Genomic DNA, 56,520 nt, shown 5'->3' with positions numbered 1-56,520 from the left:
CCTGTTCGTCCGGCTTCGATGTCGCTTAATTCCATTCGTGTCTCCTGCTCAAACTGTAGCAATGAAACCGCCCTTTCATATAAGCGGTTGCCGCTTGGTGTGATCCGGATTCCGCGCCCTGCCCGCTCGATCAGACGAACGCTTAACTCTTCTTCCATTCGTCGGATTTGTTGCGTCAAGGCAGGTTGTGCCATTCTTAAGCGCTCCGCTGCTCGTGTGACAGATTGTTCCTCGACGACCGCACAAAAATAGCGGTACTGACGTAAATCCATACTCATCATCTCTTTCATATGTTTTCATGTATAAAGATATATGAATCATAACATCAATCATATGCTATGATGCAGGAATATCTTCAGTTTAAGAAAGGAGCTTTTTCATGAAACAAACGACTTCTACTTTCCAGTGGATCGTCTTCTTACTTGCGAACACGATTGCCTTACCGATCGTCGTCGCTAGTCTGTTCGACCTCTCCTCAGTCGAAACAGCTGCCCTTGTCCAACGGTCGTTCTTTGTAGGCGGGATTGCCTGTTTCCTACACGGCGCTTTCGGCCACCGGCTTCCAATCGTATCGGGACCTGCCGGATCATGGGTCAGTATCTTCGTTGTCATCGCCGCACTACCGGTCGATTCAAAAACAGCCTTTACGATTGCGATGGCAGCCGTCGTAATTGCCGGTATTGTCCTTATCATTCTCGGTTTGACAGGATGGACAAAATACTTATTACCCGTCTTCACACCGCTCGTCAGCGGAACATTTTTGCTTTTATTATGTATTCAATTAACAGGCGTCATGCTTGGTGCCGTCCTCGCCGTCGAAGCAACACGTCTCGCTGGTATCATCACGTTCTTACTTGTGCTCGGACTCAGCCAATTCGGACCGAGTCGCTTACGTCCGTTCGCCTTGATGATCGGAATTCTCGTCGGTTGGCTCGTCAGCCGTCCGTCACTTCCTACGTCGTCTAGTTTGTTTGCACCACCGCAAGCGTTACCGTTCGGATGGCCACAGTTTGACGGCAGTGCATTCCTTGTCGCGATTCCGTTCGCGATCTTGCTCGTCGTCAATTTGATCGCTGCCTTAAGCGCCGTCGAAGCAACGCTTCAAAAACAAGGACGTCTGCACCAAGGCTTGTCGATCGAAGGTGTCATTCATTTACTCGCTGCTACGTTCTCGACGCTCGTTCCTGTGCCATTACCCATCACGAGTGGATTCATCGCACAAACAGATAGCCGGAAACGTCGTCCGTTCTTGATTGCCTCACTCATCATCGCACTGATTGGTTTCTTCCCAAGCTTGATCGGGATCATCGCAACATTGCCGCGGAGCGTCGCGAGTGCAGCGTTGCTTGCGACATTGCCGCATATGTTTTTAATTGCCTGGCAGTCAGCGGAAAGTAACATGGAGAACAGCCGTCGTCGCCATGCGTTTGCAATCAGTGCCGTCATCGGTATCAGTATTTTGTTGCAATCGACCGTCATCGCTGAAGTCCTGCCTTTGACGCTTCGTCCGTTTCTCAGTAATGGATTGCTCGTCGGAACGATGCTTGTGCTCGGTTTCGAAATTGTCGAAAAGCTTCGTTCACGTCGTGGGATACAAGCGGATCGATTGGCGAGCTAAATGGTATTGTATGTCCGGACGATGTCATCATCCTTGCTTTCCTGTAAGGATCGAGGATGAGCATCTCGTCCTGAATCATTCAAATAGCAAGGGAGTTCGATTCCGAAGTACATTTCAGTTATCGAGCTCCCTTGCTGTTTACTTATTTAATTCGAATGACACGATCATCTATCAATTCCGTCCTTCCACCGTCATCGATTATTAAAAATACTTCCTTAGCGTTAAAGGTTGTCGCTTGAATATATTCTCTCACTTTATCTTGAAGACGATAGTCATGATGTTCTGGAATTTGTTCTAGTTCCATGATGTGAATACTAAAAACTAAACTTACATCACTGTAATTTTTTGTAGCTTTTTTATCAATGTTTTTTTTGGTTTCTTCTAAAAAGTGTTTCCGTCTCTCTTCTAATGTATCCAAACTGCTTAAACGAGTTCTCCATATACCCTTTTCATTTAAGGATTTTGCAATTTCAACTTCTCTCGGACCATCTATATAAGATGTAAATTCGAGTTTTTCGATTAAACCGTCTTCTAATTTCATCAATGCATCATATCCTTGGTTCCCAATGATAATCTTAATTTGAGCATTTTCAGGAAAATAAACTGATTTCGAAAAAATATAAGCTGGAATGTATTCCTCGATGAACTCTTTAAACCGTCCTTTTTTCAATCTGATTAACTCAGTGATCTGACGATTTTTACTAACTTCTTCTTTTATGTAGTTATAGTATTCATCCATCTGTTTTTTATTTCGATAACTTGATAAGTCATCTAGCACTTTGAAGTATTCTTGCAATCTTCTCACTCCTTTATTAGATATAATAAAGAACGCGATTGTTAAACCGCGCTCTTTCATAAAAACTTGTGAATTAGATTGGAAATCAACTATTCAACGCACTTCCCGCCACCATTTCCGTGTTGTGCTCTCGGGTGTCACACTCTCCCCAATCATTGGTGTCAAAACTGGAATCTCATCGCGTTTTGCTTCCTTGAGCAACCGTTCGACCGGTTCGAACCAGGCATGAAACGCGAGGATGAAGGCAGACCAGTGAATCGGCATCAAGACGCGACCTTTGACATCACGATGTGCTTGAACTGTTTGTTCCGGTAACATGTGCGAATTGGACCACCGGACATCATACTGCCCACATTCCATCATCGTTAAATCAAACGGACCATACTGTTCGCCAATCGCTTTAAAATGTGGACCATACCCACTATCACCACTAAAGAAAACTTTTTGCGAGCCTTCAATGACCCATGACGCCCACAGCGTTGAAAATTGATCAAGACCATTTCGCCCTGAATAATGGCGCGACGGAGCCGCTGTCAGCTTAATGCCACCGACTTGCGTCGATTCATGCCAGTCGAGTTCCGTGATTCGCTCCGCCGAGACGCCCCATCCACGGAGACGACTCCCGACCCCGAGTGGCACGATGAAGCGACCGACTCGATTTTTCAAAGCGAGGACGGATGGATAATCCAGGTGATCATAATGGTCGTGCGAATAGACGACGACATCGATCAACGGCAAGCGTTCGAGATCAACGGTCTGCGTCGTTTGAAAACGTCCTCCCCCCAGTTTCGGGAACGGTGATGGTGCGCGCCCGAGCATCGGGTCAAAGAAAATCGTTTGTCCATCGAGTTCGAGTAAAAATGCCGAATGTCCGAACCATGTGACGCGTGGTGCTTCACTATCGTCTTGACGTCGCTGATACGGAAGCGTCGGTAACGCTTTGACAGGACGCAGATTCGGAATGTTTCGTCCGTAATCCTTTAAGATGCTTTTCATCGAGTCCCATTCCATCTTCAACTGGAAATCCATCTCATTTTTGAATTTCCCGTCAACAAAACGATCTGATCGTTCGAAACTCCGCCGCTCTGCACGGCTTGGTCGTTTCCCGAACACCGGGTATCGGTTGATGAACCAAGCACTGGCAAGACCGATTCCTGCTAAAGCTGTCACTATTTTTTTCATGTATTATCACCTCTTCGATGCTCTCAGTATAGCACCACGATTCCTCACATATCTTGCCCAGCGACTTAGGATACGAAAAAAAGTGAAGATCACCAAAATGGCGTCTTCACTTCTAGGTATTAGTCGATATCGTCAGCTTTCCATTTCGCCCGGTCGCTCTTCTCACCTTCCTCACGGTGATTGGATTCATAGGCGTTGTTCCCTGGATTTTCGACTTTATTTTCGTCGTACCGATGATCGTGGTCATGGTTATGATGATGCTCATGGTCATGATGGTGATCGTGGTCATGGTCATGGTCGTGATCTCGATCCTTGACGAACAGTGCAAGACCACCTCGCTCGACTTCCGCGTAATGCCGTTCTGCCTCATCATCCGAATGTCCGACACGTTTTAACGTCTCACGGAGCGGTGGTTCTTTAGAGAACGTTGATTTGACTTGATCAATCCAACTCGCACCTGATGCTTCTTCTGCTGCGTCATCTCGACCGACGACAGAAAAGTCCGAATCATGATGTCCTTGCTGTTTCAATTCTTCAATTTTTCGTTCCAGACTCGATTGATCCTGATAAATCCCAACAAACCGTTTCGCCATCACATGACACCGTCCTTTTTCATATGAATTCAAACACGCTCTAATTTTACCCTTGTTCGCTTGTCATCAAACGAGATTTCCAGAACGAAAAAACGGACCACTTCGAAAAGTAGTCCGTAAAAACATTAAAGTTGTTGCGGTGAATCGACCAATGTGATCGTTCCTTCGTTTTTCTGAACGAATCGCTCGTAGACGAAATCATTCGCAAATAACAGAACGGCATTCTCCCAGCGGTCATAGACGAGAACCGTCCGTGAATCCGTCAATTGTTTGACAGCAGCGACTTCTGCTGGCTTGATCCACTTGGCGACTTGGAAGTTCGCGGCATCCTTCAAGATGTCAACGCCATACTCACCTTTGAGCCGGTGCTCGAAGACTTCGAATTGGAGTTGTCCGATCGCTCCGAGGATGATTTCGTTGTATTCCGTTTTGTAGACCTGGATCGCACCTTCTTGTGCAAGCTGTTCGACACCTTTTTGGAACTGTTTCGACTTCAAGGCGTTTTTCGTGTAGACCTTCAGGAAGAGTTCTGGTGCGAACGTCGGGAGTGCTTCATATTGTAACGATGGATCGCCATTCGTGATCGTATCACCGATTTGATAGTTGCCTGAGTCATATAACCCGATGACATCTCCTGCGAACGCTTCGTTGACCGTTTCACGCTCATCCGCCATGAATTGAGTCGATTGCGACAGCTTCATCTTCTTGCCTGTCCGTGTCAGGACGACGTCCATCCCACGATCGAACTTACCTGTACAGATCCGGACGAACGCAATCCGGTCGCGGTGGTTTGGGTTCATGTTCGCTTGAATCTTGAAGACGAAACCACTGAAGAAGTCTTGCGCCGGCTCGACTTTTCCTTTGTTCGACTCACGTGGTGTCGGTGAAGGAGACAAGTTCAAGTAATGTTCAAGAAGTGGTGTGACACCGAAATCGACGAGTGCTGATCCGAAGAAGACCGGAGTCAGTTCACCTTTTGCGATCAATTCTTCATCGTATTCGTTACCTGCGCCGTCGAGTAAGTCGACTTCATCCATCAACGTCTCGTACATTTCTGAGTTAATCGTCGTCGCGAGTTCTTCGTTCGCGAGACCTTCCTCGCCGAGTTCAATCGTCTTACGATCATTTTTGAAGCAGTGGAATTGTCCTTTGACGCGGTCGTAAACCCCTTCGAACTGTTGCCCTGAACCAGCTGGCCACGTCACAGCAACCGACGGGATGCCGAGGACTTCTTCGAGTTCTTCCATCAATTCGAGTGGGTCACGCGCTTGACGGTCCATCTTGTTGATGAACGTAAAGATCGGAATCCCGCGCATTCGACAGACTTGGAAGAGTTTCTTCGTTTGCGACTCGATCCCTTTCGCCGCATCGATGACCATGATTGCCGAGTCAACCGCTGTCAGGATCCGGTACGTATCTTCACCGAAGTCCGAGTGACCTGGTGTATCCATGATGGAAACGATTTTTTTGTCATATTCGAATTGCATGACCGAAGACGTAACAGAGATTCCCCGTTGCTTTTCAATTTCCATCCAGTCCGATTTCGCGAATTTCGAGTTTTTCCGTGCCTTGACAGAACCTGCCTCACGGATCGCGCCTCCGTGTAGGAGGAATTTTTCAGTTAGTGTCGTCTTACCCGCATCCGGGTGGGAAATGATGCCGAAAATCCGACGCTTTTCGACTTCCGTTTGTAGAATGTTTGTCATGTATGGTAGTTCCTTTCACCGATATATTCAAAAGTCCGATCAATCTTTTTCGCAACTAGTCTATCATACCGAATTTTCAAGGTCTCGTCCATTTCACTTCATTGACTTAATTTTCAGATTTAAAGTTGACAATTCATCACTATCTTCTTTACGATGACTAGGAAGTTCACTATTACAGAAGGAGGAGACGTACAATGGTATTCCATCAAGCCCGGACATCTGTCCACACTGTCTTTGTATCGGCTACAACTGTACGTCACCCAATCGTTTAATTTTTAATTAAGCAGGGTGTGCGTATGCGTATACGTACATGCTGCCCTCTTATATTTGGACGGGTATGCCCATATTTGTGCGTATCCGTCTTTTCTATTGTCTAAAAACGGAATATAAGGGGTTTTCACTATGTTTAATGCACTCAAACAGCTTGATCGCAACATCTGGATCCGGTTCGTCGGGGAAACGATCACCGGAATCATGATGTTCATGATTGCACCATTTTTAGTTCTCTATTACGCGGATCGACTCGATTCCTACTTCCTAGTCGGCGTCATCATGGCGACTGGACCGATCATGTCACTCGTCGGCGCCGTTCTCGGTGGCCACTTCGCTGATAAATTCGGTCGAAAACCACTGATGGTTCTCTCGATCATCGGTGACGTCATCGCGCTAATCGGTTTCTCGTTCGCCGATTCATTCGGACCGCTGCTCGCTTTGAACGCGTTGCTCGGTTTATCGAGTTCACTGTTCCATCCGGCAGCAAGCGCGATGGTCGCTGACGTCACACCACCAGAACGCCTGAATGAATCGTTCGGTCTGCTTCGGATGGGACATAATGTCGGCGCAGCGTTCGGACCACTTCTCGGAAGTGCTGTCCTGTTCGTCGATCGTTCGCTCATCTTCTACTCCGCTGCCTTCGTCTTTTTCCTATATGGACTCGTTCTTTACTTCTTCATCGAAGAAACGAAACCGGAGTATATCGAAAAGACAGACGAAGTCAAAGTATCACCGCTCACTGTATTGCGGAAGGATCACGTCTTTTTAATCTTCATCGGTGCGGGTGTCTTCATTTCGATGGGGTTTGCCCTCGTCGAAAGTATGTTACCGGTCTTCTTGAAAGAAGCACTGCCAGGATTACCGACGAAACAAAATCCGTTTCCTTACTTGATGGCACTCAACGGAATCATGGTCGTCTTATTCCAGTTCCCGATTGCTGCTCGCTTGTCAGGGAAGGCATTCGGAAAAGTCATGTTGCTTGGTGCCTCGATCTTCGGAATCGGTATGATTTTCCTCGCATTCGTGCCGTCTTACCTGTTCTCACTCGGAACGAGTTATGTCGTGCTCGTGACAGTATTGCTTGCGATTTATGCATTCTATACACTCGGTGAGATGATCATGTCCCCTGTGCAGATGACATTCATTGCCTTAATTGCCCCGGAACATCTCCGCGGAACGTACAACGGTGCTGCGAGTCTTCAGTGGTTGATCGGTGGCGTCACCGCCCCACTTCTCGGATCCTTATTCCTTGATACCGGAAAAGGTGATTTTGCGCTTGGATTCGTCGGACTGCTCTGCTGTGTATCAGGTGGGGTCTATCTCGCACTCGATCGTTCGATTCAACGAGCGAAACGTTTAACGAAATCAGCCTAAAAAAAGCGATGTGTCATGCTCCGACTTCTGTCAGAACATGTCACATCGCTTTTCTCGTTAAGATGGTAATTGATTTGCCGCTACGAACGGACCGAACAGGACCGGTAGCGGATCGAGTCGTTGCTGGATGTCTGCAATGAAGTTCGTCGATCCACTGACGAAGACGATCGGATCATTCGCTGTGATCATCGTCAGGAATTCCTGCATCTGCTGTTCCCATCCTTCTTGACGAATGTGGTGGACGATCATGCCTTTCGTCGTCAAGGATACGACATTTGCTAACATTCGTTCTGCTAGTTCTTCAGCTGAGACATGTAATAAGGTCGTTTTCCGACCGCTTAAGAGAGCATGCCTTGCTTCATCAATGACGGCTCCTAGATGATGTTCTTCTGCGATCAATAAGATATCTTGTTGCCGCCAATTTTCAGCACGGCGGTATTTACAAAAATGCCGACATGTATCGACGAGTTGATGGTGAACAATTGCCCATGCTTGAAGTAAAGGTGCATTTTCTTTAAGGTCATATTCGATTTGAATAGCTTGAAGAATTTCACGACTGATGATGTCAGGGTACGTCAACAGAAACGATTTCGTCTGATCGATTTCATTCAGTAAAATCAATTTAAACAGTTCACTCGATTCATGCTGGTTTGTAATCTGATTCAATAATTGACTCAGGCGTAAAATCCGCAGTGCCCGAGTTCCGTCCTGAGCTCCCGCTTCTCGAAGCGCGCGCAATTCTTCTTCGTACGTCGCCTCGAGCGAGTCATAGAAGCGCGTCGCGATCCGCAATCCCTTTTGCTCCATCGATGGACCGAGCTGTTGCAAAAGGTGTAATGCCTGATCGAAATGCATAATTTAACCTACCTTTCACCATCCATTATGCGTGAATCCACTCTCAAAAACAATCTCTAAAATGCATCTTATTTTTTGCACATTGAAAGTTGTAAATGCTTGCGTCCCCCCCTAGTATGTGTGTTAAGTAGGTGATGAAAATGCGCATGACACGTTATACGGATTACGCGATTCGGTCCCTGCTGTTCGCAGCAGCTCATCCCGATCGTTTAGTCCGAATCCAGGAAGTAGCGGATTGTTACGACATTTCTAAGAATCATTTGATGAAAGTAGTCTATCGTTTAGGACAGAGTGGTCTGATTGAATCTGTCCGTGGTCGTGGAGGTGGTTTTCGATTAGCGAGCCCTCCGGATGCAATTCATATCGGTGACGTCGTACAACTGTTTGAACCAACCGTTCATTTTCTCGATCCGCAAGAAGGCATTCACGAGATTCCTTCGCTCAATCCAGCACGTGATGCTTTCGATGATGCCATTGCGGCGTTCCATCAAGTACTCAATGGTTACACAGTACATGATTTGCTACATCCGACAGCTAATACTCATTCCCAAATACTTGAAATGATTCCGAACCGCGATTGAGCGGGTTCGGAATCTTTTTTTATTCCGTCCTCGCTCAATTGCGATTTCTCAAAACGCTCGTGGTATACTTATATAAGAAAGGAGGGGTACAGATGAACCCTCAAGAAGAACTCCATCTTTTATATCTTCGCTTAAAGGAAGAAGAACCCTCCGTTGCACGCGGTGAGGCCTTATGGGCCATCTTTGAGGAAACAGCTGATGATTCACTCCGCTTCCTCTCCTTATGGACATTTTCACAAAATCAATTTGATTTAGGACACTTCCGGTCATTTCTTGTGTCCTTCACGCTCTTAATGGAATGGATCCGAAAAGATGAGATGACACTGACTCCAAAACAAGAACTTGATTTGTACTGGAACTACAAGTCCTACTTGATCTATATGGCAGAACAAGAAGACGTGACGGTATCGCTTCTCGAAGAAGATCTTGACCGATTCATCGATTTTTGTGACGCGCATGGATTCGCGCGCACACGCGACTATATTAGCTTCATGGTTTACAGCAAGCTCGGTGACGAGGAGCAAGCCGATCACTATTTATCGGAATGGGTCGACGCACCAAGCGACGAACTCAGTGATTGCCCATCCTGTGAAGCCTTCAGCCGGATGACGTATGCAATCGAACGTGGATTCGAAGATCGCGCCTTACTTCTTTATGCGGCACTGCGACATGAACGCGGTTGTTCACGGATGCCAGATCAGGCTCATCCATACATCCTGCCATTATTCCTTAGTCGCAAAAAAGAGCGTTTTGATTGGAGCGAACGCTTGATTGAAGAAGTCAAACGTGGCGAAACACTCTTTACCGGTGGCGATGAGCCCTATCATTTATATGCGAAGATGTATTACGACACAAACTATACCTGGTTGATGGAAGAGAAAAAACAATTGATTCCATTCTTAACCGATCGTGGATATCTCCAGTTCCTACTCGCTCACTATGCATTTGCCCATCGACAATCCCTTGGTGAGGAAGCGTCGTATCTCGCAGCGCTCCGGACGAACTTATATGAAATCGCTCAATCTCTTGATCGTCGGATCGAAGGTGTCTTCTACTTGAACCTCGTCGAGCGTGAACTGAAACGGATCACCCAGTTCGTTGCTTAAATCTTATTCGTAAAGGAAGTGTCTTCATGTTAGATCATGTCCAACTCGCTATGCCGATAAACGAAGAAGATCGCGCCCGTGCATTTTATGCCGGGCTTTTACATATGAAGGAAGTCGATAAACCTGCTGGTGTTCAAAAAAGTGGTGGTGTCTGGTTTAAAGAACACGGTACAGCGCTTCACCTCGGCATCGAGGATCCATTCTCTCCTGCTAAAAAAGCGCATCCTGGATTGACTGTCGCTACATTTGAAGAAATGAGTGATCGCTTGCAAGCCGCCGGTTATCCCGTTGAGCATGATACACGACTTGCTCCGCGCCGTCGTTTCTTTACAGCGGACCCATTCGGTAACCGATTGGAAATCATTTCCGCTCATCTTCCGACCTTAACGCCGAAGAAGCTGACAGATGGTTCACATATCCGCCTAGTCGCCCCCGCTTCGAGTCTCTCGACAGTCGAGCTGAAGATCATTGACGATGCAATCGAGACACTCGAATCATTCGGATTACGCGTCTCAATCAGTCAACATGCGCGTGCTGCCAATCCGTTCGGCTCCAGTGATCCCGAGTTACGCGTTGCAGATCTCCACGCCGCGTTTGCTGATCCGAACGTCGATGCGATCCTTTGCGTTCGCGGTGGGTTCAGTACGAATGAACTCATCGATTTACTCGATTATGAACTGATTCGGACACATCCGAAGATTCTTTGTGGCTTCTCTGATATCACGGCGCTCAGTCACGCCATTTTGACGAATACAGGTTTAGTGACATACTCTGGACCAATGTTACGGGCTTTCCGTGATCGTGACGCCTATACGATTGATTATTTCAAACAAGTCTTATTCGGAACGGACCCGGTTACAATCAAGCCGTCGATTCATTGGCGGGATTCGGATCGCGGACATGTCATCACGTTACCGAACAAAGGACCGATACTCTTATCTCCGGGACAAGCGAGCGGTCGTCTGATTGGTGGAAATCTTTGCACCTTGAACCTCCTTCAAGGCACGTCGCACTTCCCTGATTTGCGGGATACAATCTTGTTCCTCGAAGACGATTACGAAGTCCACCCAGCGACGTTCGCCCGTGATTTCGCCTCTTTGATGGCGCAACCAGGCGCCGAGACAATTCGTGGGCTCGTCTTCGGGCGGTTCCAACTCGCGACGAAGATGACGGAAGAACATCTGCGCTACTTGATTTCACTTTACCCATCACTAAAACAGATCCCGGTCCTTGCGAATGTCGATTTTGGACATACGAGTCCTTTGTTTACGTTCCCGATCGGTGGACAGGTTGACCTTCATGACGAGGTCATCCGACTTCATATTTCTTAAATATCAAAAGAAGGAGACGCGGCAATCCGCATCTCCTTCTTTTTTAATAGTCGAGCAATCTCGAAGCGTCGATTTGACGTTTCGACCCATCCGCGAACATCTCGAGTGTCGCAAAAATCTGGTCATTTGCCCATTCATAGTGAAGTAATGTGAAGTCTTCGAGTGTCGAGACCGTCTTGAACGTTTTCCCGACCGTAAACGCACGCTTCCGGCTCGCATCTTCTGCCGGAACGGTGACGAAGATGACTGTAATCTCCTCACCCTTTGTATCATAATAGAATTCAACGATCCGACCGTCCGCTGTTTCAGGTAAGACACCTTTACGGGGCTGTCCGGTCTCGTCCAATTGTACATATGGTTGCAGCATTTTTTCGCCTCACTTTCTCCGTCATTCATCATAGCACGTCCACCTGATTTATGCTAATCTATATTTGATGTGAAAGGGGGATGAGTCGCGCATGGAATGGTTCATGAACGGGATTCTGCTCTGGGGCTTTATCATGATTACACTCATGGCAATCGGCGGGTTTTTCATGTTCCGGAAGTTCCTCAAGAAGTTGCCGAAAGAAGACGGTAAATCGATGATGGACTGGGAAGATGAGTACATCGACAAGACACGACACCTTTGGACGGATGAGACGATGGAGTTATTGAACGCTCTCGTCATGCCGGTCCCATCGGCATTTCGTGATGTCGCACGTCGCAAGATTGCCGGGCGGATCGGACAATTCGCACTCGAGGAACGGGCGACAGAGATGACATCTGAACTGGTCGTCAAAGGGTATATTTCTGCGACGCCGAAACGCGATCATAAATTCTTGAAAAAAGCTTTGACGGAGCACGCCATCGACTGGCGAGACTACGCATTATATTTCCAAAATTGAAGGATGCACGAAAAAACCGCCGAAGTCACCTTCAGCGGTTTTTTATTGGGGTAAATGTGCTACAGACACGGTGCCCGATTTCACCTTTTTGTATTTGAGATACATCGCGAAGCGCCACGGGGCAATCATACCGAAGGCGACGAGATAAAAGATCCCACCTGTCTCGAAGATGTCGATTTGCCCTCCGATAAAGAATTTCGCAATCGTCCGAATGAATAAGATGCCGAATAAGACGATGAAAAACGCTTTCGAACGTTGCAGATAAATCTGCCCTTCCGCTTCATAAAAATTGGATGTCTTGATCAAAAAGATACTGAAGATGGCTCCAATGAGCAATGCTTCTGCTACCTCCGTCCATGTCAGACGGGAAGCTGGGTATAAAAACTGTAGCATTCCCGTTGACATCGCAAACGGTGGGATCAAGATTTTTTTAGCGTTCGTCGGTTTTGCTGATGCCTTCACGCGAATAAAGCTGATCAGCAAACCCATGACGAGCGCTACCCCAGTTGATATCCAAATCATCCGATCACTTCCTTGATTAAAATCCTGTGAATCCGACGATGTCACTCATCCATGCCGCGAATTTACTGAGACCGTCAAAATACAGCATGACACCGAAGACCATCATCAAAGCTCCACCGAATTTCGTTAATTTCAGACTATACTGCACGAACAGACGCGAACGACCTACGAAAAATGCCATTAATAAGAAAGGAATCGAGAACCCAAGGACGTACGCGAGCATGTAGAACATACCTTGGCTCGGATTGGTCGCAGCTAATCCGATGACTCCTGCGAGAATCGGACCTGTACATGGTGTCCAACCAGCCGCAAAACCGATTCCGACGAGTACCGTTCCGACGTATCCCCCTTTTCGTTCCCCAAGATTCAGTTTCTTTTCACGCATCAAGAATGTCGGTTGCCATAACCCGACGAGAACGACACCGAACACGAAGATGACGAGTGCCCCGACCATCCGTAACGTATCCCGATATGTGATAAAGACATCTGCGAACAAGGATGTCGAGAGTCCGAGCACAGCGAAGACCATCGCAAATCCAACGAGGAAAGCTAACGTGTGAAACAGGGATCGCCTTTCCCGTACCCCTCGTTCCTTCAAATCCGTGACCGACACTCCTGTAATATAGGAGAGAAATACAGGATACAGCGGCAACGTACACGGAGAGACGAATGATAACAAACCGGCTCCGAACGCTAACCACAATGAGAGCTCCATATGAGCATCCCCTTTCTTTACTACTATAGAAGAAGTTCCTTCTCTATTTTGCCAAACTCCTCTGCATTTAGCACCTATTATCTCATAGAAAGTTGCAAAAGATTCGTGTCCGCCAAAATTACAAAAAAATTACATTTCGTCAATTTTACTGAAATCTCGTTGCACCTAGTAAATGGACTTGCTAGAATATGGATACGACACCAATGTAAGGGAGACCGCTATGACGACACAACAACTATTGACGTTAGCCATTGAAGCCAAACGTAGCGAATTATATCATCAAGCTGACCAGTCCAGCTTCACCTCCCCGCGTGTTTTGCAACTTAGCCATGAACTCGACGTCCTACTTTTAGAATATTCACGGACGGTCCAAAACTATACCATTCACGGTTCAAACGAACCGCTCTTATCCTAATGCACGATCCAGTCAGCATTCGAGTGCGAATGCTGACTTTTTTATGACTTCTTATTTCTGATGGAGGTGCTTTATGTCTGCTCTTACGTTCTTAGCTAGTTCCCGTCCCTTTTATGTACCTGACGATCTTCCTCGATTATACGTAGATGAAGTCGAACCGCTTGAATATGTCTCCTTGAAGCAAGGACGATTCACGATGTCTTACCTTTATACGATTGATGGTGCTGATCAATGGGAGTTCATGATTTACTTAGAGCGTTATATGGAAGAAGGAGATGTCCTCGAATTACTCTACATTGAAAATCAAAATGACAGCATGCATGACCATCTACCGTCCGCTCCACTAGTAGAGCCGATTGACATCAATATTCAACAACGAACGTACCAAACGATTCACGGCACGTTTCAGCTTTCCGCTAACGATTGGATGCAGGAATTGTACCATCGTTCCTATCTGACAGCGTTTGGTGTGACGACGATCGTCAAGTATTGATCTGCGTATCACCTATTTCACTTTTTCATCACTAGACGATAAAAGGATGACATAGTTTCTATATTTAAGTCTTTTTCCTTTTAAATTGTTCGAATATTTCATTGAAAGTAAGTCAAAAGACCTATAAATGTCTATTTTTCATAATTAGTATGTCCTACCGATGACAAAAACTGTTCTTTTGCAATCTTCTTGTCATACAAGCTCAGTTTGTAACTCGAATGACATTGACCTGTAAACGCACAAGTCAGATTTGCCGTGTAAAGTAGGAACAGTAAACACAGCATATGTCAGGAGGACATCAATAATGAAAAAAGCAGTTTTCGCTGCCGGTCTTGCAGCAACAGCTCTATCAGTAGGATTTGCCCAAGAGACAGAGGCTGCCTCAGAAACGGTAACAGTAAATACACCAGTACTCAACGTACGCACAGCACCTACAACTGCATCAGCAGACGTAGGCAATGTATATAAAGGTCAAACATTAAATGTCGAAGGACGTTCTGGCGCATGGATCCAAACACACATTAACGGTCAAAAACGTTATGTCCATGGCGCGTATACGTCTGCAGCAGGCTCATTCGACTTTAAAAAAGCTACAGTTACTACGGCAGTATTAAATGTCCGCACACAACCAACGACAAGCTCGAAAGATGTCGGTAACCTCTACAAAGGTGAAAAAGTCAACGTAGAAGGTAAAGTCGGTGCATGGATCAAAACAACAATCGACGGTAAAACACGCTATGTACACAGTGCATATACAACACTCGGTAGCGTAGCGAAAGCACCAGCAGCTCAACCAGCTGCGAAGCCAGCGGCTCAACCAGCTGCGAAGCCAGCGGCTCAACCGGCTGCGAAGCCAGCACCAAAAGCAGCAGCTCAACCAGCAACTGCAACAAAACAATCAACACCTGCAAAATCAGGTACAAAAGTGACGATGAACGTCAGTGCTTACACGAACGACCCATCTAACAATGGTAGCCAACTCTACAATGGTCGTGCGTTGACAGCAAGCGGTTATGACGTTACAAATACGATCACGTACAATGGTATGCGTATCGTAGCAGCTTCTTCGCAATATCCAATCGGTACACGTATGCACATCGAAGGCATTGGTGAAGCAATCGTACTCGACCGTGGTGGCGCAATCCAAGGTAACCGTCTTGATCTTCTCGTTGGTTCACAACAAGAAGCACTCAACTGGGGTCGCCAAAACGTCACAGTTACAGTCTACTAATCAAAACAAACAACCTGCCGGGCGAGATCGCCTGGCAGGCTTTTTTTATAGCTATTTTTTTAAGAGACCGTGACATGACCAGATTGCAGTTGATACATCTTCTTATACAGTCCATCTTGCGCGATCAATTCTTGATGGTTACCTTGCTCGATCACTTCCCCTTGATGCAATACAAGAATCAAATCAGCATCTTGAATCGTTGATAATCGGTGGGCAATGGCAATCGTCGTCCGACCCTCGCGCATCCGTTCGAGCGCCACTTGGACTTTTTCTTCCGTTTCCGTATCAATCGAACTTGTCGCTTCATCGAGAATCAGGATTTTCGGATCCCGTGCCATTGTGCGTGCGAAGGAAATCAACTGACGTTCTCCAGCGGAGAATGTCGCACCCCGCTCGGCGACGGGACTGTCATATTGCTGATCGAGTTGATTGATGAATCCGTCGGCTTGAACGAACTGCGCGGCCGCTTCAACACGATCAAAGGAAATCGAACTGTCGAACAATCGAATGTTATCCGCGACCGTACCCGTAAACAAAAATGAATCCTGCAGGACGAGTCCGACATGCTTCCGAAGTTCTTCCTCCGATAACTGCTCGAGCGGTTGACCATCGATCAAAATCCGACCCGATTGGTAAGCGTAAAATCGCATCAGGATGTTGATGATTGAACTTTTTCCGCTTCCCGTATGACCAACGAGGGCAATCGTCTGTCCTTTTTTCGCCTCGAATGAAATTCCTTTCAAAACATCTTTCTCTCCATCATAACTAAAGCGAACATCTTCAAAGACGATATGTCCTTCCGACACACGTGCATCCCCTTCGAGCTGTTTCGTTGGTTCCGGTTCATCCGTATCGAGCACCTTGAATACACGGTCTGCCGAGACGACAGCTTGTTGGAACTCAGACAATTGTTGCATGATTTGCTGAACCGGTTGGAAAATTCGCTCCATGTAACTGATGAAAGCGTAAACGACACCGACTTGGACTGTTTGCGAGAATGATAAGACACCAAAGTACGTCACAAGTGTCGCAATCGAAATCGCCAGTAACAATTCGATGATGGGTCGTAGTAACCAGCTATCAAGCTTTAAGTTCTTGTAACGACCGTTTTGATGAGCGACGTTCGTCTCTTCGAATTCTGCCATTAGACGCTTTTCTTGGCGGAACTGCTGGATGATCGCCATCCCGTTGATCGATTCATTCAGTTGGGCATTGATTTTCGACAGTAAATCGCGGACTTCCGCGTAATACTTCGTCGAATACTTCCGGTAAATCCAAATGATGAAATAAAACAGTGGTAACAACAATAACGCAATCGTCGCGAGTCGCGGTTCTAACAGATAGAGGAAGATATATGTCCCAATCAACTGGACACCGCTTTGCACGAATGTCGATAAGACACCGATGTAGAGTTCTTTAATCGCTTCCGTATCGTTCGTGATCCGGGAGACGAGTACCCCAGCAGGCGTTCGATCAAAATAAGCGAGTCGTAAGTGCATGACGTGTCGGAAGACATCGATACGCAAGCGTTGAATGACTTGTAAGGCAATCTTTTGGAACTCAAATGCTTGCAAGTAATCGACGATGATCCCTGTCGTATGCAATAACAAGTACGCCGTAAACAAAAGTGCAACTTCCTTTATCGGATACGTACCCGGTGCGACATATTCATCGATAAAAATCTTGACGAGATACGGTCCCCCGAGTTTTGCCGCTGTCGTAATGAACAGCAGGATGAAAGCGATGCTGACTTGCTTTTTGAACGGTTTGACGAAATCAAGCAATCGTTTCAGGACGGCTTTTTCATTGATATCATGATTCATTCAGAACGCCCTCCTTGTTCGACGAGTGATTCTAGTTGCTGGCGGTCGTATGTCTCTTTGTACCAACCGTCGTGAGCGAGTAACTGTTCATGTGTGCCCCGTTCGATGATCCGACCATGTTCAAGGACAATGATCTCATCAGTATGCGATACAGCGGACAGGCGATGGGCAACGATGATTTGCGCTTGGTCGTGATCCGCCGTCCGGAAGTGATGGATGATCGCTTCCTCGGTTTTGGCATCGACTGCAGACAAGGCATCATCTAGTACTAAAATCGGACAGTCTGCTAGTAACGCCCGGGCAATCGAGATCCGTTGTTTTTGACCACCAGATAACGTGACACCTCGTTCCCCAACCATCGTCGCGTATCCTTCCTTAAAGCCGAGAATGTCCTCATGGACTGCTGCGATACGTGCTGCTTCCATGATGTCTTCCATTGATGCATCTGGTTTTGCAAAGGCGATATTATCCGCAATCGAAGCAGAGAACAGGAAATGATCCTGCGGAACGATCGCTATTTGGCGACGGACGGTGTCTCGTGTCAATTGTTTGATATCTCGTCCGCCAATCGTGATCGCGCCTTGTTTAACGTCATATTCACGCGATAACAAACGAACGAATGTCGATTTCCCAGCACCCGTCTTTCCGACGATCCCAAGCGATTTCCCAGGCTTCAACGTCACATCGATCTCTTGAAGGACCGGTTGCGTGTCATAGATGAATCGTTTAATCCCGACATGAAGTTCTGGTGACGAGACACTCGTTGCTGCTTCCTTCGCATCTTTAATTTCTGGTTCGATCGCAAGCATCCGTTCGATCCGGTCATAGGAAGCACGACCCCGTTCAACGATGTTGAACAACCAACCGAAGGCGAGCATTGGCCACGTCAATAAACCAAGATATGTAGTGAAGGAAACGATATCACCAATCCGGATTTCGCCTTGTCGTAACAAGTAGGCGCCATAGCCGACCGCGATGATATACGATAGACCGACTAATCCAAAAATCGTCGGATCAAACAGTGCATCAATTTTCGCCACACGACGATTCTTTTGAACGACGTCATCAGACAGATCGGTAAACGTCTGCACGTCGGATTCGACTTCCCCTGTTGCTTTTAAGACACGGACACCACTGATGCTCTCCGCGACCTTATCGTTCAAATCAGAGAACGCTTCTTGCGCGTCATGAAAACGGGAATGTAACATCTTACCGTAGCGTGACGTCAAATAGACCATCAGTGGCATTGGCAAAAGTGACACGAGCGTTAATTTCCAGCTGATCGTCGTGACCATTGTGATGATGACAAAGCTCCCCATTGTCAACGAGTCGACGAGCGTTAGAATGCCAGCCCCCGCTGTCATCGAAACAGCTTGTACGTCGTTCGTCGCATGTGCCATCAAATCTCCGCTGCGATATTTCTTATAGAACGATTGATCCAAATCTGAAAAATGACCATACAATTGACTGCGTAACAATCGCCCGAGGCGAATCGATGCACCGAAAATGTGAAAACGCCAAAAATAACGAATGAAATACGTCGCGACCCCGATGAGTAACAATGTACCAGCTAGACGAATCAAATCATTCTTCGTCAAGCTTCCTTCACTCAGACCATTGACTGTCGTTCCGATGACCTTCGGTGGAATAAGTTCTAACCCTGCCACAAAAATCAAACAGATGACCCCAAGACTATACGCTTTCCATTCTCGTCGGAAAAACCAACCGAGTTTCCTGAAGACTCCCATTCAAGTCTCCCCCCTTTTTTAAAATCCTATGATTATTTGAAATAGTCTCACATTTTAGATTAGTTCTCTTTCTAAAAAATAGCAAATAAAAAGGAGACCATTTGGTCCCCTTTCGTGCAGCTTATTTTTTAGGTGATTTCATTGAACCACTCATTGAACGCATCACTTGGTTGACTTTCTTTTGTGATGGCTTTTGACCCATTTGCATCATCAATGTCTTAATCATATCTTCGTTGATTGGTGGGTTTTGCTCCAAGTAGTTCATCATGTATCGACGAGCGATATAGAAACCAAGGGCGACACCTGCTACCAAGCAAAGAAGGGCAATTAAAATCCAAATCCATGTAGCCAAGTTGCTTCCTCCTCTAACTTAAAACGTCGCTTTTTACTATACTATAATTCCAATTGTTTGCATAGATGATAATAGATGAAAAACGAGTCCGACGTAAGATCGGACCCGTTTTTCCGGAAATGATTATCCGAGTTGCTTGACAGTCGCTAAAACGTTCTCAACAGACATGCCGTATTCTTTCAAGAGGAAGTCTCCAGGAGCAGATGCGCCGAAACGATCGATTCCGATGACTTGTCCTTCTGTTCCTACATATTTGTACCAACCGAGTGAAGCCCCTGCTTCGATTGCTACACGTTTCGTGATGTGTTTTGGAAGAACCGATTCTTTATACTCTGCTGATTGTGCTTCGAATACTTCCCATGATGGAAGTGAAACGACAGCTGCTGATTCACCAAGTTCTTTTTGTGCTTCGACAAGAAGGTGAACTTCTGAACCAGTACCGAGCAAGAGTGTATCAGCTTTCGTAACGTCACCAGCGATGACATAACCACCTTTTTCAGCACCCTCTGTCGTCGTACCTTCAAGTTCAGGAAGACCTTGACGTGTCAAGACGAGGAGTGTCGGTTTATCTTTTGCTTGAACTGCTGTTTTCCATGCTGCGATCGTCTCTTTTCCGTCTGCTGGACGGTAGATCGTGACGTTCGGCATTGCACGGAAGCTCATCAAGTGTTCGACTGGCTCGTGTGTTGGACCATCTTCACCAACAGCGATCGAGTCGTGCGTCAAGACGAAGATTGATGGAAGTCCCATTAATGCAGCAAGACGAACCGCCGGACGGAGGTAATCCGAGAAGACAAAGAATGTCGCGCCGTAAGGAATGACGCCGCCGTGAAGTGCCATACCGTTGACAGCTGCTGCCATTGCGAATTCACGTACCCCGAACCAGATGTTGCGACCGCTTGGATCGATATCGAAGTCTGCTTCGCCTTTAAGCATCGTGTTGTTTGATCCTGCAAGGTCAGCTGAACCACCGAACAATGTCGGAACGTTCTTCGCGAGACCATTCAAGACTTCTCCGCTTGTTTGACGCGTTGCTTTTTTCGACGACAAGTCGTATGTCGGAAGGTCTGCTTCCCAGTTGCTTGGCAATTCGTTTGCAATCGCGCGAACGAGTTCAGCATGCAATTCTGGATGCGCTGCTTCGTATTGTTTCATTGTCTCGTTCCATGCGTCTTCTGCAGAAGCACCACGTTGGACGATCCGCTCGTCAAACAATGATTTGACTTCTTCAGGTACGTAGAACTCTTCGTGATCCCAAATGTAGCTTGCTTTCGTCAATTTGATTTCTGCTTCACCAAGTGGTGCACCGTGAGAAGCCGACTTCCCTGATTTGTTCGGTGAACCGAAACCGATGACTGTTTTGACTTCGATCAATGTCGGTTTTGTCGTCTCTGCCTGTGCCGCCGCGATTGCTTTCGAAATGGAATCGATATCCGTTCCGTCTTCTACGCGAATGACTTGCCAGTTATACGCTTCGAAGCGCTTCTGGACGTTTTCAGAGAATGATTTGTCGAGATCGCCATCAAGTGAGATATCGTTTGAATCATACAATACGACTAATTTTCCAAGACCAAGGTGACCTGCGAGTGAAGCAGCTTCCGCTGAAACACCTTCCATCAAGTCTCCGTCTCCACAGATTCCGTATGTGAAGTGATCAACGACGTTGAGATCGTCACGGTTGTATTTTGCTTCAAGATGACGTTCTGCCATCGCCATACCAACTGCCATCGCGATCCCTTGACCAAGTGGACCCGTTGTTGCATCTACACCAGCCGTGTGACGGTATTCCGGATGACCCGGTGTTTTTGATCCCCATTGACGGAACGATTTTAGATCATCCATCGATAGATCATATCCCGATAGGTGGAGGAGTGAGTAGAGAAGCATCGAACCGTGTCCGGCTGAAAGTACAAAACGGTCGCGGTTGAACCATTCTGGATTTTTAGGGTTGTGGTTCATATGATCCGCCCAAAGCGAGAATGCCATTGGTGCTGCTCCCATTGGCATACCTGGGTGACCCGAGTTCGCCTTTTGTACGGCATCAATCGATAAGGTACGAATCGTATTAATTGCTAATTGTTCTACTGTCGTCATGTTCGTCAAAACAATCATCCTCTCTCTTTTTCACAAATTCCTACTCATTTTAGCACACTCTTAAATGTGATACAACTTTTCTAAATAGTATGTCACATTAAAATGAATGCGCTATCTATAGCCGTTCTGTCGACTCATACAGGATGCATGAATCCATGAAAGATCGCTATTAAGATGTATTGCTATCGTACAATGTTTCCTCATCTACTCGCTCTAAACAAAAAAGAGGTCCGCTTGCGCGAGACCTCTTTCTTCTATAAAAGAAACGAACGATTATTGTTTATTCCGTTCTTCTTCTTGTGCTTGTTTCAATTTCTCAGGTGTTACGTCCGTTCCCTCTTCATCGACGATTTTCATACCCATGAGTTGGTTTTTGAACGATCCACGGAATGCTGCGAGATACGCTGCACGTAATTCTTTTTGCTCTGCCGTTTCCGCTTCCGATAACGGCTCAACTTTTGATTTATTCGCTAATGCATTAATTCGATCTAATTGTTCTTGTGATAACATGGAATCCCTCTTTCTCTATGACTCAAACTTGAGTAGTTCAATTGTATTCTTACTGTAAAAGAGCTTACAAAAAAAAGCAAGTTAACCGCGTCAGTCGACGGGTTACTTGCTTCTCATTCCGGACTAGGTGTCAGTTCGCGGTATTCAAGATATCGACGATTGACCGTTGCTTTTGAAATATCATGCCCCATCCCCCGCAAGGTGATGGCGATATCAGAAAACGTCAATCCGAGTTCTCGAAGACGTACAATTTCTTCGATCGGTACGTCTTTTCGACTACGTCCTGCGTTCTCTCCTTGGCGATTGAGGTTTCGTTCCGGGCGAAAACCTTGTTCGACTGCTCGCCGCATGCCACGGGCGATTTTTGCATTATGCAGTTTCCGTTGGTATTCTTCCACGAGTGAAACGATCTCAAGGACCATCGCTTCTGCATCCGCAAGTTGATATTCTCCATCTGAATCAAGCGTCATCAAGCGGACCCCATGTTTTTTGAATGTATGCAAAATAGCGATTTTTGCATTCCCTCGACCAATCCGTGTATCATCCGTCACGAGGACCGCATCTACCGTATCGCGTGTCACATAATCAAGAACTGTTAACATCCCTTCCCGATCAACATCATATCCACTCTCTTTTTCAGAGACGATATCCACGACATCAAATCCCTTTTGAGACGCAACCTTCGAAAGCTCCATCCGTTGGCGTTCAATCGAACTATCTTGTGCTTCTTTTTCGGTCGATACTCGACAATAAATCACGACCTTCATCGTACCTCACATCCCTGTTCGTTCTTTCACAACTTTTCCATTTTGTCATTGTTGTGCGATTGGTACAACGATTTTGCTTTTTGAGATGACATGTTTTGTCTCAACATCATTATTTTTGATCAACCAGTTGACGTATTCCTCATCTGACATCGAACCGTCATTGTAGACTTCAGCAATTTGTTCGACTGTAGCGTCCTCATCGACCGTAACGGAAGCTGTCATCAATTGCGCTACCTTTTCATCTGGGCGTGGTGTGAGTAAAAAGATCACGAAAGCAATACTTAATGCATAGAAGAGAATAGAAAAAGCATGAGTACGAATCGTATGAATCATCATGAATCCCTCCAAATATGAAATGAATGAGTTAGAATAAATGTTCGCGGAACAATTGTTCGCATAATTCATAATAAACACAGAACCCGTGTTCGGTCAACACAAAATGTCGAACAATTGTTTGTACGCTCATTTGTTCTATGTTATAGTGAATTTAGAAACATATATTCTTACATTTCAAACTTCAATCCAGAAAGAGGTGGCAATTCGTATGCGGAAAATGTCTAAGCGCCAACAAGAGATTCTCGACTACATCGTCTCTGAAGTGAAACTGAAGGGGTATCCACCATCAGTTCGTGAAATCGGAGAAGCAGTCGGACTCGCGTCTAGCTCGACGGTACACGGTCATTTGGATCGACTCGAGAAACGGGGAATGATTCGCCGTGACCCGACGAAACCACGTGCGATTGAGATATTGCTTGATAAGCCTGAAGAAATCACGGAAGCCATCGTTCATGTTCCTGTCATCGGGAAAGTCACAGCTGGTCTTCCGATTACAGCGATTGAAAACATCGAAGAACAATTCCCGCTCCCTGCACATTATGTAGGAAACGAAACGGTCTTCATGTTGACGATCGATGGTGAATCAATGATTAACGCAGGTATTCTTGACGGCGATCGTGTCATCGTACGCCAACAAAACACAGCAGAAAACGGAGAAATCGTCGTAGCTATGACCGAAGATAGCGAAGCGACGGTGAAACGGTTCTTCTTAGAAGATCAACAGGTACGTCTACAACCAGAAAATGACTCGATGGATCCGATGTATTTCGATAATGTCTCCATTCTTGGTAAGGTAATCGGCGTGTATCGGACGATTCATTGACGGAGGGACCAGTTACGACTGGTCTTTTTTCATGCCTTCAGGAAATGTACATGATACCGTCAATACCGTCGCACTGACGGGTTACGTTGCGTATTCGGTCGCAACGCAACAAACGGATTGGTTACCGACTGCCATCGGAATCGCTGTCGGTACGCTTTGGTTGTCACCTGACCTCGATTTAAAGTCAGAACCGTATTATCGCTTTGGACCATTTCGAGTCCTGTGGATGCCTTATGTCAAGATCATGCCCCACCGCTCGATCTGGTCACACGGATTGATCATTGGGGATGTCATCCGACTCCTTTATAGTGCTGCACTTGTGATTCCCTTATTATTTCTCAGCTTGTATTTTCAAGTCATCGCATCAGAGACCATTGATTCCTGGTTCGCTTCCCTACCCGCTTTTGTCATTGGTATCATGGTAGCTAGCACAATTCATATCCTACTAGATTATTCCAGTAGTTGGTTTCGACCTAAAAAAAGAAAAAAGCGTCGTCGTTAACACCTCTTTTGCTTGCTTGCAGGCAAGACGAGGTGTTTTCTTATCCACTTTTTCGTATCTTTAAACATTAAAATAAAAAATTTCCATTCCTATATTTCAATTATATGTATTGAAAACGTTATCAAATCGGAGTAATTTAAAGTAGAAAGACCATTATTTGCTTTAATCCAAAGGGAGGGTTTTTGCATGAATAACTTTGTATTGGAAATGATCGGTACGATGATCCTCATTCTGCTCGGGGATGGCGTTGTCGCCGGTGTCGTCTTGAGAAAGACGAAGTCCGAAAACAGCGGATGGATTGTCATCACGTTCGCTTGGGGTCTTGCCGTCATGACAGGAGCATTCGTCGCTGCTGAGAGTGGAGCTCACTTGAACCCCGCTTTAACAATTGCACTTGCTTTAAACTCTGATTTACCGTGGGCAGACGTTCCTGTCTATATTGCCGGACAACTTGTCGGAGCTTTCATCGGCGCCATTCTCGTTTGGCTTCATTACATGAAACATTTTGAAGCGACTGATGATCAAGCTGCAAAACTCGGTGTGTTCGCAACAGGTCCAGCGATTCGCCATACGCCGTCGAACTTGATTTCTGAAATCATCGGGACATTCGTTCTCGTCTTCGGTATCTTGGCGCTCGGTTTAACGACATTCGGTGACGGCTTAAAACCACTTATCGTCGGTTTACTCGTCGTCGTCATCGGTCTATCACTTGGTGGTACAACAGGATATGCCATCAACCCGGCCCGTGACCTTGGACCGCGTATCGCACATGCTATCTTACCGATTCCGAATAAAGGGTCATCTGACTGGGGCTACTCATGGATTCCAGTTGTTGGTCCAATCATCGGCGGAGCGCTTGCCGTGTTCATCTACCAATTGGTCTACTAAGATCACGTTTCACTAACACATACCGCTCAAGGGGGATTTCGAAATGGAAAACAAGTATATCCTAGCACTCGACCAAGGTACGACAAGCTCACGTGCGATCATCTTCGATCACGACGGGAAAATCGTCAACTCGGCACAACGGGAATTCAAGCAATACTTCCCGCAACCAGGCTGGGTCGAGCACGATGCAAACGAAATCTGGGGTTCGATTCTTGCTGTTATGGCTGAAGCACTCGGAACAGCAGATATCAAACCTGAGCAAATCGCCGGAATCGGAATCACGAACCAACGTGAAACGACAGTGGTCTGGAACAAAGAAACAGGTAAACCGGTTTATCACGCGCTCGTTTGGCAATCACGTCAAACGTCTGGTATCTGTGACGATTTAAAAGAACAGGGCTTGAATCAGAAGTTCCGCGATAAAACAGGACTTTTGATTGATGCCTACTTCTCTGGTACGAAAGTCAAATGGATCCTCGACAATGTCGAAGGTGCACGTGAGCAAGCAGAGAACGGTGAATTACTCTTCGGTACGATCGATACGTGGCTCGTTTGGAAATTGTCTGGTGGAAAAACGCATATCACGGATTACACGAACGCTTCACGGACATTGATGTACAACATCTATGAGCAAAAATGGGATGAAGAGTTGCTCGATATCCTCGGTGTTCCTGCATCAATGTTACCAGAAGTTCGTCAATCGAGTGAAGTCTACGACAAGACGGTACCATATCACTTCTTCGGTTACGAAGTGCCAATCGCTGGGATCGCTGGTGACCAACAAGCTGCACTCTTTGGTCAAACGTGTTTTGAAGAAGGTGAAGGAAAGAACACATACGGAACAGGTTGTTTCATGCTCATGAACACAGGTGAGAAAGCCGTTTCTTCTGACCACGGACTCTTGACGACAATTGCTTGGGGAGTTGATGGAAAAGTCGAATATGCGCTCGAAGGCTCTATCTTCGTCGCCGGTTCTGCAATCCAGTGGCTCCGCGATGGACTCCGTATGTTGAAACACGCGAAAGATTCAGAAGGCTATGCAACGAAAGTCGATTCAACAGACGGTGTTTACGTCGTTCCTGCTTTTGTCGGTCTTGGTGCACCGTATTGGGATTCAGATGTTCGTGGGGCGATCTTCGGATTAACACGCGGAACAGATAAAGAGCACTTCGTTCGGGCAACGCTTGAATCACTCGCTTATCAAACACGCGACGTGTTGACAGCGATGGAACAAGATTCTGGAATCGAACTGAAAACACTTCGTGTCGACGGTGGTGCTGTAGCCAATAACTTCTTGATGCAGTTCCAATCGGATATCCTCGGCGTTCCTGTCGATCGTCCAGAAATCAACGAAACGACAGCACTCGGTGCAGCATATCTTGCTGGATTAGCCGTCGGTTACTGGAAAGATAAAGCGGAAATCAAACAACAATGGAAGCTCGATCATCAGTTTAAACCAGAGATGAAAGAAGACGATCGTGAACAACGCTATGCTGGATGGCAAAAAGCAGTGGAAGCGACAATGGTCTTTAAACCATCGAAATAAGTTAATTAATAACCCGATCCCTTTTACAGAGGGACCGGGTTTTTGATATCTTATAGAAAATATAGCGTGAGGTGCCTCATGAATACCATTTATTCTGATCAACAGCTAAAAGAATACATTCAGTTCGCGCTTGATGGCAACATCACGCATGAAGAACTGGCAGACTGGTGTTACCGGTATATGATCAATGTCTACCATAATGATTATTATCATCTTGCAACTGACGGACGTGGAACTTATCCATTAAGTGAACAAGCGACTGAAGTAGTAAACGATATCGATGCACAATGGGATCTCTATCTTTATAACACGTATTCTTTGGATGCATTACAAACACTTAATTTAGCTACAGTTTGCTTACCTAGAGAGTGGTTAGAAGAGTGGCTCCGGTCGTTTTGATTCATGAGAGTCTCTACTAAGTTTTAATATGAATAAAAGTAATTGAAATAAATCCCCCTCGCCTATTCGCAATGGGGGATTCATTACTTATTTGCCAAACTCATTTTTTAATCCGTCTTCAATCTCATCGACGGATTTCGACTGTCCACTTAAAACAGCTGCTAGAAAAGCACCTTCGACGAGTGGTGCGTCGATAAAACGTACCGTCCGTTCGCCACTGTATAATTCAAGTGCTAGTTCCGTGTTCATCGTCGCAGAACCAATATCCGTTAAGACGACTCCATCGTCGTCTAGTGTATTCAGTATTTCTTCGATTCGTGTTGCGTCCGTTCCAATGCTACCATCTTCAAGACCGGCTGCTACTAAGACTGGCGTATCCGGTGCCATCTCTGCCAACAGTTCTTTCAGCCCAGCCGCGAGTTTTTCACTATGAGAAACAAGTACAAGATTAACCATGAAGCACCTCCGCAATTTCGCTGAGTAGCAAAGCACTCGATAAACTACCTGGGTCCTGGACGCCTTCCGTCGCTTCACCGAAGTAGGACGCGCGCCCTTTCGTTGCGATACGCGCTTTTGTATCAGCAAGTGCTTGATCGATTGCCGCTTTCAAGTCCTCTTCTTGCGAGAGCGCTTCTTGGAACGGTGTCCAGATATCGACCATCGTCTTTTGACCGAATTCCGATTTCCCACGCGATTTGATCCCTTCCGTCGCTTCGCGGAAAGCGTCTGCAAGATCCGTACCTTCGACTTCTGTTTTCCCTTTGAATGCACCGGCGAACTTAACGAATGCTGTCCCGTATAAAGGACCGGATGCCCCACCAATCGTTTTGATCAGCGTCATCCCGACTTCTTTGGATAAAGCTCCTAAATCCTCATATTCGCCGTGTTCTTCTAGCGTCTTCTGGACTGCTTGGAAGCCACGCGACATGTTAATTCCATGATCTCCATCACCAATTTCCCGGTCAAGGTCCGTCAATTCATCCTTATGCTGTTCGATCTGTTCCGCTGCTTTGAGGAGCGCGCTTTGCAACTGTTCCGTCGTCAACTTCATGTTTTTACACCCCGTTTATTTGAATTAGAATCCAATCGCTTTCGTTTCTGCATCGAGATATCCGAGCAGTTCATCATCCACTGGTAAGAGCGTGATTGAGAACCCGTGCATCTCAAGCGATGTCATATAGTTTCCAACGAATGAGCGGGCAATCTCGTAACCATGCGCCTCAAGTTCTTCCGCGACATATTTATACGTGATGTACAGTTCAGATTCTGGTGTTCCGCCCATCCCATTCACCATGACGGCGACTTTTTTGTCTGGTACTTCTTTCGTCAAACGATCGAGCAACTCTTTGACGATCGCATCAACGGAAGCGACTGCTTTTCGTTCAAGTCCTTTTTCACCGTGGATCCCGATTCCGATCTCCATCTCGTCATCATGCAACTCAAAGCCTGGCTTGCCGCTCTCCGGCATGTAACATGGTGAGAGTGCCATTCCAATCGAACGAACGCCCTTGATGACTTTTTCCGCAACTGCTTTGACTTCACTTAGTGATTTTCCTTCTGCCGCTGCAGCACCGGCAATCTTATGGACGAAGACAGTTCCTGCGACCCCACGACGATCCTCTTCCTTTTTGATCGCGATGTCATCATTAACGACGACCGTATCAACTTCAATATCCTCGAGTTCAGCAAGTTCCTTCGCCATATCGAAGTTCATGACGTCACCTGAATAGTTCTTGACGACGAGTAGGACACCTTTTCCCCCATGAGCTGCCTTGATGCCTTCAAGCACCATGTCTGGTGTCGGTGAAGTGAACACTTCCCCACAAACAGCCGCAGCAAGCATACCGTCCCCGACGAATCCAGCGTGTGCCGGTTCGTGACCGCTTCCCCCACCAGAGACAAGACCGACTTTTCCGTCCAGTGGTACTTTCCGCGCAACGACGTTAACACCTTCGACTTTTTTATACAAATCAGGGTGAGCAAGTACGAGTCCGTCGACCATGTCTGAAACGAACCGGTTTGAATCTTTCATTAATTTGTGCATGAAAAACGCTCCTTTACCTAACTGATTTTGCCGTACCACTTACTCTTTACCACCAAATCAAGTCGAGTATGTCGAAAAAAATGATGAAAATATTGACCAGTTGGTGACGATATACCGCACGAATGCTATGCTCTTAAAAAAGAGGAGGAATTGAATGTCATCAGCCTTTCAAGCAGGTGTCCGCGCCTGTCTACCCACCGTCCTTGGCTATATCGGCATCGGCTTTTCCGCAGGGATCGTCGGTCGTGCCTCCGGCTTATCCCCTCTTGAAGTCGGATTCATGTCCGTCTTCATCTATGCCGGCGCCGCTCAATTCATCATCACGAGTCTCTTGCTGTTGAATAGTCCCGCCTCTGCCATCATTCTGACGACATTCATCGTCAATCTCAGGCACTTGTTAATGAGTCTGACGCTCGCTCCGCACGTCGAGACACGCCACCTTCGTGATCGACTCGGTACCGGGACGTTACTGACAGATGAATCGTTCGCTGTCGCAATGAATACTGCGCAAAAAGGGAAGATCTCACCGTCCTTCATGCATGGCTTAAATCTGACCGCGTATCTTAGCTGGATTATCGCAACCGTTCTCGGTGCACTTGTCGGTAGCTGGTTTCCTGATCCCGAGCGCTTCGGTCTCGACTTTGCTCTGACGGCGATGTTCATCGGTTTATTGTACTTACAATTTGAAGGAGAACGTACCCGCATTGCCGTGAATAGTTGCCTCTTATTGATCGTCTTACTTTTGCTTTACATCACCATGCGCTACTTTTCTGCGGAAGTCGCCGTTCTTTGCGCGACACTCGGTGGCGCTAGTATAGGAGTCGTGATCACACGATGGAAATCCGCCCAGAATTAATCGGTCTCTTTTTAGCTTGTGGACTCGTCACTTGGATTCCACGTATCTTACCGTTTCTCGTCCTTCATGGACTGACGTTACCGCGCCTTGTAACGGAATGGCTCTCGTTCATTCCCGTCTGCCTGCTTGGCGCCCTCTTCTTTCAAAATTTACTTATCGCGCAAGACAACGCGTTCCCGACGATTTCGACGCTTCATGTCTTCGCCGCCCTACCGACGATGGCAGTCGCGATTTTCAGTAAAAGTCTTTCTTGGACGGTCATCACCGGTGTCGTCACGATGGCGTTTCTACGGATTTATTTGTAAGCAAGTTATTCATCTTTAACATATTTCAGTAAATATTTCATGTTATCCTTAAAATGGAAATACATAGATAGTGAAGGAGGTGCTGATGTGCCGAACAAGTGGCTAATACCCTTTTTAATTTTATCGTGCGCTAGTTTTCTACTTGTGAATCAAATGAATCTACCTTATATGCTAAAACAAGGACTGGTCGTGTTGTACGTCATCGCCTATTTCGGTGCGATGGTTGTTTCTCGCAAAATGAAAGTCAGAGATCACAAACAATGACTCGAAAAAATCTCCTCTAGTCTTGAGAGACCGGAGGAGATTTTTGTGATCACGTATTTGCTTGTACGTCCTGATAATCCGATTGATGTTCGAACTCTTTTTTCGCAAACGGACATAACGGCAGTAGCTTGACGTTTGCTTCCCGTGCCCAGTTGACGATCTCGGCAACGAGTTGTTCTCCGATCTGTTGGTTCCGGTGCGCGGGATCAACATACGTGTGATCGATGATCCACATGCCGTTGTTCGTATCGCTGTAAGTGATTTCTCCAATCACTTCACCTTCCTGATGGGCTTCGATTTTACGTTCCGCTCGTTTCAGCTCCATTTGCTTCCCTCCGTTCGTAAGATAAGGCGCCGCTTGGACAACCATCGACGACGCGCATGACGTCTTCCACCGGCGCCCCGTCCGCTTCAATCCACGGACGCCGTTTGACATCAAAGACGGTCGGTAGACTTCGTACACAATGACCGGAATGAATGCAGACTTCCGAATCAAAATAGACCGTGATCTCTTTGCCTTCATATCCTTTTTTCATGATGTATCGTCTCCCTTTCTTTGTACTCTTGTATCTTTCCATATCCTTGACTCAATTCCTGTCGACGACATGAAAAAAGCACTTCCAGACAAAAGTCCAGAAGTGCTTGAGTTGGATTAGAACAAGACCATGTACTGATCGCGTTCCCATTCCGTGACTTGCGTCCGGAACATATCCCATTCGATTTCTTTCAATTCAACGAAGTGCTCTGCGATGTGATCGCCGAGAGCGTGCATGACGACGTCATCCGCTTTCAAGACTTCGAGTGCGTGGCTGAGTGTTGATGGAAGATCATCGATTCCGTTCGCAACGCGTTCCGGTTTGTCCATGACGTAGATGTTACGGTCGATTGGAGCCGGTGCTTTCAAGTTGTTCTTGATTCCGTCGAGACCTGAAGCGAGCAATGTCGCAAGCGCGAGGTACGGATTCGCTGCTGGATCGACTGAACGAACTTCGATACGAGTCGAGAGTCCACGTGCTGCAGGAACACGGACGAGTGGTGAACGGTTACGGGCTGACCATGCGACGTAGCAAGGCGCTTCGTAGCCAGGAACAAGACGTTTGTATGAGTTGACTGTCGGGTTACAAACCGCTGTGAAGGCACGTGCGTGTTTGAGGATACCTGCTGTGAAGGCACGTGCATCATCCGACAATTGCATTTCTTCGTTGCCTTCATCGAAGAAGACGTTCTCGTTGCCTTTGAAAAGCGACATGTTCGCGTGCATTCCTGATCCGTTGACTCCGAAGAGTGGTTTTGGCATGAATGTCGCGTGCAAGTTGTGCTTCGCCGCGATCGTCTTGACAACAAGTTTGAACGTTTGGATGTTATCCGCTGTCGTGATCGCATCCGCATATTTGAAGTCGATTTCGTGCTGACCTGGAGCGACTTCGTGGTGTGATGCTTCGATTTCAAAGCCCATGTTCTCGAGCTCGATGACGATTTCTTTACGGCAATTTTCACCAAGATCGACTGGTGCGAGGTCGAAGTATCCACCTTGGTCGTTCAATTCAAGTGTCGGACGACCTTTTTCATCTTTCTTGAAGAGGAAGAATTCTGGCTCTGGTCCAACGTTGAATGATGTGAAACCGAGTTCTTCCATCTCTTTAAGTACCCGTTTGAGCTGACCACGTGGGTCTCCTGCGAACGGCGAGCCATCCGGATTATGGATGTCACAGATTAAACGTGCAACTTTCCCTGTTCCATCTTCTGTCCATGGGAAGACAACCCATGTGTTTAAGTCTGGGAAGAGATACATATCTGATTCTTCGATCCGGACGAATCCTTCAATCGATGAACCATCGAACATCATTTTGTTATCAAGTGCTTTTTCCAATTGGCTTACTGGAATTTCAACGTTCTTGATCGTTCCGAGGATATCTGTGAACTGTAAGCGAATGAAGCGTACATCCTCAGCTTTAGCGATTTTCAAAATGTCTTCTCGTGTAATGTTGCGACGTGTCATGTGACAAATCCCCTCTCCGATTCGTTTTTATATGGTTACAGGTCCTTACTTGAAGAAACGCCCGAGCTCACCTTGGATGAGCGACGTCTTTCCATGTCGTCCTGCTTCCTTCAATTCATTTTTCAGGAGTTTATACAATTCGCCGTCAGATAGTTCCGGACGCGTCTCGACGACGCTCTCCGCAACGCGTTCGCGTTTGACGAGATCGTTTTCAAAAATCAATTTGATCCCTGCGATATTCAGTCCCTGATCCAGGTATTCCTTAATCGACAACAGGCGATCGACATCGTTGAACGAATAGAGGCGACGCTTCGTCTCTGTCCGCTCCGGCTTAATCAGTCCCTGTTCTTCGTAATATCGGATCTGGCGGGCAGATAACGCGGTCAACTCTTGAACGACTCCGATGGGAAATAGTGGCTTGGACTGGCGTGATGAGTCTGCCATGTGGTTCCTCCTTTTTCCTTACTCCATGAGAATAAACCTCTGTCAGGCAACTTGTCAAGCGATGTAAGAAAAGTTAACACAACTTTTTTAATCACTTTACTCGAAGTCGTTCAGAGGTCGTTTTCACGAGATATGCTAGTATTAAACGTTTTTTTCTGGAATTAATTGTTTTTCCATCAAGTGATTGACGGCTGAGATGATCGCGATCTTGACGTGGCTATACGTTAAACCACCTTGGACGTATGCAGTATAGGGTGCACGGATCGGACCATCCGCTGACAACTCGATCGATGAGCCTTGTACGAACGTTCCTGCTGCCATGATGACATCGTCCGCATATCCCGGCATATAATCCGGAATTGGTAACGCATGTGCATTGACGGGTGAAGCAGCTTGGATCGCCTGACAGAAAGCAATCATCGGCTCCGGCGCATGGAACGAGACCGATTGAATCAAATCCGTCCGTTCTGCCGTATGGTGCGGTGCCGTGTCAAAGCCGAACTGACCGAGCATGCTTGACGTGAACATCGCACCCATCAACGCTTGGCTAACCGTATGTGGTGCCATATAGAAACCTTGATACATATCCGGAAGTGCGGATAACGATGGACCGGCTTCGGCGCCAATCCCTGGCGTCGTCATCCGGAACGATGCCCGTTCGATCAAGTCCGTTCGACCGACGAGATAACCGCCAGTCTTCGCAAGACCACCACCCGGATTCTTAATCAACGACCCTGCCATCAAGTCTGCCCCGACGTGCGTCGGTTCGATCGTCTCGACGAATTCACCATAGCAGTTATCGACGAAAATCAAGACATGGGGATGAGCGTCTTTGATGGCGGCGATCGCTTCACCGATTTCATTAACCGGTAGACTGCGTCGCGTCGCATACCCTTTTGAACGCTGAATCCCGACGACCTTCGTCTGCGGTGTGATCCGTTCGAGAACGGCCGGTACGTCGATCGTCTCGGCGTTTTTCATCTCGACGACATCATACTGGACGCCCAGTTCCTTTAATGAACCGCGTCCATCACCACGAATTCCGACGATCTCTTCGAGCGTGTCGTATGGTTTTCCTGTGATATAGAGCAGTTCATCGCCCGGCAACAATAAACCGAACAATGCGATACCGATCGCATGGGTGCCGCTGATGATTTGTGGACGACAAAGACCGGCTTCCGCACCGAAGACGTCGGCATAGATCCGTTCGAGCGTATCGCGTCCTTCATCGTTGTAGCCATAGCCAGTTGACGGCATGAAATGAAAATCACTGACCTTGTGACGCCGAAACGCATCGAGGACACGGAATTGATTGTATTCCGCGACCTCTTGCGCCTTCTTGACGTACGGAGCGATCTGTTCCTCCGCCCGGTCAATGAGCGGACGAAGCGTTTCGTAATGGGTTAATTCTGAAAACATGTTTACACCTCGTATTGTTTCAATGTCGCATATAGACGCGTATCTTTACGCAAGTAACCTTTAAGAATGACAGAACCATCTTCTTCGAACGATTCCTTCAAGTTCATCATGACTTCCTTTGCCGGATTGTAATGAGCAAAACCATCAACCGGGATGCGGATCTCGAGATACTCGAGGATCTCACTGATTGAACGTTCGATTTCTTCAATCAAACGCTCGATGTCCTGTGGATCAAGTGCAGAGATCAACAGTTTCCCGCCTGTAAACAAACGGTTCAGCTGGTCCTTCTTGTTGTAGACTTCTAGCTGCGGGATGTCACCGGCACCGAGTTCATCGAGAACATCGTTCGTCGTCTGCATCTGGTTCAAGTAATGCTCACTCGACGCATCGACGACGTGGAGGATCAAGTCCGCTTCTAGCACTTCCTCGAGTGTCGAACGGAACGCTGCGATCAACTTTGTCGGCAGATCTTGAATGAAACCGACCGTATCCGTCAGGAGGATTTGCCCACCTTCTGGCAAATCGACTTGACGTGTCAACGGATCGAGCGTCGCGAACAACTCATCCTTTTCGTATGTGTCGGCTTGAGTCAATCGGTTGAAGATCGTTGATTTGCCGGCATTCGTATAACCAACGAGTGCGATTTGGAACGTCTGATTCTCTTTGCGACGTTCCCGGTAACGGGCACGATGCGCGACGGATGTCTCGAGTTGTTTCGAAATCTCATCGACGCGGCGACGGATATGACGACGATCCGTCTCGAGTTTCGACTCACCTGGTCCACGTGTTCCAATTCCGCCACCAAGACGTGACAGTTGTGTTCCCTGCCCAGCAAGACGTGGCAACAGATAACTCATCTGTGCCAGTTCGACCTGCAATTTCCCTTCGCGTGATTGGGCACGTCCAGCGAAGATATCGAGAATCAACTGCGTCCGGTCGATCAACTTGATCGCTTCCGGGTCTGATAAGGCAATCCGGATATTTTTCATTTGACCGGGCGTGACTTCAGCATTGAATATGATTAAATCAGGTTCAAGTTCGTCTGCTAACGCAACGAGTTCCTCAACCTTTCCTTTTCCGATGAACGTACGGCGGTCAATTGCTTGTCGTTTTTGATCCAAACGACCGACGACGACACCATGCGCAGTCGTTACGAGTGCTTCGAGCTCCGCGACCGATTCTTCATAGACATGATCTGGGACACCGGGGAGCTGGCAACCAACGACGATGACGCGTTCTGACATAATATCATTCCTTTCACGAGTAAAGACGTACTGCGCCCCTTATCATACCACAGCCACCGGTTCGTCTGAACTTTTTTGGACAGGAAACATCCGTTCGGTTTATGATGGAAGAAACACCATTACGAAAGGGAGGAAAACGATGGCACGCGAACAGTCGTATACGCTTCCAGAGTTCATTGAACGCTACCTATTTTATTTAACGACAAGCGGACGACAACTTTCGACCGTCCGGCGCTATCGGTACGATTTAATCGAAGTCCACCGCTATATGACGGATGTCGATCAACCACTTGAGACGATCGATGATTTCAAGGCGATTTCGATCGAGACGTGGAAGACGTTCATCAATGAGTACTTGATCGAAGAGAAACTCTACCAACAAGCGACGGTCGCCCGAATCGTCACCGTCATCAATCAAGTTAATTACCAAATTCGACAAACGAAGGCGAAGCTGATCGAATACGCACAACCGACACATGAATTGACGGCAAAACACGTCGCTTCCTTTAAGGAATACGAGCAACTCGTCCGAACGAATCAATCCGATCGCGGCTTGACGGAACATCAATTGAAAGCCCGTCCGTATTTGATCGATCGAAACGAACTCATTCTCCGCCTGTTTTATCGCTACGGTTTACGCGTCCATCACATCATCGGCTTAAAGATGCACGATCTCAACTTCGCCCAGCAAGAGATGACCGTCCACGATCGACTCGGCAACCGCTACCTGCTCCATCTCGAGCGGGAAGATCAAGATATCATGTTGCGTTACTTGAAGACGATTCCGGAGCCCGTCCGTCCTCGTTATCACAGTACCGACCCTTTTTTCGTCGCGTTCGACTTCGCCCGGATGACATTCCGCTGGGTTTACAGTAAGAATGCACCGAAGCAATTGTCGATCGTCATGATCACGAAGATGATGCGTCAGCTGAATGAACGGTCGGACAACAAGCGGGTCTTGACGCCGTCGATGTTACGCAACAGCTTCATCCTAAAAACGTATCAGGACGAGATGACGAAGGAAGAACGCCTGCAGAAGACGTGTCTTTATAAGGATGTCTCGCTTCGACGTTATGAAGAGGCGGTCGAGGAACTGACACCATTACTGTAATGACACATTTACGCTGAAAGTGAAGTAGCTGTCATTTTTCACTTCACTTGCGAAGCGTCATTCTTCTTTCGTTATTCGTCTCGAATTTTTAATACGACCCACACCTGAATGAAACCTAAAAAAAAAGACGACCCCCCGGTCGTCTTTTTCATTAGCGAGAAACTTCTTGTGTCTCTTCTTGTTCATATAACGTCACGTTGCGCGCTGGTGCGAACGTCGAAATTGCGTGTTTGTAGATCAATTGCTGTTTGCCTTCCGACTCCAAAATGACCGTGAAGTTATCAAATGACTTGATCAGCCCCCGTAATTGATACCCGCTGATTAAGAAAACCGTCGTTGGGACTGCATCTTTCCGTAATTGATTTAAAAAGACGTCCTGAATGTTGTATGTCGCTTTCATGATTCCCCGTGCCCCCTCTTTTTATCTGTTTCTGTCTTCGGGCAACTCTTATTTAACCGCTTTCAGAAACTCTACAGTTCTATCATAGATAATTTTGAACGTTTCTTCAAATGAAAACTTTCCCATATCTACCCAAACGCCATCAAATTGATGACGGAACCATGTCAATTGACGTTTGGCGAAGCGTCGTGTGTTCCGTTTTAGCATGTCAACAGCAGGAGCGAGTGGTGCTCCGTCAAGAACAGGTAACATCTCTTTATAACCAATCGCTTGCAACGCCTTCGTCTGTCGATACCCGGCAGCGTCCAGACGCGCCACTTCCTCTAGAAGGCCACTGTCGACCATCATGTCTACCCGCTGATCAATCCGGTCATACAAACGATCCCGGTCTTTCATGTGTAAAACGAACAACAAACTCTCGTAAAGTGCCGGTTGACTGCCAGTCGTTTGTGTCTGACCAGTCCGCGCGACCTCGATCGCCCGAACGACCCGCTGGATGTTATTCGGATGAATCGCTTCTGCGCGCACCGGATCGAGTTCCTTTAACTGATCATGTAGTGCAGTTGCTCCATGTGTCGCCGCATACGCTTCGAGTTCAGCCCGTAAGGCTGGATCTTCTGCCTGCTCAGTAAACTGGTAGTCATATAAAATTGAACGGATGTAAAGCCCTGTTCCGCCGACGATGATCGGCAACTTACCACGGCTCGCGATCTCATCGATCGTTGCTCGGGCAACCGTTTGGAAACGGGCTACACTCATCTCGTCGTCCGGTGTAACGAGATCAAGCAGATGATGCGGCACTCCTTCCATCTCTTCGGTCGTCACTTTTGCCGATCCGATGTCCATCCCTTGATAGACTTGAACCGAATCTCCGGATAAGACCTCTCCGTTTAGTCGTTTTGCGAGTTCAATGCCTGTCTTCGTTTTTCCGACTGCCGTCGGTCCGACGATGACGATAACTGGTTGTTTCTTCATTCTGCTTCACCCATTCTTTATCTTTTTCATTTTTGATTCGAGTGTACCACAGCCATTTACTCGGATTAAAAAAATCCACAAAAAAACCGCCCTCCTTGGACGGTTCCACACTTACTTGTCTTATACGCGACGGATGAAATCGTCATAGATGGCACTAAAGATGCACCATCCACAAATGACGACGCCTGTCAGCATGATGCCCCAATCTGCCATGGTCGTTCCTCCTCTAGTCATCGTTATTCTCTCTTTTGACGGTTTGAATGGTTTGTAAACCCTTTCGAGCAGGTTTGACACCAATTCTTGGAATCAGTATGATAAAAGTACGATTGGTACGTAGCGCGGAGGCTGACCTGCATCGGCTTCCTATTAGAGGCACTGCCTCTCGATTCCATGTCTTGTGCTGGCACGAGGCGACATAGGAAGATTTCCTTCTTCCACAGAACAGGTCCGGCATCATGCCCGGGCCTGTTCTGTGTGCTAGTAGATTATTTCGAAAGGAGCTGGTTCTCGTGCGCATTCAAATCATTGGTGGGTCTGGTACTGGAAAAAGTACACTAGGTGCATTCATCGGACAATCGGAACGGATTGCGTGGATCGATACCGACCATTATCTCTGGAGAGATACGAAGTTCACTGAAAAACGTGACGTCTCCGAGCGATTTTCCATGTATGAAGCAGATATACTGTCTTACCGTGATTACGTCGTCTCCGGTTCCGTCTTCGCCTGGCACCCGGATGGTTTCACCAATCGGGACTTGCTCGTCTTCCTGTCGCTCGACGAATCGCTCCGGATGGAACGGCTCATCGCACGCGAAGCAGCACGTTATCCTGACTTTTCAGGATCAAATGAGTTCCTCGACTGGTGCCGGACGTATCATACGGCGACGGACCCGAAGATGATCGGCACGTTCGCGGAACACCAACTGCAAATGGAACGGTCGGTTTCCCCCGTTCTAAGTTTAGACGCTTCAATACCAACACAGCTTCAGTATCAAAAAATAATGGAAACATACGACAAATCGCCTTACAAATCATGACAAACGGGTCCCCCTCTTCAGGTGGACCCGTTTTTCTTAATACATATCTTTTTGCGTGAAGTTCCAGAAGGCAACGATTAGTGCCGCGACCGTCCAACAACCGAGGACAGCAAGCGAGAACGGAAGTGTCATCCCTTCGATCGGTGGCGCTTGACCATCGAGGTAGTTAATCAGTCCAAAGTTGACGTTGACGAGATACTTCGAACTCGTCCAGCTTGAACCGAGCGTCGTCAGTAACGTACCGGAAATCAAAACTGCCATCATGATCCCGATGCCTGTCGCCGTATTCTTGACGAGAACGGAAACCATCAAGGCAATCGTCCCAACGACCGCCGTGACGATCCAGGCTAGACCGACCGCCATCAACAGATACTCCCACATCGGTAACGTATGCACGAATTCAGTCGAGAACGTTCCGCTCGGTGAAGCTTGGAATCCGGTCAAGATCGGTGCGGTCCAGCCGTCATAACCGAGGACGATTCCGGATATCGCATAACAGACGACGACGGTCAATGCCATTAGCATCGATGTATAAAGTAACACCGTCAACCATTTCGCCATGAGGATCTTCCAACGCCGGACCGGTCGCGACAGCAATGTCTTGATCGTTCCGTCATTTTGTTCCCCGCTGACGATGTCCGCCATGATGACGATGATGAACAGCGGTAAAATCAGCGTCAATCCTTGCGAAAAGAATATCCGGATGAACGTCGGGGCTCCCGGATAATTCGGATTGATGTCGTTATCGAGATAGTATTGGTTTTGTTTTAGGTCAAATTCAAGGAACTGACGGAACTCATCTTGAATACTGCTAGAAGCAAGACGGTTCTGTGTATCGACGATATCTTGTTGAAGTTCAACCCGCCAATCGAGTGTTCCTTGCTTTTTGATCTGTTCTTGAATGTCTCGATACTGTGCGTACGTAAACATTGAAACGAGGACGATGAGGATGATCGCAACGACAGCAAACCGACGTTTCGAAGCGATTTTCGTAACTTCATTTCGGACGAGACCGATCATGTTCGGATTACGCAATGTGATCGCCTCCCGTTAACGTGATGAACAGATCTTCAAGCGTCTGGACTTTCCGTTCGATCGTCCAAACTTCAACACCTGCTTCAAGCAACTGCTTGTTGAGTGCCGGCGTCTTACTAGCATCCATCAAGGTATGGACCGTATTCGCATCGACGACTTCGGATACTTGGACTAAATCAGAAGCCGATAAAATCTCGTTCGCCTTGAAGGCATCGTCGACACGCCAATCAACACCAGGAGCAAGCGACTCGACCAGCTCCTTGACCGTTCCGACTTGAACGATTTTACCGTAACTCATGATCGCGACACGATCGGCGAGCATCTCGATTTCAGCGAGAATATGACTCGAGACGAGGACCGACAGTCCCGTTTCCTCGACGAGCCGGCGGATGAATTGACGCAAATCCCGAATCCCCATCGGATCGAGACCATTCGTCGGTTCGTCGAGAATCAAGACGCTTGGTCGTCCGAGTAGTGCTTGGGCGATACCGAGACGCTGACGCATCCCGAGCGAGTATGTCCGGACTTGATCGTCGACCCGCGCCGTCAAATCGACGAGATCGATGACTTCCTGAATCCTTGCCTCGTCGACATTCGGTAACATCCGGGCAAAGACTTGTAAATTTTCACGACCTGTCAAATATTTATACAACTCCGGGTTCTCAACGATCGAACCAATCCGCTCCATCGCTTGGACGAACTGTTTGCGGACATCGAAGTCACAGACAGTGATTTTACCGGACGTCGGTTTGATCAGTCCGACGAGCATCCGGATCGTCGTCGTTTTCCCTGCCCCGTTCGGTCCAAGGAATCCGAAGACCTCACCCGGTTGAATTTCAAACGAGATATTATCGATGATCGTTTTTTTTCCGATCACCTTTGTTACACCTTCTAATTTAACTGTTGGTTTCACGTCTCTCACCTCTTATTGTCTATTCTAGCGGAATAATGAATCATTTGACTTGTCAGAACACTTCATTTCCGCACATTCTTTCTACATTTGCTACAATCAGGATAGAACCTAGAAGGAGGAACGTTCATGAAGCGATTGCGCTGGCCCCTGTTTTTAACCGTTTCACTCTTACTGACCGCACTGTTTGGTTACGGTTTCGTCAACGCCTATAGTGACGTCGTCAATCCACCGAAGCGTGCCGTCCTCACACCAACAAAGGAAGAACCTGTCAAAAAAGGCGGAACGTACGTCGCGCTTGGTGATTCCTTGACGCGTGGTGTTGGAGCATCTAACGGAAATAGTTATGCTGCTCTTGTCGGACGCGACCTTGTCAAAGCGAACACGGTCGAGCGTTTTCAGAATCTTGCCGTCAGTGGTGCCCGGACGGAAAATTTATTAAAACAACTCAAACAAAAAGAAGTCCTACGCTCAGTCAGTCAAGCGAAAGTCATCTCGGTGACGATCGGCGGAAATGACTTGTTCAATCGTGGCGAAGGTGTCACGAATTTCGACGCAAAGAAAACGGCCGCGACGATTACGACGGCTCAAGACAACTTAAAAAAGACGTTCCGGATTCTGCGCGAACAAAATCCGGATGCTGTCATCTTCTACGTCGGACTTTATAATCCTTTCCGTGCAACGGAAAACGGTGAGGCGTTCGATGCGATCGTGCAAGACTGGAATGCTAAATCCCGGACGCTCGGGATTGAATATGACGTCGAAATCATCGACACATTCAATCTCGTTCGCGACGTCAAACGTGATTTATCAAGCGATCAGTTCCATCCGAACGACTCTACCTATGAAGAGATCGCAAAAGCCGCATTACTTGCTGTCAATAAACGTTTCTAAAACAAAAAGCCGCCTAAATGGCGGCTTTTTGTTCCGATTCATTTCAGGCGTTTGGCCAAGGCGATGAGTCCCCATTGAAGCGGCAAACGTGTCCAGAGCAACCATGATGGAAGGCGCTTCCCATTGACCGGTTTCGGATTGACGGCCATATTGACGTTTGCCGGTAAGACCGCGTACAAAAAGGCCGGAAGCGTCTTACGAACGAGATGTACTCCTTTTCCTGTCAATAGCATGAGACCATAAGCGATCTCGATCACACCCGTTACTTGGACGAAAAAGCGCTTGAACGGAATGAACGACGGCATGATGCTGACAAACCCTTTCTCGTTGCGGAAATGACCAACTCCCGCAAACAATAATCCTGCTCCATAGACTAAACGTAATAGCATGATCTTTCACTCTCTCTTTCCACTTTACGGATTCATTCGAAACAGCTTCAGTGTATCGAACTGATCCGATTATCTCAACTTTTAGAAATTGTCGTCGAATTATGGGGAATGATGAGTCATTTCGGAATGTCTCCCGTAATCAGGTGACAAGTCGCTTCATTTGCTATGATGAAGTCAGAAATCATACAGGAAGGGATGACGACTTATGGCTGGAAAAACAAAAGGACTTTTACCTGGATTGACTGGAGGAATCATCGGTGCCGTTCTGACGGCAACGATCGCGTTTCCGATTTTACTCGATCAAGAACAACAGGTCGCGGACACACCACTCTCAAACGGAATGCCAAAACAAGTCTCGACGACGTCGAATGATCCAGTGACGAATGCAGTCGCCACTGCTCAAAAATCCGTTGTAACGGTGACGAATTATCAAACCGGTAATGCGATGTCGCAAAAAGAAGCAGCTGCCGGCTCGGGATCTGGTGTCATTTATAAAAAAGAGAATGGAAAAGCATACATCATTACGAACCACCACGTCGTCGATGGCGCATCAAAACTTGATGTCACACTTAACAACGGTAAAACACTGCAAGCCAAATTACTCGGTAGTGACGAAACGTATGACTTAGCCGTGTTAGAAGTCGACGCAAACGACGTTCCAGGCGTCATCACACTCGGGAAATCGGCTGACTTAAAAGCCGGACAGACTGTCCTTGCGATTGGTAATCCGCTTGGTGAATTCCAAAATTCCGTTACCCGTGGAATCGTCAGTTCGAAAGACCGGACTGTACCGGTCGATACGAATAACGATGGACAAGACGACTTTAATACAACGGTCATCCAGACGGATGCCGCGATCAATCCTGGTAACTCAGGCGGTGCCTTGATCAATGAACAAGGACAACTCGTCGGTATCAACTCGATGAAAATTGCTGAGTCGGGTGTTGAAGGTGTCGGTTTCAGTATTCCAATCGATGATGCATTACCAATCCTCAAACAACTTGAGACGAACGGTAAAGTCGAACATCCGACACTCGGTGTTTCCTTACAAGATGTGGCGGCGTTCCCTGCTGGTTATTTAAAAGATCAAGTTAACTTACCAGACAGTCAAAAAACAGGTGTCGTCGTCATGTCAGTCGAACCGAACAGTCCAGCCGCTGCGGCTAAACTGAAAACAGGTGACGTGATCACGAAAATCAACGACTCCGAGATTAAAGGATTCGTCGATATCAAAACGGCACTCATCAAATCAGACGGTCCACTCTCACTGACAATCATCCGTGACGGAAAAACGATGACGGTCGAGACAAAAACAACGACGACCGACCAGCTGTAAACTTCAGCCTGACGTTTCGTCCGCCTTCCTTTTCGGGTATTGTTTTAGAACAATATCGAATTGGGAGGCTTTTTCTATGTATGACTTAATCGGTATCGGCATTGGTCCGATGAATTTAGGGTTGAGCGCACTGGCTCATCCGACAGATTTAAAAACGTTATTTTTTGACGAAAGCGAACAATTCTCATGGCATCCCGGCATGATGATTCAGGACTCGATGATGCAGACAAGCTTCATCTCCGATCTCGTCACACTTGCTGATCCGACGAGCGCATTTTCTTACCTTAATTACTTACGATCGATCCAACGTCTCCACACGTTTTACTTCTATGAAAAACTTCTGATTTCAAGACAAGGTTACAATGATTACTTACGCTGGGTGGCGACACAGCTTAATGATTTACGATTTTCAACCCGCGTCGTCGATGTGCAAGATACCGGTGATAGTTTCGAGGTCCTCGTCGAAGATGTCACAACTGGTAAACGGGAAACGTTCGAAGCACGGAACGTCGTCATCGGTACTGGCTCAAAGCCCGCGATTCCAGACACGTTTGACGAGCGTGTCATTCACAATACACAGTATGTCATGAACAAGGCAGAACTGTTGCAGCGCAAAAAAATCAGTATCGTCGGCTCCGGTCAAAGTGCTGCCGAGATCTTCCTTGATCTTTTGACGACACCTGCTCCAGAGCGTCCTGAACTCGAATGGATTGCGCGTTCGACACTGTTTGAGACACTCGAGACCGGTAAACTCGGAGAAGAAATTTTTTCACCGAGCTATGTGACGTATTTCAACCAACTCCCACTCGAAGTAAGACAAGAGTCGGTCAAGAAATTCGCCCGGTCTCAGAACGGCATCAGTCCAGAGACCCTGCAATCGATCTATGCCCACCTCTATGATTTGACGGAAGAAGAACAGCAACAAGTCGCGATTCGCGCGAATCTTGAAGTGAAAAAGATTACCTATGACGAACGGTTCACGATCGCGATGCAACATCAAGAGCTCGAAGATGAACGCTCGTCCAAAACAGATGCTGTCATCGCGGCAACCGGCTTTTCGCCATCCCTTCCAAGCTTCATTGATCGACTCGATATCGTGTTCGAAGCACCCAACGCTTGGAAAGTCGACGCGGACTATCAAATCGTGCGTTCCGTCGAGACGGCGCATCATCTTTACGCAACCGCTAATTTAGAGTTATCACATGGTCCAGCAGCTGATAATCTCGGCATGTCTGTTTCGCGGAATCAGTTGATCTTGAACGCTGTCGCCGGTACGGAACTTTATCCGGTCGAACAACATGCGACGTTTACGACGTTTGATTAAGTCAGATGAGCATACAGTAAAACGGACGAGGTATGGTGCGCGCCATACCTCGTCCGTTTTGTCTATTTCAATGCTTCACGTCACGGTTTTTTCGTTAGTTCTAGTGCAGCCAGTAACAATAACGTAGCTTGCACCCGTGTCACTCCTGATTTAGCCAGTAACAGATGAAAGGCAATCAACCAGTTGACTTCGTCTGAAAAACGATTCCGTGCTCGCTCCCGATCGACGATCCGGGTCACGTAAATCCAATCAACACGTTCCATCGATGGTAATAACGCAAGAAGCGGCATTAAACGATCCCAAATAATGATTTCTCGCCGTTCAAGTAGTTCCCGCCAAGCAACGATTCGTTCTTGTTGCGCTGACGCATCCGGATGCGCTGCTAAGATCTGCGCCGTAATGACACGTTCACTCGTCCGTTCCATATATTGCGCAAGCCACTCTTCAAACGTATCAACGCGTTCTAAAAACGTATCTGGTAGTGGGTGCTGTTCAAGCAAAGTCGATGTCACGACATACTGCTTCGCAGCATTCAGATGTGGTCGTGTCGCATGCAAGCGTTCCATGTAGGGAAACGCATCAATCCCTTGTCGACGGTTCAGTACTTCATTGAGTGCAAAAAATGGTCGGACTCCTTTATCACGAATCAATCGATGTTTAATCTTCTTTTCAGCGACGATGATTTCTTCGATGAGGACATCAGGATCCGTGCTATTCAGTTGAACATGGGCAACGAGCAATGGTGTATAGCGACTCCGTAACGCTGAAAAGCGAGATGTCTTGTGTTTGATCGTTCGCATCAGACGTTCGTAGACATTCTGCTCAAAGACAGTATCGTGAATCGTGTAGGACAGCGCAAAAAAACGATGGAAATCATGTGACGATTCCTCCCGCAAGACGGGATAGCTCTCATCATAATTCTCACAGAATTGACCGTACATCCTTCCACCTCTCCTTCTTTTCTATGCATCGTTTTCCCTAAAAATGGCTTGCACAATCATATTTTTGAACGCACAAAAAAAGCAACGGAACATGTCCATTGCTTTTACATTCTTTCAAATCGATTCAAACTCGTTGTCTCTCTAACAAACGGGAGAAATAACCACCTTGATCCATCAACTCGTCATGCGAGCCCTCTTCGACGATCCCGTCTTTCGTGACGACGAAAATCTTATCCGCATTCCGGATCGTCGCTAAACGGTGCGCAATGACGAGGGTCGTCCGGTTCTCAGACAGTTCGGCCAGCGACTCTTGGATGAGTGCTTCCGTTTCCGTATCAAGGGCAGACGTTGCTTCGTCCAGAATCAGAATCGGTGGATTCTTTAGGAACATCCGTGCGATGGCAAGTCGTTGCTTTTGTCCACCCGATAACTTGAGTCCCCGTTCGCCAATTTGTGTCGCATACCCATCTGGAAGATCCGCGATCATCGGTCCGAGGTGGGCACGTTCCGCCGCTTGCACGATGTCTTCGTGCGTTGCATTCAGATTACCGTAGGCGATGTTCTCAGCAATCGTCCCTGAGAACAAGAAGACATCCTGCTGGACGATACCGATTTGTTGACGTAGTGACTCCTTCGTCATTTGCCGGATATCAATTCCGTCAATTGTGATTGCGCCATCTAGAACATCATAAAAACGTGGAATTAATGAACAGATCGTCGTCTTCCCTGCCCCGGATGTTCCGACGAATGCGACCGTCTGACCAGGTTCGACCGTCAGATTGATGTGTTCTAAGATTAGACGATCCGCTTCATATCCGAATGCGACATCCTTGAACGTGATGCCACCGTTCAAGCGATCAACGACGAGCGCATCTGGCGCATCAGGTAAGGACGCATCTTCATCAATCATCGAAAGGAATCGCTTAAAGCCCGCCATCCCTTTCGGATACATCTCAAGCAATGCCGTAATCTTATCGATTGGCTTCAATAAGATATTCATGTAGAGAATGAAGCCGACGAGTTCTCCTGCCGTTAAGGCTTCGCGATATGTCAAGTACGCACCGACGACTAAGACGGCAAGTGTCATCAAACGAGTCGTCAAGTAGATGCCGGACAGGCTCTTACTCATGACCTTGTAGGCATTGATCTTCGACTGACGGAACGTTGCGTTGTCTTTTTCAAAACGCTCGATTTCGTAAGCTTCGTTCGTGAACGACTGGACGACACGGACACCGGAAACACTGTCCTCGACGCGTGAATTGACTTCCGCGATATTACCGTACATCCGGTCCCATGATTTATTCATCCGAACGTTCGCATAACTGATCAACCAGATCAGGAATGGCACAGCAATGATCGTCACGAGGGCAAGCGGCACATTGATCGTCAGCATGATCGAGAATGCACCAAGCAAGGTCATGACGGCAATGAACGCATCTTCTGGACCATGATGGGCTAGTTCCCCGATATCGAACAAGTCATTTGTGATCCGGCTCATGATATGACCCGTCTTTGTATTGTCAAAGAAACGGAACGACTGTTTCTGGACATGACTAAACAACTGACGACGCATATCGGTCTCGATATTAATCCCGAGCTTATGTCCGAAATAGTTGACGACGAATTGCATCAGCGTACTGATGACGTATAACGCTAATAATCCGACGCTGACAAGGATGATCCAGTTCATCTCTCCGTTTGGTAACAAGGAGTCGATGAACCATTTAACTGCGAGTGGAAACGCAAGTTCTAAAACCCCGACGAATAAGGCAGACGTGAAATCGAGCCAGAATAAACGTTTATGTGGGATATAATACTGATAAAAACGGTGTAACATGTGTAGCCTCCTTCCGAGTACTTCTAGTGTACTTGAACTTTTTTGAAAATACTCCTTCTACCTATTCGTTTTTTTTGAAAAACGGTATTACAGTTTTCCAGACAAAAATTATATTTTTAATTCAGGGGAATCAGCACTTTTTATGACAAAATGGTAACAACGATTTTTACCTATCTCTTGGAAGGAGCTATGTCACGTGAAAAAGACCGTTCTCGCCCTCACGACGCTCGCTTTGGTCGGTACCACAATTCCGGTTTCAGCCGCGTCAACGACACTGACTTTGACGGATAACGTCAACATTCGCACGGCTGCCTCGACTTCCGCGAAGGTCATCACGACTCTAAAAAAAGGTACGAAGCTGACAGCTGTCAAGAAAGTCAACAGCTGGTATGAAATCCGCTATCAGTCGAAACCAGCTTTCATTACTTCAGCATACGTCAAAGCAACGACGGAAAAGGCTCCGACAACTACGACCTACATAACGAACACCGATGCCGTCAACGTCCGGCAAAAAGCAACGACGAGTTCGAAATCACTCGGAAAACTAGCAAAGAATACTGTCTTGACTGTTCAGAAACAATCAGGTGATTGGTACCAAATCACATATAAGAAACAAACGGCCTATGTCCATGCGACGTTAGTCAGTAAAAAGACATCAAACGTCATGACGGATTCCAAACCACCAGTGACGACTCCCGTCAAACAAGTCGTTAAAGCGGTCGATCGATCGAAAGTCTACACGGTTAATGCGAAGGAAGGCTTGAATGCTCGGACTGCTGCAGCGACGAATGCAAAAATCTACAAGACATTACCGCATCAGACGGTTCTTGATGTCACAGGTGCCGTTGATTCATGGTACCAAGTCAAGCTCGACGGAAAAGAAGCATATGTCGCTTCGACCTATGTCAAAGCTTCAACAAAAGCATCACCACCAACAACGCCGACGACGCCTGGAGTCTCTTTGACGCCGGTTGATGCTTCGAAGACGTATCGCGTCAACGCACCAACTGGATTGAATGTCCGTACGTTACCTTCGACGTCGTCTAAAGTCTTCACACAAGTCGGACACGGTTCGACAGTCAATGTCACGGGTGAAACGACAGGAAAAGATAGCGGCTGGTACCAGATCAAGATTGGAACTGGTCTTTACTATGTCGCGAAGAGTTACATCACGACGGGATCCGTCACGACGACGCCTCCGGTCACTCCAACGACACCCCCGGTAACGACCGTTCCAGGTTCAACATTGATGGAACGTGCGATTTCGATTGGGCAACAATATCTTGGAACGCCATATCGATGGGGGTCAAGTAGTCCAGTCAACGGTGGCTTCGACTGCTCTGGTTTCATTAATTACACGTTGAATGCTGCTGGCTATTCTGTCGGACGGACGAACGTCAACGGTTACTGGAACGATGACCGTTATCTTGGGGTAAAGCTTTCGAAACTTCGTCAGCCAACACGCGGCGATATCATCTTCTTCGAAAACACGTATGCCGCTGGTCCAACACATATCGGCATCATGCTGAACAACGACCAGTTCATCCATGCGAATGAACCAGCTCTTGGCATCAGCCGTCTTTCAGAACGTTACTGGACACAAAAACTATTAGGCTTTAAATCACTTTAAGACATTTTTCATCCATCCCTCGGGGTGGATGTTTTTTGTCTTACCGCTTCTCTTTTGGATATACTGGATATGGAAAGGATGTGTCTGCATGTCTTATAAAACACTTTATATCCGGCTGCTCTTTCTTACCTTATTGATTTTTGGTGGTTCGATGTTGCTACACTACATCCAGACGGGAGACGTCTACATCGGACACCTCGTCGTTTCCATCCTTGCATGCGTCTTTTTGCTTTTTAGACTAACTAGATCCTCACACGAACAGGCATGAAGCGCACTTGCTTCATGCCTGTTTTTTCGTCATTGAACATTAACCAACGCTTTTATCTCGCGTTCGAGCTCACCTTTGAGTCGCTCACTTTGAAGTTCATCTTTCAATCGCAAGACATCCTCTAAGCGTTCCTGACCAACCCCTCGTTGCATCGCCAGAACGAGCGTCTGAAGCATCATCGCTTGATCAAACCCACTTGCTGCTAGCCACGCATCTTGCATCTCCCATATCTTATCGACGCTCTGCTGAAGCGTCTGATTCGGTAATTCGATACCGTTCACAAGGAGATGGACTTCGAGTTGTCCGATGTAATGCTTCGCGTCATCGATCGCTACAGTAACGAGTCTTTCCCACGCCATCTGCATGCCGTTCGTATCATTTTCGAAAATCGCGATGAGTCCTTTCGTCAAATCAACTTCGATCCGTCCAACGGCAGTCGTTTCACTAAATGCAAAAAACTGTTCCAATCGATCAAACTCTTGCTGTGATTGTTCGATTTCTCCTTCTAGATATAAAAACAGTCCGAGGAAACGTTGAAACGAAATGACATGATAATAGACATCTTGCTCTCGCATGTACTGAACCCCTTCACGCAATAGCGCGATCGCTTCTGCGTAGTGATCATCGAACAGACTCGCACGGAGCGCACGAAGGATTTGAAGCTTTAAATAGGTTTTCGGCGCAAGTGGAATCTCGCGTGGGACGTCCATAATTTCAATCAGCTCATAGGCTTCCTTCGTCCGTTTGAGATTGAATAAGAAGTAAACTTTCGAGATTTGAACGAGCAGCTGCTCATCTTGACGACCGAGCTGTTGAAAAACTCGCTCCGCCTTCTCGAAATATGTTAAACCGAGCTCTGGATCCGTCGTTCGGAAGGCATCACCATATTCCTGAAAGACCTGTCCTTGCCAGTAAGAGTTTGTCTCTGGAACTAAATATGGGCGCAGAATTTCCTGAACTTTTTCGTCCGAATGATACGGGGTATCCCGCGAACGGATTGTTTCGATAAGTTCCCGCATTTGAACATCGCGTGGATCGAGCATTAATTCTTCGACCGTCACCTGTAAGCGTCTAGCAATCGCCTGTAATGCGGGAACAGACGGCGTCGCTTTCCCATTCTCGACCATACTGAGCATCGACTTCGTGATGATACCGGTCGCAACGTCCGTTTGCGTCATTTTTTTCTGTTTTCGGATCTGTTTGATACGTTCCCCTAACACACTGGTCACTCCTTTTATCCTAAAAGTTAAATCATATTGAACTTTATCTTTACATTTTTCTTCCACTCCTTTATTCTACACTAAAGTTCAATAAAATTTAACTCTGAAGGAGTGAACATGATGTCATTTAATTTAAAACGTGTCTTATTTGGAAAGTTTTGTTCGTTATTTGCGGCTAGTCTATTCACGTTCGTCGCCGGACTAACCGTCTTACGAGAAACGTCATCTGGTTTTCAGTTCGCGCTCGTCTTGCTTGCAGGATCGGTGCCACGGATTTTGCTCTCACCGATTGCTGGTGTCCTTGCTGATCGCTGGAATCGGAAACGCATAATCGTCACGACCGAGAGTCTAAGTGCACTCGTCTTATTTGGACTCTTGCTCTATTCGCTACAAGCTCCGTTACATACTATTCATTACATCGTCGCGAGTGTCTTCTTAACGAGCCTGTCGACGTTCCTGTCCGTCACCTTATCAAGTTCGTTACCGCGACTCGTACAAGAAGAGGAGTTACAACGCGGGAACGCACTCTTCTCGACGATTCAATCGACCTCAACGATCACTGCTCCACTCGTTGCGGGACTGCTTATCGCCACTGTCTCCATCACGCAATTCTTGATCTTACCGTTTCTCTTGTTTGCTTCTGCTGCCTGGTGGAATAGCCGCCTCCGCTTTCTTGCAGTCGATACCTCTCCTCTGGTTACTACCGATACTCCGTCTTTCATCTCGGAGTTTAAAGAAGGCTACCGCTATCTGTTCCGTCAACCAGTATTGACGACACTCGTCCTGATGGCGATCGTCCTGAACTTCTTTTTTGTTGCTTTCGAAATCTTGTTACCGATTATTTTGCTCGATCGACTGCAATTCACACCATTTCGGTTTGGACTGGTCGAGTCCGCACTAGGTGCCGGTCTTCTCGTCGCTTCGTTGCTTCTTGCCTTACCTCGCTTTACGGTGAAACGTCCGTTACGCACGATATTCGAGTCGCTCTTTTTAATCGCCTCTTGTTATGCGCTTCCTGCACTTGCTTTACTCGGCTACGTTCCCTCTGCTCTACTACTACCCTTTTTCATGATTCTATTGTTCATCGACGGCATGCTCGTCTTACGGATGAACATTCCGCTACAACTCATCGTGCAAAAACAGACTGATCCAGCTTACCTCGGGCGTGTCATCGGTGTCCTTGAATCGGTCGCCATGGCGATGATGCCGATTGGTACCCTATTGTTTGGTTTACTGAGTGATCATGTGTCTATCATCGTGCTACTTACAGTCGGTACAGTCGGCTTGTTCGGTGCAGCGTTATTCGGATTCTTCCGATTGCGTAAAGACATCGTATCCGAACGCATTCCAGTAGTAGACGCAAAAAACACGTCCTCCCTCACTTCGTGAGAAAGGACGTGCGTATAAATCAGACTGTCGCTTTGACAGCGTCCATGATTAATTTTAATGATTGTTGTTTTGCTTGTTTGTCTGCGATCATCGAAGCAATCATTACTTCGTCTGTCCCGTATGAATCGGCAAGCTCTTGCAATTGTTTCGCAACGGATTCCGGGTTACCGACGATCATCCGTTTCCGATTTTCAGCAATCCGGAACTGATCTTGGAACGTATACGGATACGCTGCTGCTTCTTCCGGTGTCGGCGTTCCTGTTGACGAGACCCCTTTTTCGAGTAAGAGCAGAGATAAATCAAGGCTTGACGCCAAACGTTCTGCTTCTTCCGTCGTTTCGGCACATGTCACGAAGATCGAAACGAGTGTTTGTGGTGTCTCATTAAACGACGTCGCCATGAAATTATGACGATAGTAATCCATTACTTCCTGACCACCCTGTCCATTGATGAAGTGAGCAAAGGCAAATCCGAATCCGCGTTGTGCGGCGTTCAAGGCACTACCACCACTTGATCCGAGCAACCAGCCTTCTGGTGTCGTATCGACTTCTGGTGTGGCGACGAGTCCCGCGAACCGGTGTCCGGCAGGTGCCCCGTCTTTCAGGTAGTCGACGAGATCATCAAGTTGCTCACCATAATCAGCTCCACCAAACCGTGGCGACGAACCTTCTTGTAACGCACGTGTCGCAAGCGGCATACCGCCCGGTGCCCGACCGAGACCGAGATCAATCCGGTTCGGAGCAAGTCCTTCGAGGACACGGAAGTTCTCCGCAACTTTGTAGGCACTGTAATGTGGCAACATAACACCGCCTGAACCAAGGCGAATCTGTTTTGTCACGGCTGCCATATACGCGATCAAGACTTCCGGACTTGAACCGGCTAGTGTTTTGGCAAAGTGGTGCTCGGATACCCACAGGCGATGATAACCGAGTTCGTCCGCGATTTTCGCGAGCTCGACCGTTTCGTGTAAGGCATCAGATGGGGATTGTCCTTTAGAGACCGGGGATTGGTCTAAAATACTAAGTTTCATGTATGTCTCTCCTTTTTCTTTCAAATGCGTACCTACACTGTACGCCTCCTCGTTGTACCGTGCAACGAAACTGCTTCTTTCCGTCATGGGGACGTTTTCATTTTGAAATTCAGGGAACAATGCCTAAGTGAGCATAAAAATCTAACGAATGAGGTGGAGTCACATGTCAACCCATACTACGAATCAAGAAGCAGTCGAAACGATCAAGAAACTGATCGATAAAATCGAAACAGCGATGCTGACAACGATTTCAGCAGAAGGACTCGTATCGCGTCCGATGCAGACACAGGATATCGAATTTGATGGCGACCTCTGGTTCCTCACTTCAAAAGAAACGGACAAGTATCAAGAATTACTTAAGAATCCGAGTGTTAACGTCGCGTACGTCGACAAATCATACGTCTCGATTCGTGGAACAGCAGAACTCGTCGAAGACATCGAACGAAAAAAAGAGCTCTGGAGCCCACGTTACGAAGCATATCTTGGAACGACATACGAAGATCCGAAAGTCGTCTTGATCAAGGTCAACACGGAAGCTGCTGAGTACTGGGAAACAGGAAACACGACAAAGTCCGTCAAACAAGTCTTGAAGAAAGTCGTCGGCAAAGACGATGAGAACGAAATCAATAAAACAGTCGACTTGTCTTGACGAGTTAAACCCGCGCAGCTTGCGTGGGTTTTTTCATGTGAAGATAGTCGTTTTTCTCAAAATGATGTAACATAATAAAATGAACTAATACGTAACTTAACTAAAAGGAGTACAATCATGGGAGAATTTTTTACGTTATTACGCCGGGGTAACCGGTCTGCGTTGACGGCAGGCATCGTCAACTCTATCATCGCCATCATCAAGGCAATTGCCTACGTCCTGACGGGAAATGTCGCGATGTTCGCCGAAATGATGCATACGCTCGGGGATGCTGCCAATCAATTTTTCGTCTTCATCGGTTCTGCCCTCAGTAAAAAAGCACCGACGAAACGGTTCCCGAACGGATTTGGTCGTCTCGTCAATCTCGTCTTGTTAGGCGCAATCCTCTTTGTCGGCATCATGGCCTACGAAACGATTCATGAAGGGATTGCCCACATCATCGAACCTACAGAATCGACAGGCTTCTGGATCACGTTATCCGTTTTATTCGCAGGGGTCGTCTTAGAAAGTGGTGTGTTCTTTAAAGCAATGCAGGAAATCGCGCATGATGCGAAACTGGACTCAAAAGGACCACGCCTTATCCTCGACAGCTTCCGGTCACTGAAACAAGCAAAACCAGCGACACGCCTTGTGTTCCTTGAAGACTTAGTCGCAACGGCTGGCGGGATCGTCGCGATGATCGCCGTCATCATCTCGCATGTGACACCGTTTCATCAGGCAGAAGGAATTGCTTCGATCCTGATCGGGCTGATGATGTTTTACGTCGTTGGAAACGTCTTCCTGCAAAACGCAGCTGGTGCACTTGGTGAAGCCGATGAGACGATGGCAGCACGTCTCGGCGGACTGATCATGAAAGACCCAGACGTCAAAGACATTAGTAAACTGGAAGTTATTAAAGAAGGCGATCATTTCCACGTCGAAGTTGAAATCGAAGTTGATCCGACGTTGACGATCGCTCAAGCAGACGACATCAAGGACCGCCTTGAACTGCAGATCCGTTTGCAACAAGGCATCATCGATGTGACGATCGGCTTTGACGAAGACGATAAGATTCAACAGTATGTCGTCGCTTCTGACGAGTCATGACACCGTTCACGCAAGATGTCCTGACCATCATCCGTTCAATCCCTGCTGGTCGGGTCATGACGTACGGGCAAGTCGCTCGACTCGCCGGTCATCCGCGTAGCGCACGACAAGTGGCGCGGATTCTTCACAGCATGAGTACGACGGAACGTCTACCGTGGCACCGCGTCCTTGCTGCTGGCGGAAAACTATCGTTCGAAGGCGATGAACAACGGCTAGCACTTGAAGCAGAAGGTGTCGAGTTCCTTACAATCCGTCAACTCGATTTATCGCGTTATCAAGTAAGAAGTGAATAGATGAAAAATAGAGGGATGACCGGTGTATGTACCAGTCATCCCTCTTTTTGTTGTTTTGAATCAAGCTTTTGACATACTCGAAGCCGCAGCAATTTGTCGACGTACTTCTGCTTCAAGCTGTGGTTCCGGTGGTTGCCAGCCTTCTGGTTTCATGACCTTTTGGTCAGATTCTCGGAAGATTGGTTTTCCGTCCGGTCCAAGCTTCGCCATATTGGCACGTTGAACGATCTCGAACAATGGAGCCGGATCAAGCCCGATCTCAACAAAGCTTCCCATGATGAAGTAGAGCGCGTCCGTCAATGCATCCCCTTGTCCAACGAGTCGTTCGACATCTGTTTCGGGTTGTTTCATCTGGAGCGATTTTTCGACCGCTGTATCAAGCCCTGACTTGAAATGTTCGATCGCCTCGAGGAACTCTGCTTCACTTGTCGCCGTTTGATGCAAGAACTCAACGACCGCTTCTTCCGCCGTCCAGGTCGAGCGTTTAATCCCACGATCGACCGTCATAGGTGTTGGCGTCGTTGCGCCAGGGTGTGAAAACACACGGTGGAATTCCTTTACGTCTTGATAATAATTTGTCATAACCGATCATCCCCTTTTACCGAATGTCTCCATTCTAACAGGTTCAGAACCGGAGTTCGACTCATTGATGAACGACGTCGAGTAATGCCATCCCGCGCGTGATTAATTCATCTCGCTGTTCGGACGTTGCTTTTAAACGCTCGAGA

62 protein-coding genes (2 of these 62 only partly in view) are annotated in these 56,520 nt (G+C 47.2%); 26 read left to right on the top strand and 36 right to left on the bottom strand.

From position 1 onward, the window contains the following. Positions 1-272, bottom strand: the beginning of a protein-coding gene (locus ASG02_RS02745; RefSeq protein WP_056060581.1) for a LysR family transcriptional regulator. The gene continues 550 nt to the left of window position 1, outside the view; the window shows 272 of its 822 coding nt (coding positions 1-272); it begins with the start codon at positions 270-272; its stop codon lies beyond the left edge, outside the window. Positions 273-379: 107 nt separating this feature from the next. On the opposite strand from ASG02_RS02745, the gene ASG02_RS02740 reads away from it, so the two are divergent. Next, the gene (locus ASG02_RS02740) at positions 380-1,618 is read left to right on the top strand and encodes a purine/pyrimidine permease (protein ID WP_056060579.1); all 1,239 of its coding nucleotides are present in this window, start codon (positions 380-382) and stop codon (positions 1,616-1,618) included. A gap of 142 nt (positions 1,619-1,760) precedes the next feature. Here ASG02_RS02740 and ASG02_RS02735 read toward each other — a convergent pair whose 3' ends face one another. The 4 genes from ASG02_RS02735 to ASG02_RS02720 all read right to left on the bottom strand — a co-directional run bounded on the left by ASG02_RS02735 (position 1,761) and on the right by ASG02_RS02720 (position 5,895). Continuing rightward, on the bottom strand, positions 1,761-2,414 hold the full coding sequence (locus ASG02_RS02735) for a hypothetical protein (protein WP_056060576.1): 654 nt from the start codon (positions 2,412-2,414) through the stop codon (positions 1,761-1,763). 93 nt (positions 2,415-2,507) lie between these two features. After that, positions 2,508-3,596, bottom strand: a complete 1,089-nt coding sequence (locus tag ASG02_RS02730; RefSeq protein WP_056060573.1) for an MBL fold metallo-hydrolase — start codon at positions 3,594-3,596, stop codon at positions 2,508-2,510. 119 nt (positions 3,597-3,715) lie between these two features. Next, positions 3,716-4,189: a general stress protein gene (locus ASG02_RS02725; RefSeq protein ID WP_056060570.1), complete on the bottom strand. Its 474-nt coding sequence runs from the start codon at positions 4,187-4,189 to the stop codon at positions 3,716-3,718. A 125-nt stretch (positions 4,190-4,314) separates the two neighbouring features. Further along, complete coding sequence (locus ASG02_RS02720) at positions 4,315-5,895, bottom strand: peptide chain release factor 3 (protein ID WP_035408673.1); 1,581 nt, start codon at positions 5,893-5,895, stop codon at positions 4,315-4,317. Positions 5,896-6,297: 402 nt separating this feature from the next. Here ASG02_RS02720 and ASG02_RS02715 point away from each other — a divergent pair, with 402 nt between their 5' ends. Beyond that, the gene (locus ASG02_RS02715; protein WP_023467788.1) at positions 6,298-7,542 is read left to right on the top strand and encodes an MFS transporter; all 1,245 of its coding nucleotides are present in this window, start codon (positions 6,298-6,300) and stop codon (positions 7,540-7,542) included. 57 nt (positions 7,543-7,599) lie between these two features. On the opposite strand, the gene ASG02_RS02710 is transcribed toward ASG02_RS02715, so the two are convergent. Beyond that, positions 7,600-8,397: a hypothetical protein gene (locus ASG02_RS02710; RefSeq protein ID WP_056060567.1), complete on the bottom strand. Its 798-nt coding sequence runs from the start codon at positions 8,395-8,397 to the stop codon at positions 7,600-7,602. 140 nt (positions 8,398-8,537) lie between these two features. Between ASG02_RS02710 and ASG02_RS02705 the strand changes: the two genes are divergently transcribed. The 3 genes from ASG02_RS02705 to ASG02_RS02695 all read left to right on the top strand — a co-directional run bounded on the left by ASG02_RS02705 (position 8,538) and on the right by ASG02_RS02695 (position 11,415). Continuing rightward, positions 8,538-8,978 carry an Rrf2 family transcriptional regulator gene (locus ASG02_RS02705; protein ID WP_056060564.1) on the top strand — a complete coding sequence of 147 codons (441 nt, stop codon included), beginning with the start codon at positions 8,538-8,540 and terminating at the stop codon, positions 8,976-8,978. Between the two features lie 92 nt (positions 8,979-9,070). After that, complete coding sequence (locus tag ASG02_RS02700) at positions 9,071-10,084, top strand: hypothetical protein (RefSeq protein WP_056060561.1); 1,014 nt, start codon at positions 9,071-9,073, stop codon at positions 10,082-10,084. 26 nt (positions 10,085-10,110) lie between these two features. Continuing rightward, entirely contained in the window at positions 10,111-11,415 is a 1,305-nt protein-coding gene (locus ASG02_RS02695; RefSeq protein ID WP_056060559.1) for an LD-carboxypeptidase, read from the top strand. Positions 11,416-11,458: 43 nt separating this feature from the next. Here the strand turns inward: ASG02_RS02695 and ASG02_RS02690 are convergent, their stop codons facing one another. Continuing rightward, positions 11,459-11,782 carry a hypothetical protein gene (locus ASG02_RS02690; RefSeq protein WP_023467783.1) on the bottom strand — a complete coding sequence of 108 codons (324 nt, stop codon included), beginning with the start codon at positions 11,780-11,782 and terminating at the stop codon, positions 11,459-11,461. A gap of 91 nt (positions 11,783-11,873) precedes the next feature. Here ASG02_RS02690 and ASG02_RS02685 point away from each other — a divergent pair, with 91 nt between their 5' ends. After that, positions 11,874-12,299 (top strand): DUF2621 family protein, encoded by a 426-nt coding sequence (locus ASG02_RS02685; RefSeq protein ID WP_035408684.1) that lies wholly within the window; start codon positions 11,874-11,876, stop codon positions 12,297-12,299. Between the two features lie 42 nt (positions 12,300-12,341). On the opposite strand, the gene ASG02_RS02680 is transcribed toward ASG02_RS02685, so the two are convergent. After that, positions 12,342-12,821: a CcdC family protein gene (locus tag ASG02_RS02680; protein ID WP_035408686.1), complete on the bottom strand. Its 480-nt coding sequence runs from the start codon at positions 12,819-12,821 to the stop codon at positions 12,342-12,344. 16 nt (positions 12,822-12,837) lie between these two features. After that, the gene (locus ASG02_RS02675; protein WP_035408688.1) at positions 12,838-13,536 is read right to left on the bottom strand and encodes a cytochrome c biogenesis CcdA family protein; all 699 of its coding nucleotides are present in this window, start codon (positions 13,534-13,536) and stop codon (positions 12,838-12,840) included. 220 nt (positions 13,537-13,756) lie between these two features. On the opposite strand from ASG02_RS02675, the gene ASG02_RS02670 reads away from it, so the two are divergent. The 3 genes from ASG02_RS02670 to ASG02_RS02660 all read left to right on the top strand — a co-directional run bounded on the left by ASG02_RS02670 (position 13,757) and on the right by ASG02_RS02660 (position 15,675). Beyond that, positions 13,757-13,951, top strand: coding sequence for an aspartyl-phosphate phosphatase Spo0E family protein (locus ASG02_RS02670; protein WP_023467779.1), 195 nt, complete (start codon positions 13,757-13,759; stop codon positions 13,949-13,951). Between the two features lie 73 nt (positions 13,952-14,024). Next, complete coding sequence (locus ASG02_RS02665) at positions 14,025-14,444, top strand: hypothetical protein (RefSeq protein WP_035408690.1); 420 nt, start codon at positions 14,025-14,027, stop codon at positions 14,442-14,444. Positions 14,445-14,748: 304 nt separating this feature from the next. After that, entirely contained in the window at positions 14,749-15,675 is a 927-nt protein-coding gene (locus ASG02_RS02660) for an SH3 domain-containing protein (RefSeq protein ID WP_056060556.1), read from the top strand. Positions 15,676-15,734: 59 nt separating this feature from the next. Here the strand turns inward: ASG02_RS02660 and ASG02_RS02655 are convergent, their stop codons facing one another. The 7 genes from ASG02_RS02655 to ASG02_RS02625 form a co-directional block, all read right to left on the bottom strand. Continuing rightward, positions 15,735-17,498 (bottom strand): ABC transporter ATP-binding protein, encoded by a 1,764-nt coding sequence (locus tag ASG02_RS02655; protein ID WP_056060553.1) that lies wholly within the window; start codon positions 17,496-17,498, stop codon positions 15,735-15,737. Then, positions 17,495-19,246, bottom strand: a complete 1,752-nt coding sequence (locus tag ASG02_RS02650; protein ID WP_056060551.1) for an ABC transporter transmembrane domain-containing protein — start codon at positions 19,244-19,246, stop codon at positions 17,495-17,497. Before ASG02_RS02650 ends, ASG02_RS02655 begins: the two co-directional genes overlap by 4 nt. Positions 19,247-19,367: 121 nt before the next feature. Beyond that, the gene (locus ASG02_RS02645) at positions 19,368-19,598 is read right to left on the bottom strand and encodes a YneF family protein (protein ID WP_012370001.1); all 231 of its coding nucleotides are present in this window, start codon (positions 19,596-19,598) and stop codon (positions 19,368-19,370) included. Between the two features lie 123 nt (positions 19,599-19,721). Then, positions 19,722-21,710 (bottom strand): transketolase, encoded by a 1,989-nt coding sequence (gene tkt, locus ASG02_RS02640; RefSeq protein WP_056060546.1) that lies wholly within the window; start codon positions 21,708-21,710, stop codon positions 19,722-19,724. Positions 21,711-21,965: 255 nt separating this feature from the next. Further along, the gene (locus ASG02_RS02635; protein WP_035398122.1) at positions 21,966-22,202 is read right to left on the bottom strand and encodes a DUF896 domain-containing protein; all 237 of its coding nucleotides are present in this window, start codon (positions 22,200-22,202) and stop codon (positions 21,966-21,968) included. A gap of 113 nt (positions 22,203-22,315) precedes the next feature. Continuing rightward, positions 22,316-22,969: a recombinase family protein gene (locus ASG02_RS02630; RefSeq protein ID WP_035408704.1), complete on the bottom strand. Its 654-nt coding sequence runs from the start codon at positions 22,967-22,969 to the stop codon at positions 22,316-22,318. Between the two features lie 45 nt (positions 22,970-23,014). Further along, a complete protein-coding gene (locus ASG02_RS02625; RefSeq protein ID WP_056060543.1) occupies positions 23,015-23,302 on the bottom strand; it encodes a hypothetical protein in 288 nt (95 codons plus the stop codon). A gap of 211 nt (positions 23,303-23,513) precedes the next feature. Between ASG02_RS02625 and lexA the strand changes: the two genes are divergently transcribed. The 5 genes from lexA (at position 23,514) to ASG02_RS02600 (ending at position 27,463) form a co-directional block, all read left to right on the top strand. Further along, positions 23,514-24,128 (top strand): transcriptional repressor LexA, encoded by a 615-nt coding sequence (gene lexA, locus ASG02_RS02620; protein WP_023467770.1) that lies wholly within the window; start codon positions 23,514-23,516, stop codon positions 24,126-24,128. A gap of 31 nt (positions 24,129-24,159) precedes the next feature. Further along, positions 24,160-24,630, top strand: coding sequence for a metal-binding protein (locus tag ASG02_RS02615; RefSeq protein WP_035408706.1), 471 nt, complete (start codon positions 24,160-24,162; stop codon positions 24,628-24,630). A gap of 186 nt (positions 24,631-24,816) precedes the next feature. Next, complete coding sequence (locus ASG02_RS02610; RefSeq protein ID WP_056060540.1) at positions 24,817-25,518, top strand: MIP/aquaporin family protein; 702 nt, start codon at positions 24,817-24,819, stop codon at positions 25,516-25,518. Between the two features lie 43 nt (positions 25,519-25,561). Beyond that, positions 25,562-27,064, top strand: coding sequence for a glycerol kinase GlpK (gene glpK, locus ASG02_RS02605; protein ID WP_035408709.1), 1,503 nt, complete (start codon positions 25,562-25,564; stop codon positions 27,062-27,064). A 78-nt stretch (positions 27,065-27,142) separates the two neighbouring features. Then, entirely contained in the window at positions 27,143-27,463 is a 321-nt protein-coding gene (locus ASG02_RS02600; protein ID WP_056060537.1) for a hypothetical protein, read from the top strand. Between the two features lie 87 nt (positions 27,464-27,550). Here the strand turns inward: ASG02_RS02600 and dhaM are convergent, their stop codons facing one another. From dhaM to dhaK, 3 genes are read right to left on the bottom strand one after another with little or no spacing between them, the layout of a single operon-like run. Continuing rightward, positions 27,551-27,919 carry a dihydroxyacetone kinase phosphoryl donor subunit DhaM gene (dhaM, locus tag ASG02_RS02595; protein ID WP_056060536.1) on the bottom strand — a complete coding sequence of 123 codons (369 nt, stop codon included), beginning with the start codon at positions 27,917-27,919 and terminating at the stop codon, positions 27,551-27,553. Then, positions 27,912-28,514: a dihydroxyacetone kinase subunit DhaL gene (gene dhaL, locus ASG02_RS02590; RefSeq protein ID WP_056060533.1), complete on the bottom strand. Its 603-nt coding sequence runs from the start codon at positions 28,512-28,514 to the stop codon at positions 27,912-27,914. Before dhaL ends, dhaM begins: the two co-directional genes overlap by 8 nt. A 24-nt stretch (positions 28,515-28,538) precedes the next feature. Continuing rightward, complete coding sequence (gene dhaK / locus ASG02_RS02585) at positions 28,539-29,507, bottom strand: dihydroxyacetone kinase subunit DhaK (protein WP_035408722.1); 969 nt, start codon at positions 29,505-29,507, stop codon at positions 28,539-28,541. 154 nt (positions 29,508-29,661) lie between these two features. Between dhaK and ASG02_RS02580 the strand changes: the two genes are divergently transcribed. Both ASG02_RS02580 and ASG02_RS02575 read left to right on the top strand, forming a co-directional pair. Further along, entirely contained in the window at positions 29,662-30,363 is a 702-nt protein-coding gene (locus tag ASG02_RS02580) for an AzlC family ABC transporter permease (protein WP_035408725.1), read from the top strand. After that, positions 30,342-30,668 carry an AzlD domain-containing protein gene (locus ASG02_RS02575; protein ID WP_035408727.1) on the top strand — a complete coding sequence of 109 codons (327 nt, stop codon included), beginning with the start codon at positions 30,342-30,344 and terminating at the stop codon, positions 30,666-30,668. Before ASG02_RS02580 ends, ASG02_RS02575 begins: the two co-directional genes overlap by 22 nt. A gap of 313 nt (positions 30,669-30,981) precedes the next feature. On the opposite strand, the gene ASG02_RS02570 is transcribed toward ASG02_RS02575, so the two are convergent. The 6 genes from ASG02_RS02570 to hflX form a co-directional block, all read right to left on the bottom strand. Further along, the gene (locus ASG02_RS02570; RefSeq protein ID WP_035398130.1) at positions 30,982-31,257 is read right to left on the bottom strand and encodes a GNAT family N-acetyltransferase; all 276 of its coding nucleotides are present in this window, start codon (positions 31,255-31,257) and stop codon (positions 30,982-30,984) included. Further along, on the bottom strand, positions 31,232-31,468 hold the full coding sequence (locus tag ASG02_RS02565) for a (4Fe-4S)-binding protein (RefSeq protein WP_050678346.1): 237 nt from the start codon (positions 31,466-31,468) through the stop codon (positions 31,232-31,234). The genes ASG02_RS02570 and ASG02_RS02565 overlap by 26 nt, the downstream gene beginning before the upstream one ends. A 116-nt stretch (positions 31,469-31,584) precedes the next feature. Further along, a complete protein-coding gene (gene glnA, locus ASG02_RS02560) occupies positions 31,585-32,931 on the bottom strand; it encodes a type I glutamate--ammonia ligase (RefSeq protein ID WP_056060529.1) in 1,347 nt (448 codons plus the stop codon). Between the two features lie 45 nt (positions 32,932-32,976). Then, a complete protein-coding gene (locus ASG02_RS02555; protein ID WP_023467758.1) occupies positions 32,977-33,375 on the bottom strand; it encodes a MerR family transcriptional regulator in 399 nt (132 codons plus the stop codon). 141 nt (positions 33,376-33,516) lie between these two features. Then, positions 33,517-34,794, bottom strand: a complete 1,278-nt coding sequence (locus ASG02_RS02550; protein WP_056060524.1) for a methionine gamma-lyase family protein — start codon at positions 34,792-34,794, stop codon at positions 33,517-33,519. A 2-nt stretch (positions 34,795-34,796) separates the two neighbouring features. Next, positions 34,797-36,038 carry a GTPase HflX gene (gene hflX, locus ASG02_RS02545; protein WP_034785946.1) on the bottom strand — a complete coding sequence of 414 codons (1,242 nt, stop codon included), beginning with the start codon at positions 36,036-36,038 and terminating at the stop codon, positions 34,797-34,799. 139 nt (positions 36,039-36,177) lie between these two features. Between hflX and ASG02_RS02540 the strand changes: the two genes are divergently transcribed. Then, positions 36,178-37,149 (top strand): tyrosine-type recombinase/integrase, encoded by a 972-nt coding sequence (locus tag ASG02_RS02540; protein WP_056060521.1) that lies wholly within the window; start codon positions 36,178-36,180, stop codon positions 37,147-37,149. A gap of 151 nt (positions 37,150-37,300) precedes the next feature. On the opposite strand, the gene hfq is transcribed toward ASG02_RS02540, so the two are convergent. Together hfq and miaA are read right to left on the bottom strand one after the other, a co-directional pair. After that, complete coding sequence (gene hfq / locus ASG02_RS02535) at positions 37,301-37,549, bottom strand: RNA chaperone Hfq (RefSeq protein ID WP_023467753.1); 249 nt, start codon at positions 37,547-37,549, stop codon at positions 37,301-37,303. A 48-nt stretch (positions 37,550-37,597) separates the two neighbouring features. Beyond that, positions 37,598-38,524 (bottom strand): tRNA (adenosine(37)-N6)-dimethylallyltransferase MiaA, encoded by a 927-nt coding sequence (miaA, locus tag ASG02_RS02530; protein WP_056060520.1) that lies wholly within the window; start codon positions 38,522-38,524, stop codon positions 37,598-37,600. 509 nt (positions 38,525-39,033) lie between these two features. Here miaA and ASG02_RS02525 point away from each other — a divergent pair. Continuing rightward, positions 39,034-39,561, top strand: a complete 528-nt coding sequence (locus tag ASG02_RS02525; RefSeq protein ID WP_056060517.1) for a hypothetical protein — start codon at positions 39,034-39,036, stop codon at positions 39,559-39,561. A 36-nt stretch (positions 39,562-39,597) separates the two neighbouring features. Here the strand turns inward: ASG02_RS02525 and ASG02_RS02520 are convergent, their stop codons facing one another. Continuing rightward, complete coding sequence (locus ASG02_RS02520) at positions 39,598-40,596, bottom strand: ABC transporter permease (RefSeq protein ID WP_035408742.1); 999 nt, start codon at positions 40,594-40,596, stop codon at positions 39,598-39,600. Next, complete coding sequence (locus ASG02_RS02515) at positions 40,589-41,509, bottom strand: ABC transporter ATP-binding protein (protein ID WP_023467748.1); 921 nt, start codon at positions 41,507-41,509, stop codon at positions 40,589-40,591. The genes ASG02_RS02520 and ASG02_RS02515 overlap by 8 nt, the downstream gene beginning before the upstream one ends. Positions 41,510-41,635: 126 nt before the next feature. Between ASG02_RS02515 and ASG02_RS02510 the strand changes: the two genes are divergently transcribed. Continuing rightward, on the top strand, positions 41,636-42,400 hold the full coding sequence (locus tag ASG02_RS02510; protein ID WP_056060514.1) for an SGNH/GDSL hydrolase family protein: 765 nt from the start codon (positions 41,636-41,638) through the stop codon (positions 42,398-42,400). A gap of 38 nt (positions 42,401-42,438) precedes the next feature. Here the strand turns inward: ASG02_RS02510 and ASG02_RS02505 are convergent, their stop codons facing one another. After that, positions 42,439-42,789, bottom strand: coding sequence for a membrane protein (locus ASG02_RS02505; protein WP_035408747.1), 351 nt, complete (start codon positions 42,787-42,789; stop codon positions 42,439-42,441). 205 nt (positions 42,790-42,994) lie between these two features. Between ASG02_RS02505 and ASG02_RS02500 the strand changes: the two genes are divergently transcribed. Both ASG02_RS02500 and ASG02_RS02495 read left to right on the top strand, forming a co-directional pair. Further along, positions 42,995-44,125, top strand: a complete 1,131-nt coding sequence (locus tag ASG02_RS02500; protein WP_035408750.1) for a S1C family serine protease — start codon at positions 42,995-42,997, stop codon at positions 44,123-44,125. Between the two features lie 76 nt (positions 44,126-44,201). Beyond that, positions 44,202-45,449 (top strand): lysine N(6)-hydroxylase/L-ornithine N(5)-oxygenase family protein, encoded by a 1,248-nt coding sequence (locus tag ASG02_RS02495; RefSeq protein ID WP_056060509.1) that lies wholly within the window; start codon positions 44,202-44,204, stop codon positions 45,447-45,449. An 80-nt stretch (positions 45,450-45,529) separates the two neighbouring features. On the opposite strand, the gene ASG02_RS02490 is transcribed toward ASG02_RS02495, so the two are convergent. Further along, the gene (locus tag ASG02_RS02490; protein WP_035408756.1) at positions 45,530-46,390 is read right to left on the bottom strand and encodes a DUF4003 family protein; all 861 of its coding nucleotides are present in this window, start codon (positions 46,388-46,390) and stop codon (positions 45,530-45,532) included. A gap of 124 nt (positions 46,391-46,514) precedes the next feature. Beyond that, on the bottom strand, positions 46,515-48,227 hold the full coding sequence (locus ASG02_RS02485) for an ABC transporter ATP-binding protein (RefSeq protein ID WP_056060508.1): 1,713 nt from the start codon (positions 48,225-48,227) through the stop codon (positions 46,515-46,517). A gap of 196 nt (positions 48,228-48,423) precedes the next feature. On the opposite strand from ASG02_RS02485, the gene ASG02_RS02480 reads away from it, so the two are divergent. Continuing rightward, complete coding sequence (locus tag ASG02_RS02480; protein WP_056060501.1) at positions 48,424-49,857, top strand: C40 family peptidase; 1,434 nt, start codon at positions 48,424-48,426, stop codon at positions 49,855-49,857. 297 nt (positions 49,858-50,154) lie between these two features. Here the strand turns inward: ASG02_RS02480 and ASG02_RS02475 are convergent, their stop codons facing one another. Continuing rightward, on the bottom strand, positions 50,155-51,345 hold the full coding sequence (locus ASG02_RS02475; RefSeq protein ID WP_056060498.1) for a helix-turn-helix domain-containing protein: 1,191 nt from the start codon (positions 51,343-51,345) through the stop codon (positions 50,155-50,157). Positions 51,346-51,465: 120 nt separating this feature from the next. Between ASG02_RS02475 and ASG02_RS02470 the strand changes: the two genes are divergently transcribed. After that, positions 51,466-52,734 (top strand): MFS transporter, encoded by a 1,269-nt coding sequence (locus tag ASG02_RS02470; RefSeq protein ID WP_082478641.1) that lies wholly within the window; start codon positions 51,466-51,468, stop codon positions 52,732-52,734. 19 nt (positions 52,735-52,753) lie between these two features. On the opposite strand, the gene ASG02_RS02465 is transcribed toward ASG02_RS02470, so the two are convergent. Next, the gene (locus tag ASG02_RS02465) at positions 52,754-53,764 is read right to left on the bottom strand and encodes an LLM class flavin-dependent oxidoreductase (RefSeq protein WP_035408770.1); all 1,011 of its coding nucleotides are present in this window, start codon (positions 53,762-53,764) and stop codon (positions 52,754-52,756) included. 163 nt (positions 53,765-53,927) lie between these two features. Here ASG02_RS02465 and ASG02_RS02460 point away from each other — a divergent pair, with 163 nt between their 5' ends. The 3 genes from ASG02_RS02460 to ASG02_RS02450 all read left to right on the top strand — a co-directional run bounded on the left by ASG02_RS02460 (position 53,928) and on the right by ASG02_RS02450 (position 55,792). After that, positions 53,928-54,413, top strand: a complete 486-nt coding sequence (locus ASG02_RS02460) for a pyridoxamine 5'-phosphate oxidase family protein (RefSeq protein ID WP_056060493.1) — start codon at positions 53,928-53,930, stop codon at positions 54,411-54,413. 117 nt (positions 54,414-54,530) lie between these two features. After that, positions 54,531-55,499: a cation diffusion facilitator family transporter gene (locus ASG02_RS02455; protein WP_035408776.1), complete on the top strand. Its 969-nt coding sequence runs from the start codon at positions 54,531-54,533 to the stop codon at positions 55,497-55,499. Beyond that, positions 55,496-55,792 (top strand): MGMT family protein, encoded by a 297-nt coding sequence (locus ASG02_RS02450; RefSeq protein WP_056060490.1) that lies wholly within the window; start codon positions 55,496-55,498, stop codon positions 55,790-55,792. Before ASG02_RS02455 ends, ASG02_RS02450 begins: the two co-directional genes overlap by 4 nt. 60 nt (positions 55,793-55,852) lie before the next feature. Here the strand turns inward: ASG02_RS02450 and ASG02_RS02445 are convergent, their stop codons facing one another. Next, positions 55,853-56,374 (bottom strand): hypothetical protein, encoded by a 522-nt coding sequence (locus ASG02_RS02445; RefSeq protein ID WP_056060488.1) that lies wholly within the window; start codon positions 56,372-56,374, stop codon positions 55,853-55,855. Between the two features lie 61 nt (positions 56,375-56,435). Next, on the bottom strand, positions 56,436-56,520 hold the 3' portion of the coding sequence (locus ASG02_RS02440) for an aromatic amino acid hydroxylase (protein WP_056060485.1). The gene runs 1,565 nt beyond the window's last position; only the last 85 of its 1,650 coding nucleotides appear in the window; the start codon falls outside the window, past its right edge; the stop codon is at positions 56,436-56,438.

The organism is Exiguobacterium sp. Leaf196, from assembly GCF_001423965.1.
Lineage (GTDB): Bacteria > Bacillota > Bacilli > Exiguobacteriales > Exiguobacteriaceae > Exiguobacterium_A.
The sequence above is the reverse complement of the archived record's forward strand: the minus strand, read 5'-3'. Positions and strand labels throughout refer to the sequence as shown.

Excerpts from the sequence above, each read along its gene's own strand:
- ASG02_RS02740 (WP_056060579.1), top strand. The coding sequence starts at position 380 with ATGAAACAAACGACTTCTACTTTCCAGTGGATCGTCTTCTTACTTGCG.
- ASG02_RS02730 (WP_056060573.1), bottom strand. The coding sequence starts at position 3,596 with ATGAAAAAAATAGTGACAGCTTTAGCAGGAATCGGTCTTGCCAGTGCT.
- ASG02_RS02725 (WP_056060570.1), bottom strand. The coding sequence starts at position 4,189 with ATGGCGAAACGGTTTGTTGGGATTTATCAGGATCAATCGAGTCTGGAA.
- ASG02_RS02720 (WP_035408673.1), bottom strand. The coding sequence starts at position 5,895 with ATGACAAACATTCTACAAACGGAAGTCGAAAAGCGTCGGATTTTCGGC.
- ASG02_RS02715 (WP_023467788.1), top strand. The coding sequence starts at position 6,298 with ATGTTTAATGCACTCAAACAGCTTGATCGCAACATCTGGATCCGGTTC.
- ASG02_RS02710 (WP_056060567.1), bottom strand. The coding sequence starts at position 8,397 with ATGCATTTCGATCAGGCATTACACCTTTTGCAACAGCTCGGTCCATCG.
- ASG02_RS02705 (WP_056060564.1), top strand. The coding sequence starts at position 8,538 with ATGCGCATGACACGTTATACGGATTACGCGATTCGGTCCCTGCTGTTC.
- ASG02_RS02700 (WP_056060561.1), top strand. The coding sequence starts at position 9,071 with ATGAACCCTCAAGAAGAACTCCATCTTTTATATCTTCGCTTAAAGGAA.
- ASG02_RS02695 (WP_056060559.1), top strand. The coding sequence starts at position 10,111 with ATGTTAGATCATGTCCAACTCGCTATGCCGATAAACGAAGAAGATCGC.
- ASG02_RS02690 (WP_023467783.1), bottom strand. The coding sequence starts at position 11,782 with ATGCTGCAACCATATGTACAATTGGACGAGACCGGACAGCCCCGTAAA.
- ASG02_RS02685 (WP_035408684.1), top strand. The coding sequence starts at position 11,874 with ATGGAATGGTTCATGAACGGGATTCTGCTCTGGGGCTTTATCATGATT.
- ASG02_RS02680 (WP_035408686.1), bottom strand. The coding sequence starts at position 12,821 with ATGATTTGGATATCAACTGGGGTAGCGCTCGTCATGGGTTTGCTGATC.
- ASG02_RS02675 (WP_035408688.1), bottom strand. The coding sequence starts at position 13,536 with ATGGAGCTCTCATTGTGGTTAGCGTTCGGAGCCGGTTTGTTATCATTC.
- ASG02_RS02670 (WP_023467779.1), top strand. The coding sequence starts at position 13,757 with ATGACGACACAACAACTATTGACGTTAGCCATTGAAGCCAAACGTAGC.
- ASG02_RS02665 (WP_035408690.1), top strand. The coding sequence starts at position 14,025 with ATGTCTGCTCTTACGTTCTTAGCTAGTTCCCGTCCCTTTTATGTACCT.
- ASG02_RS02660 (WP_056060556.1), top strand. The coding sequence starts at position 14,749 with ATGAAAAAAGCAGTTTTCGCTGCCGGTCTTGCAGCAACAGCTCTATCA.
- ASG02_RS02655 (WP_056060553.1), bottom strand. The coding sequence starts at position 17,498 with ATGAATCATGATATCAATGAAAAAGCCGTCCTGAAACGATTGCTTGAT.
- ASG02_RS02650 (WP_056060551.1), bottom strand. The coding sequence starts at position 19,246 with ATGGGAGTCTTCAGGAAACTCGGTTGGTTTTTCCGACGAGAATGGAAA.
- tkt (WP_056060546.1), bottom strand. The coding sequence starts at position 21,710 with ATGATTGTTTTGACGAACATGACGACAGTAGAACAATTAGCAATTAAT.
- ASG02_RS02635 (WP_035398122.1), bottom strand. The coding sequence starts at position 22,202 with ATGTTATCACAAGAACAATTAGATCGAATTAATGCATTAGCGAATAAA.
- ASG02_RS02630 (WP_035408704.1), bottom strand. The coding sequence starts at position 22,969 with ATGAAGGTCGTGATTTATTGTCGAGTATCGACCGAAAAAGAAGCACAA.
- ASG02_RS02625 (WP_056060543.1), bottom strand. The coding sequence starts at position 23,302 with ATGATTCATACGATTCGTACTCATGCTTTTTCTATTCTCTTCTATGCA.
- lexA (WP_023467770.1), top strand. The coding sequence starts at position 23,514 with ATGCGGAAAATGTCTAAGCGCCAACAAGAGATTCTCGACTACATCGTC.
- ASG02_RS02615 (WP_035408706.1), top strand. The coding sequence starts at position 24,160 with ATGCCTTCAGGAAATGTACATGATACCGTCAATACCGTCGCACTGACG.
- ASG02_RS02610 (WP_056060540.1), top strand. The coding sequence starts at position 24,817 with ATGAATAACTTTGTATTGGAAATGATCGGTACGATGATCCTCATTCTG.
- glpK (WP_035408709.1), top strand. The coding sequence starts at position 25,562 with ATGGAAAACAAGTATATCCTAGCACTCGACCAAGGTACGACAAGCTCA.
- ASG02_RS02600 (WP_056060537.1), top strand. The coding sequence starts at position 27,143 with ATGAATACCATTTATTCTGATCAACAGCTAAAAGAATACATTCAGTTC.
- dhaM (WP_056060536.1), bottom strand. The coding sequence starts at position 27,919 with ATGGTTAATCTTGTACTTGTTTCTCATAGTGAAAAACTCGCGGCTGGG.
- dhaL (WP_056060533.1), bottom strand. The coding sequence starts at position 28,514 with ATGAAGTTGACGACGGAACAGTTGCAAAGCGCGCTCCTCAAAGCAGCG.
- dhaK (WP_035408722.1), bottom strand. The coding sequence starts at position 29,507 with ATGCACAAATTAATGAAAGATTCAAACCGGTTCGTTTCAGACATGGTC.
- ASG02_RS02580 (WP_035408725.1), top strand. The coding sequence starts at position 29,662 with ATGTCATCAGCCTTTCAAGCAGGTGTCCGCGCCTGTCTACCCACCGTC.
- ASG02_RS02575 (WP_035408727.1), top strand. The coding sequence starts at position 30,342 with ATGGAAATCCGCCCAGAATTAATCGGTCTCTTTTTAGCTTGTGGACTC.
- ASG02_RS02570 (WP_035398130.1), bottom strand. The coding sequence starts at position 31,257 with ATGGAGCTGAAACGAGCGGAACGTAAAATCGAAGCCCATCAGGAAGGT.
- ASG02_RS02565 (WP_050678346.1), bottom strand. The coding sequence starts at position 31,468 with ATGAAAAAAGGATATGAAGGCAAAGAGATCACGGTCTATTTTGATTCG.
- glnA (WP_056060529.1), bottom strand. The coding sequence starts at position 32,931 with ATGACACGTCGCAACATTACACGAGAAGACATTTTGAAAATCGCTAAA.
- ASG02_RS02555 (WP_023467758.1), bottom strand. The coding sequence starts at position 33,375 with ATGGCAGACTCATCACGCCAGTCCAAGCCACTATTTCCCATCGGAGTC.
- ASG02_RS02550 (WP_056060524.1), bottom strand. The coding sequence starts at position 34,794 with ATGTTTTCAGAATTAACCCATTACGAAACGCTTCGTCCGCTCATTGAC.
- hflX (WP_034785946.1), bottom strand. The coding sequence starts at position 36,038 with ATGTCAGAACGCGTCATCGTCGTTGGTTGCCAGCTCCCCGGTGTCCCA.
- ASG02_RS02540 (WP_056060521.1), top strand. The coding sequence starts at position 36,178 with ATGGCACGCGAACAGTCGTATACGCTTCCAGAGTTCATTGAACGCTAC.
- hfq (WP_023467753.1), bottom strand. The coding sequence starts at position 37,549 with ATGAAAGCGACATACAACATTCAGGACGTCTTTTTAAATCAATTACGG.
- miaA (WP_056060520.1), bottom strand. The coding sequence starts at position 38,524 with ATGAAGAAACAACCAGTTATCGTCATCGTCGGACCGACGGCAGTCGGA.
- ASG02_RS02510 (WP_056060514.1), top strand. The coding sequence starts at position 41,636 with ATGAAGCGATTGCGCTGGCCCCTGTTTTTAACCGTTTCACTCTTACTG.
- ASG02_RS02505 (WP_035408747.1), bottom strand. The coding sequence starts at position 42,789 with ATGCTATTACGTTTAGTCTATGGAGCAGGATTATTGTTTGCGGGAGTT.
- ASG02_RS02500 (WP_035408750.1), top strand. The coding sequence starts at position 42,995 with ATGGCTGGAAAAACAAAAGGACTTTTACCTGGATTGACTGGAGGAATC.
- ASG02_RS02495 (WP_056060509.1), top strand. The coding sequence starts at position 44,202 with ATGTATGACTTAATCGGTATCGGCATTGGTCCGATGAATTTAGGGTTG.
- ASG02_RS02490 (WP_035408756.1), bottom strand. The coding sequence starts at position 46,390 with ATGTACGGTCAATTCTGTGAGAATTATGATGAGAGCTATCCCGTCTTG.
- ASG02_RS02485 (WP_056060508.1), bottom strand. The coding sequence starts at position 48,227 with ATGTTACACCGTTTTTATCAGTATTATATCCCACATAAACGTTTATTC.
- ASG02_RS02470 (WP_082478641.1), top strand. The coding sequence starts at position 51,466 with ATGTCATTTAATTTAAAACGTGTCTTATTTGGAAAGTTTTGTTCGTTA.
- ASG02_RS02465 (WP_035408770.1), bottom strand. The coding sequence starts at position 53,764 with ATGAAACTTAGTATTTTAGACCAATCCCCGGTCTCTAAAGGACAATCC.
- ASG02_RS02460 (WP_056060493.1), top strand. The coding sequence starts at position 53,928 with ATGTCAACCCATACTACGAATCAAGAAGCAGTCGAAACGATCAAGAAA.
- ASG02_RS02455 (WP_035408776.1), top strand. The coding sequence starts at position 54,531 with ATGGGAGAATTTTTTACGTTATTACGCCGGGGTAACCGGTCTGCGTTG.
- ASG02_RS02450 (WP_056060490.1), top strand. The coding sequence starts at position 55,496 with ATGACACCGTTCACGCAAGATGTCCTGACCATCATCCGTTCAATCCCT.
- ASG02_RS02445 (WP_056060488.1), bottom strand. The coding sequence starts at position 56,374 with ATGACAAATTATTATCAAGACGTAAAGGAATTCCACCGTGTGTTTTCA.